This window comes from Methylonatrum kenyense, assembly GCF_023195885.1.
Classification (GTDB): Bacteria; Pseudomonadota; Gammaproteobacteria; order Nitrococcales; family Aquisalimonadaceae; genus Methylonatrum; species Methylonatrum kenyense.
This window is the reverse complement of record NZ_JALPKO010000001.1, coordinates 224,875-282,545: the sequence shown is the minus strand read 5'-3', so window position 1 is coordinate 282,545 and position 57,671 is coordinate 224,875. Positions and strand designations below refer to the sequence as shown.

The window sequence follows — 57,671 nt, the reverse complement described above, 5'->3', positions numbered from 1 at the left end:
GCCCGCCCTTGTCCATATCGGTGAAGTATTACTTCACGCACCTCAAGATGAGGATGGATTGTGGATTCATCGTGCTGCTGCCGATGTCCTAAATAGCCGGGACTCTGAAAAAATGCGAAGAGGTTTTCATTCAGCGGCGTTCAGTTCCCGTGGAGTCCATTGGGTTGATCCAACCGCCAAGCCAGAAAAAGAGCTTGCAGAGCGGTACCGCCAGAAGGCAGAGGATGTCGAGAATGCTAATTTTCACAGGTTAGCTCGCACTCTACGGGATTTGTCTGAAATTTATGATAGGGAAGCCGAACGCATCATATCTGAACATCATAAGGGTGACGAACAATGAACCCAAATCAACTATCTCGCATCGTGTTGCGCGGGTTCAAATCCATCCGCGAGTGCGATCTGGAGCTGAGAGAACTTAATGTGCTTATCGGCCCCAACGGCGCTGGCAAGTCAAACTTTATCGGCTTCTTCCGGCTGATTCAGCAGATGCTTGAAGGCAACCTACAGCGCTATGTCAGCAAACAGGGTGGTCCTGATGCTTTGCTGCACTTTGGGCGCAAAAATACAGAGCAGATCCACGCCGAACTTTATTTCGGCAACAATGGCTACAAGTTTACCCTGGAGCCAACCCAGGATAACCGCATGATGTTTGCGGAAGAGAACTTTTGGTGGAACATGAAAGGCGACTGGACGATTAGTTCTGGTCACTTCGAAACGGAAGTGGAATCGCAGAAACGTTTTACACGGATTTACGATTACACGGTTCCGCCCATGAAGAGCTGGCGTCTTTATCATTTCCATGACACCAGTGACAGTGCTCTAGTCAAACAACGCCATGGTATCAACGACAACCTCTACTTGCGTCCGGATGCCCGAAATTTGGCCGCATTCCTTTACCTCCTAAAAGACCAGCACCCATCCCATTACAAACGTATTGTTAAGACAGTCCGCTTGGTCGCACCCTTCTTCGGGGATTTTCTGCTGCGCCCACAGCCAGACAGCAAGGATCAGATAGAGCTTGAGTGGACAGAGAAGGGGGAAGATGTGCCTTTTAAGGCCCACCTGCTGTCTGATGGAACCCTGCGGTTTATTTGCCTGACGACAGTTCTTATGCAGCCCGAGGAACTGCAGCCTGAGACAATTTTGATTGATGAACCGGAACTGGGGCTCCATCCATTCGCGATCAATTTGCTTGCGTCTTTATTGCGGTCAACGTCCAAGAATAAGCAAGTCATCGTTTCCACCCAATCTACTGACCTTCTGAATGAATTTTCCTCAGAGGATGTTGTGGTTGCGGATCGAACAGAGGGTTATACCCATCTACACCGTCTCGACACCAAGGCGCTGGACGCTTGGCTCAATGAATACTCTCTCGGGGAGCTATGGCAGAAAAATGTTCTGGGTGGGAGGCCAACACGATGACCCGGGTACATATTTTCTGTGAAGGCCAAACGGAAGATGTGTTTGTGCGCGAGGTGCTCGGTCCGCACTTTCAACGCCTTAACATCTGGCTGAACCCCATCATTATTCGCACCGGCCCGCAAGGAAAGGGCGGTGTGTCGTCTTATGGGAAGATAAAATGGCAGGTGGAGAATAAATGCAAGGAGGATGCCTCCGCCTGGGTTACCACATTGCTGGACTTCTATGGGTTACCCACTGAATTTCCGGCCATGGAAGCGCCAGGAGATTCCATCACTCGGGCTAAAGCAGTAGAAGAGGCCTTTCAGAACGATATTGCCCAACCTAATTTCTTGGCCAATGTGGTTGTGCATGAATTTGAAGGTCTCTTGTTTAGTGCCCCGTATGCCTTCTCAGACTGGTTTGATGAGCCAGGTGTGGTCGCTGAACTAACGGAGATTCGCCGTGGTTTCGACAGCCCCGAGCACATCAACGAAGGTCTAGAGACAGCACCTTCAAAACGCATTCTGGCAGTATGCGATACCTATGACAAAGTTACTCATGGCTCATTAATAGCTTTGGATATCGGCCTGGATGCTATCCGTCAGGAGTGCCCTCTATTTGATGCATGGGTAGGACGGATAGAGGCATTGGGTGCCAGAGGTGGTGCATGAGGGTTATTGATAATCTCCTGAAGTCTGTTCGAGACGCGGCTACCTTTAACCCAGACATTCAGGTCGCCCCTGCCGGCATCCTCTGGCCAGACCGTGACCGGCAATGGGAAGCGGTTATTCCGGTCCTTCAGGCGGAACTGCCGGAGCTTCTGGTGCTAGGTGACTATGCCCCAGAAAAACGCACCGGCCCAGCGATTTGGCTACGCTGCGTGATTGCCGGCTTGGCGGATGAAGTATCCCTGGACGATGGCAGGATACCCATTCTCTACCTGCCCGGCGTCAGCCGTCAGGATCTGCGGGCGGTGGAAGGTTGCCCGGACTTGCTCAAGCCGCTGGCTGAGTTGCAATACCGTGGCGTGATCTGGTCCCAGGTGAATGCCAAGGACTGGACCATCCTTGCCTACCTGAAGTCGGATCAGGGTGGTCTTGGCCTCGATGTGGCACAGGACAGCGAAACCCGGCACGCCATGCAACTGGCGCTGTACCGACTGCTCGACGAAGACGTCGACTTGCTCAAGGGCAAACGCCTGGATAAGGATTACTTCAATACCCTGTTAACCGGCGGCGACCCCACCCGGGATCTGCTGCTGTGGCTGGACCAGGGCGATGCATTCCAGGCTGCGAGGGGTGAGAACGAATGGCAGGCTTTTGTGGCGGTATGCACCTCCCAGTTGGCTTTCAACCCACAGCATGAGGGTGTGCTGGCAGGGTGTGCGAAGCTTGCGGCCCACGAGGGGCCTTGGCAGGCGGTTTGGCAACGTTTCTGCGAGGCGCCCCACCGCTACCCCCATATCCCGGCCCAAATTCGCAAATGCCAACCGCCGGCCTTTGATCTGTTTGCCGATGAAACCGTGGCCGGTGGCTGGCCTCAGTGGAACCAGGGCCAGGAAGACCACCTGCGCCGTGACTTGCTGGCTCTGGCCCAGGCGCCGGCGCACCAGGCACGGGCCAGAATACTGGAGCTCGAACAGATACACGGCGGCAGGCGATCACTCGTTTGGGCGGAGCTAGAAGAAGCTCCGCTGGCGTGTGCACTGGAACACTTGGCCGCCATGGCCAACTATGCGAAATCGTCTCTGGCGGCGGGCTCTGTGGATGATCTGATGGACGGCTATGCCAACGCTGGCTGGAAAGCGGATGACGGCGTAATGCGCGCCTTGGCCCAAGTGGAGAGTACGTCTGACTTTGAGGCTGTCACAGCGGCAGTTCGGGCGGTTTACCTGCCGTGGCTCGAAGAGTCCGCCCGCTACCTGCAGAAGATCGTTGATGGTGCCTCCTATCCGGGTGGCTCCTGCACAACAGTGGCCCCCTTTCCGGCCAGTCCCGCCGATTGTGTGCTCTTTGTCGATGGGCTGCGCTTTGATACGGGCAAGCGGCTGGCAGAGATGCTCGAAGCTTCAGGGCTGTATGTGGACGAGGCGCCCACCTGGGCCGCTTTGCCCAGCGTGACCGCCACAGGCAAGGCGGCGGTGACACCGGTCCGGGAAAAAATTCGGGGGGAAGATGGCAGCGGGGATTTCGAGCCCGCCGTGGCGGCGACCGGTCAGTCCCTCAAAGGTGGCTATCACCTCAAGAAACTGCTGAAGGACAACGGCTGGACGCTGCTGGATCGAACAGAGAATGGCCAGGGGGAAGGTTTCGCCTGGTGTGAGTTTGGTGACATCGACCATGAAGGTCACGACCGTGGCTGGAAGCTGGCCAAACATCTGGAAAGCCTTTTGACGGAAGTGCGGAACCGCATTACCGAGCTGTTGGCGGCGGGCTGGAAGCGAGTGCGCGTCGTCACCGATCATGGCTGGCTGCTTCTGCCCGGGGGACTCCCCAAAATTGATCTGCCCAGCGTACTGGCTGAGAGCAAATGGGGTCGCTGTGCCGCACTGAAGGCCGGTGCGGAAACTCAGGAGCGACTCTTCCCCTGGTACTGGAACCCCAGTCACTACTTTGCGCTGGCCGATGGCATCAGTTGTTTCAAGAAGGGTGAGGATTACGCTCACGGTGGCCTGAGCCTACAGGAATGCCTGACACTCCAATTGGTGGTGACGGGCGGGGCCTCCGCACAAGGGGCCATCGAGTTTACTGACCTGGTGTGGAAAGGGTTGCGCTGCACGGCGGCGGTGACGGGCGACTATTCAGGGCTCACATTGGATATCCGTACCCACCCGGGTGAAGCGGCCAGCAGTGTGGTGGTCGGCTCGAAGCCGTTCAAGTCAAATGGCACCGCCTCCGTGGTTGTCGAAGATGAAGACCTGGAAGGGCAGAAAGCGGTGGTTGTTCTGCTCGACGAAAATGGTTCTCTGGTTGCCCAGACGGACACTGTTATCGGTGGGGAACAGATTTGATGGAATTGGACGATATCGACAGAAAGGCGGCGACCGCCCTGGATGGGTACCTGGTGCGAAAGGACCTGGTACGAACCTTCAGCCGCCAATTCCCGGTCCCCACCTATGTGGTCGAGTTCCTGTTGGGAAGATACTGCGCAAGCACCGATCAGGAAGAGATCAACGAAGGCTTGGAGATCGTGCAGCGGCAGCTCAAGTCTCGCACCGTTAAGGCCGGTGAGGAGGAGCTTTTCAAGGCTCGAGCCAGGGAAAACGGCGAAGTTAAAATCATCGACCTGATTACAGCCCGCCTGGACGCGAAAACGGACTCCTATATTGCGTCTCTTCCCAGCCTTCGTCTGAACGACGTACGGATTACGCCGTCTTTGGTGAACGAGCACGAGCGGATGCTGACCGGCGGTTTCTACGCCGAGGTGACGCTCAACTACGATGCTGCCATTGCCCAGGAAAGTAATGGTCGCCCTTTCGGTGTTGAAGGGCTGCGGGAGATCCAGCTTTCCAAGCGAGACGTTCTGAATATCTTGGCGGCCGCCCGGAAAGAGTTTACGACGCAGGAATGGAAGGAGCTGCTACTGAGGTCCACCGGGATTGAGGCCAGCGGCCTGTCGGAGCGGCAACAGGGCGCGCTTCTGCTGCGTATGGTGCCCTTCGTTGAGCGCAACTATAACCTGGTAGAGCTTGGCCCCAGGGGGACCGGTAAGAGCCATTTATTCCAGCAAGTGTCACCCTACGCGCATCTTATATCCGGTGGTAAGGCCACGGTGGCCAAGATGTTTGTGAACAACGCCAGCGGCCAACGGGGCTTGGTCTGTCAGTACGACGTGGTCTGCTTCGACGAGGTCTCCGGCATTTCCTTCGACCAGAAGGACGGCGTGAACATCATGAAGGGCTACATGGAATCCGGTGAGTTTAGCCGTGGTAAGGAAAACATTCGCGCCGACGGCAGCATCGTGCTGGTAGGCAACTTTGACGTGGATGTGGAACACCAGCAGCGGATCGGGCACCTCTTCGGTCCCATGCCTCCGGAGATGAAAGACGATACGGCCTTCATGGACCGTATCCACGCCTTCTTGCCAGGCTGGGACGTGCCGAAAATCAGCAAGGAGCTGCTAACCGACCATTTCGGCCTGGTCAGCGACTTCCTGTCGGAGTGCTGGAGCCAGCTGCGCAATCAGAGTCGGATTAGCCTGATTCAGAACAGGGTGTTCTTTGGTGGCGCGCTGTCCGGGCGGGATACCAATTCGGTGAACAAAACGGTCAGCGGCCTGCTCAAGCTGCTTTATCCTGGTGATGATGGGGTCTCGGACGAAGATATCGAATGGGCCGTTCGCATTGCCATGGAAGCCCGGCGCCGGGTGAAGGAACAGCAGAAGCGGATTGGTGCGGCAGAATTCAGGAATACCCATTTCAGCTATGTCATGGGCGCCGACGGTGTCGAGAAGTTTGTTTCCACTCCGGAACTCCAGAGCGATAACAGTATTGGTGACGATCCCCTGGAACCTGGCCAAGTATGGACTATCTCTCCAGGTGGCGGTGAGGAACATCCCGGCCTGTACCGGATCGAGGTGAACGAAGGGCCAGGGTCCGGCGTCAAGGTCCTCAACAAGCCGGTACCGCCCGCGTTCAAGGAAAGCATCGGTTATGCAGAGCAGAATCTTTACGCCCGGTCGGCGCAGCTGGTGGGCGACAAGGATCCACGTCAACACGAGTTTACGGTTCAGTTGCGCGCTTTCGACGCTTCCAAGTCAGGGACAAAGCTGGGAATGGCGTCAGTAATTGCGCTGGGCACTGCGCTTCTTAAGAGGAGCGTGCGCGGCGGTTTGATCATTGTTGGCGAGATAAACTTGGGCGGCTCCGTTGAGTCTATTCACAATCCGGTCACGATCGCGGAAATCGCTGTAGAGAAGGGCGCCACTGTATTGCTGATGCCAGTCGCCTGCCGTCGACAGTTGTTTGACCTCTCGGATGATATGGCGACCAAGATCGATATTCAGTTCTATTCTGACGTGCGAGATGCGCTGCTTAAAGCTATTACAGAATAGGCCTCAAGCCGATGGCGCAGTACACCTCAACTTAAGTCGCTGTTTTAGAAAACTTTGTTAGTTTGACTCCCTCCCGCGCCCGCGTCACCGCCGTATACACCAGCTCCCGGCTTACCAGCGGTGTGTCGGTTTCCGGCAGCACCAGCAGCACTTCGCCGAACTCCGAGCCCTGGGATTTGTGCACGGTCATGGCGAAGACGCTGTCCACGGCCTCCAGGCGGCTGGGCAGGACCAGGCGGATGCTGCGGTCCGGCAATTCGAAGGCGACGCGCAGTCGTGGGGCTTCGTCGGCGGTTAGCCGCGTGTTGAGGCAGAGGCCGATGTCGCCGTTCATCAGGCCCAGTTCGTAGTCGTTGCGGGTGACCATGACCGGGCGGCCTTCGAACCAGCCGTGGTCCTTTTCGGTCAGGCCTTCGGCTTTCAGCCGCCGGGCGATGCGCTGGTTGAGGCCGGAGACGCCCAGTGGACCGTCGCGGACCACGGCCAGCACCTGGTAGTCGGCGAAGCGCTTCAGTGCGGCCCTGGCCCAGGCGTCGATGGCGGTGCGGTCGGTGGTGTCAGGCCGTTCCTTCCGGATTTGTTCCAGATAGGGTCGGTGGCCCTGAAGTGCAGCGGTCTCGATCTTGGGATCCAGCGCCTGGCTGATGGTGATGCGGCCGATGCTTGGGTCATCGCTGTCCAGCAGGGCGTTGGCGCGTTCCTGGTCGCCCAGGCGCACCGCTTCGGCCAGGGCGCCGATGCCGCTGTCGGCGCTGAACCGGTGACTCTTGCGCAGCATGACGATGTGTTGCTGCAGGGCGGTGCCGTCGGCCTGCCAGGGGCTGATATCGTCGCCGGCGGCCCCGCGGACCCAGTCCACGGTGTCCCGGGTGTAGTTGCCCTGGTCGGCGCCCTGGCAGAGGTCGCCGAGCACGGCGCCGGCCTCGACCGAGGCGAGCTGGTCCTTGTCGCCGAGCAGGATCAGGGTGGTTTCCGGGCGCAGGGCGTCGAGCAGCCGGGCGGTGAGTTCCTGGTCGATCATTGAGGCCTCGTCGACCACCACCAGGTCGGCGTGCAGCGGGTTATGCCGATCATGCCGGAACAGGCGGCTCTGGGGTTTCGGGCCCAGCAGCCGGTGCAGGGTGCTGACCTCACGCGGGATGGCGTTGCGCACGGTTTCCGGCAGGGGCAGGGCGTCGACCGCGCCGCCAATGGACTCGCCCAGGCGGGCGGCGGCCTTGCCGGTGGGGGCGGCCAGGCGGATGCGCAGGGGGTGGTCCGGATGGCTGTCCAGTTGCCAGGACTGCAGCAGGCCCAGCAGCCGCACCACGGTGGTGGTCTTGCCGGTGCCGGGGCCGCCGGTGATCAGCGTGAAGCGGGAGCGGCTGGCGAGGGCGCAGGCGATGCGCTGCCAGTCCGGGCCGTTGTCGTCGGGCGGGAACAGGGCGTCCAGGCTGTCGCGCAGGCCGGGCAGGTCGCGTTTCGGGGCCTGCAGGCGGGCGTCCAGGGCCTCGTCGATCAACCGTTCATTGGCCCAATAGCGGCGCAGGTAGAGCTGGCTGCCGGCCAGCACCAGCGGTGCGGTGCCGTCGGTCTCCGCCTCGTCGACGACAGCGGATTGCTGCAGGCGGGAGCAGACCTCGTCGAGATCCAGGCTCGCCAGCCAGTCCAGCGGTGTCTCGGTATCGCTGGTGCGGTTGCGCAGGTCGGGCCAGAGGCTCGCTGGGTTGTCGATGGCGGCGCGCAGGTCCAGCCGCACATGGCCGCCGCCCACCTGGTGGCTGACCAGAGCTGCCAGCAGTAGCACGGTCTCGTCCTGTTCGCCGCCGTCCTCGGCCAGCAGCGCGGCCAGCGCCAGGTCGGTGGCACGCAGCCAGCCGTCGGTGAGCCAGGTCTGCAGGCGTTGCGGCAGGGCCGGGGCGCGGGGCAGGGCTTCAGGCTGCATCGGTTACCTCCCCGCTGAACAGCGCATCCAGTTCTTCGACCAGGGCGCGGTCCGGGCGCTCGGCGTGCACGCCACGGCCCGTGTGGCCGATACCGCGCAGGAACAGGCAGGCGGCACCGCCCACGTGGCGGTCGTAGTCGTAGGCCGCGCCCAGCCGCGCCCGCAGCAGGCGGTGCAGGGCCAGCAGGTACAGGCTGTACTGGGCGTCGTAGCGCTTGTCCATCACCGCCTCGCGCAGCGCGCCGGGGTGGTAGTGGGCATCCGTGGGGCCCAGGTCGTTGGACTTGTAGTCGATAACGAAATAGCGGCCTTCGTGTTCCAGCACCAGGTCGATGAAGCCCTTCAGCATGCCGTGCAGTTCGTTCTCGCCCAGGCTGGGGCGGCCGGCGCCGTCCAGGGTGTGGCGGCGGATGACGGCATCGATCTGGCTGGCGCGGACTTCGGCTACCGAGAGCAGGAACTCCAGTTCGGCGATGAAGGCGCCGCGGGGTAGCGCGCTGAGCCGGGGTGCGGCATCAGCGGCCAGCGGCAGCGGCGTGTCGATGATCCTGCCCAGCCAGTCGCCGGCCTGGGGCAGCCAGTCCTGCCAGCGGCGGCCGCGCAGGCCGCGCTGCAGGATGCGGCGGAAGGCCGGCTCGTCGGCCTTTGGGAACTGCTGGACGGCCAGGGCCTCCAGCAGGTTGTGCAGCAGCGTGCCGGCGGCCGGGCCGCGGGGGAAGGCGTGCAGACTGTCCGGGTCGGGTTCGCCGCGACTTGGCGCCGGCTCCAGGCTTTCCTCGACCAGCACGTCCTCGTCGGCACTGCCCGGCGCCCAGGCCTTGGGACCATCCTCCAGCAGGGCGCTGTAGCTGGCGATCCACCAGCGTTCCCGGTTCGGCGGCGTGGCGGTGTAGCGCCGGGCCCGGGCCAGTTCGATGCCGCTGTCCGGCAGTGCTGTCGGGGCGGCCGGTGCCGGCGGCGGCGAGACCGGTTCGACGGTGATGGCCGAGTGTTGTCCGGCCACGGTTTTCAGCAACGGGCCCAGCGCGTCCGGGACCATCTTCTCCTCGCAACCGATCAGGCGGCCGATGGCGGTCAGGTTCAGATGGCTCTTGTCAGTCATGACCTTGGTGCGTTGCTGCAGCACCGACGCCATGCCCAGCCAGCAGGCATGGATGGCGCGGGTGACGGCGACGTACAACAGGCGCATGTCCTCGGCCTGGCGGGCGTCCTCGGCCAGCTCCTTGTCGGCGTCCACGACCTCGAAGCTCACGCTCAGGCCATCGCCGTCGGGTCGGGTCAGAGGCGTCTCAGCCTTGGCCGGGCGGAAGCTGCAGATGAAGGGCAGGAACACCAGCGGGTACTCCAGGCCCTTGGCCTTGTGGATCGTGACCACCTTGATCAGTGCGGCATCGCTTTCCAGGCGCAGGATGCGCTCGTCCGCCGGGCTGCCGCCGTCCTCGCGATGCAGTTCCTCATCCAGCCAGCGGATCAGTGCCGCCGGGCCGTCCAGCGCGGCGGCTGCGTCCTGCAACAGTTCGGCAAGTTGCAGGATGTTGCTGAGCCGGCGTTCACCGCCGGCCTGGCGCAACAGCCTGGGCGCCAGCTGGTGGTCGCGGATCAACTGGCGCAGGGCCGGCAGGATGCCGCGTTGCTGCCACAGCTCGGCATAGCGCTGGAACTGCTCCAGTGCCGACTCCCAGCGGGCATCGTTGCCGAACAGGGCGTCCAGCGTGGCCCAGTCGTAGCCCAGCGCCGCGGTGCCCAGCGCGGTGCGCACCCGGCGCTCGGATTCCGGCTCGGCGATGGCCTGCAGCCAGCGCAGCAGGTCCCGGGCCTCCGGGGTCTGCAGCACATTGTCGCGGTCCGACAGGTAGACCGAACGCAGGCCGCGGGCGCGCAGCGCGTCGCGGATCAGGCCGGCCTCCTGGCCGGTGCGGACCAGGATTGCGATATCCGCCGGCCGCAGCGGCTGCCAGCCGTCCGGTCTGCGGAAGCCGGCCTTGTCGTTGTGCAACAGGCGCGCGATGTGCTCGGCGCCGATCTCGGCCATATGCCGCCGGTAGTCCTTGAGCGGCAGGCTCTCGACGCTTTCGTCCAGGGTCTGCTGTTCCCGGTGCCAGAGGGTCATTGCCGGCGGCGCGGCACCGTCGATTTCCAGCTGCTCACGGCGGCCCTTGTGGGCCACCGGGTGGAAGCGGATGTCGGGCTGCAGGAACTGGTCCGGCGCGGTCGGTGAGTTGCCGAACAGGCTGTTGACCGCCTCCACCATGGTCTGGCTGGAGCGGAAGTTGCGGCCCAGGGTGTGGCGCTGCTCCGCCGGCACCTTCTCGGCGGCGCCGAGATAGGTGTCCAGGTCGGCACCGCGAAAGCCGTAGATGGCCTGCTTGGGATCGCCGATCAGGAACAGGCTGTTTTTCGTGTTTTCGGGTTCGACGTAGACGGCGCGGAAGATGCCGTACTGCACCGGGTCGGTGTCCTGGAACTCGTCGATCAGCGCCACCGGGAACTGCTCGCCGATGACCCGGGCCAGGCGCGGCCCGCCGCCGGGCTGGCGCAGCGCGTCGTGCAGCCGGGTCAGCATGTCCTGGAAACCGATCAGGCCGCGTTGCTGTTTGCTGCGCTCGATGCGCTGGTCGATCCAGCGGGCGGCATGGGCATAAAGCGGTGCCGAGGCAGCGCTCAAGTGCTGGGCGCTGTCGAGCAGGCGGTCGACGGCGGCCGGCAATGGGTGGTTGGCCAGGGTGTCGGGCAGCACCTGGTTCTTGCGCACGGCCTTTTCCAGGCAGGCGCTGCCGAGATCGGCGAGGGCGGCACCGTTGGTGTCGGGCAGCAGGCTCGCGCCGCGCTTTCGCCAGTCCTGCAGGCCGGGCAGGAGCTTGCCGCGCCAGGTGCCGGCGGTGGGCTTGCTGCCCTTGCCGAGCACCTCGTTCTTCCAGCCGGCCTCCAGCGCATCGTTGAAGCTGTCGAGCCCGGTCTCGACGGCCTGGCGCAGGTCGCGGATCGCGTCGTGCCATGGCTGCGCCGCCCGGCGCAGGGCCTCAGTGGGTGGCTCGTCCGGGATTGCCCGGAAGCGCTCGCTTTTACCCAGCAGGCCGCCGACGGTCTTTGCGAACTGGTCCAGCGACAGCTTCGGCTTGTCCTCGCTGGCGGCGATGGTAATGCCCAGCGCCGCGAGTTCGGGCGGGCCCAGCGGATAGAGGTGCTGGCGCCAGTAGTCCTCGATGGCCTGGCGCTGGATCAGCGCCTCCTCGTCGCTCAGTTCCAGCTCGAAGGCGTTGCCGGAATCGAAGGCGTGCTGGCGCAGCATGCGGTGGCAGAAGCCGTGGATGGTGTAGATCGCGGCCTCGTCCATCCAGTCGGCGGCGGCCCGCAGGTGGTCGGCATGGCGCTGGCGGGCCTCGCCTTCGGGGTAGGCCGCCAGCAGGCCGGGCAGGATGGCGTCGTTGGGGTCGGGTTCGGCGTGACCGGCGAAGCAGCGCGCGGCCTCGGCCAGGCGGCCACGGATGCGATCGCGCAGTTCCTTGGTGGCAGCCTCGGTGAAGGTCACGACCAGGATGTCCGGCGGCAGCATCGGCGCGCGCTCCGGGTCGGCCGGGTCATGGCCCAGTACCAGCCGCAGGTAGAGGGCGGCCAGGGTGTAGGTCTTGCCGGTGCCGGCGCTGGCCTCGATCAGGTGGCGGTCGGCCAGCGGGACGGCGAGCGGGTCAAGCGTGCGCGGTGAGCTCATTCCGCGTCCTCCGGCGTCAGATGCTCGACCAGCGGGCGGTGCAGGCGCCCGGCCCAGTAATCGAACAGGCTCTGGTCCTGATGCCGGGGCTCCAGCAGCGAGGCGGTGGTGGGGAAGCAGCGCTGCAGCGCGCCGCTGCTGTCGTAGTCCACCTCGCCGGTCTGTTGGCTGTTGCCCTCGTAGTGGTTTTCCAGTGCCTCCACCGTGGCGGGCTCCTCCGCCTTGCCGGTGAGATAGGCAAATACGGTGCGCAGGGGCAGTGGCAGTGGCTGTTGCAGGCCGGTGAGCCAGCCGTCCAGGACCGCGTCCAGTCGTTCCCGGGCATCATTGACATCGAGGGGTCGCAGCGTGTGGACGTCGTCATGGCCGACGATGCAGGTTGTGGCCCGGATGCCGGCGGCGTTCAGCACCAGATGCTGCACCCAGTCACGCAGCAGGCGCGGATAGTGAGGCTTTTTCTGCTTCACCGTGTCGCCGGCCTTCAGCACCAGCCGGGCAATACGGCCATCGGCCGCTTGGAACAGGTCGGTGCTCCAGTCCTCAATGGTCAGCGTCCGGCCCTGGATGTTGCGCTGGAGGCGCAGCTCACGGGGTGGTTCCGCGGTCGGGTAGTCGGCGCGCAGGGCCTGCCAGCGTTCGGCAGCACTGACGGCCTGGGCGGTGGCATTGTCGAGCTGCAACTGGCCGAGGCCGGCCACCGGCAACTGGCCGCTGCGCATCAGGCGCTGCCCGGCGGCGCGGATCGCGGTTTCCGGATCGGTCCGCAGCGCGTCCTCGCGCAGCGGTTGCAGCAGGGCCTCGTGAATGCCGTAGGCGTCCAGCCCGCTCACCTCGAAGGGCTCATTTTCCGGTGGCGCCTCGTTGTCGCTGTCGAAGCGCAGCTTCAGCCGTTCGCTCAGGAAGTGCCGGGCGGGGTCGGCCAGGAAGCGGTTCAGGTCGTTGATCGTGAGCACCAGATCTTCGGGCAGCTCCGGGGTATCCAGTGCGGCCGCGGCCGTTGCCGGGACATCGCCGGCCTCCCACTCCCGGGCATAGGTGAACAGTTCGCCGTCGTCGGCGTAGCGGGGGCTGAATGGCGGCAGCGGGTGATCGACGGTCAGGGCCTCGCTGGTGGCGACCGGCCTGCCGTCGCGGTCCGGCACGCGCCAGCCCCGGTCCAGGTGATCGCGCAACTGGTTGACCAGCACCGAGGGCGGCAGCGGTTCGTTGTCCCGCGGGTTGCGGCCGATCCAGCTGATGTGCAGCTGCTCGCGGGCGGCCAGCAGGGCCTCCAGGAACAGGTAGCGGTCGTCGTCGCGGCGGGAGCGGTCGCCGGGCCGGTACTGGCCCTTCAGCGCCATCAGGTCGAAGTCCAGCGGTGGCCGGGTGCGCGGGTAGTCGCCATCGTTCATGCCCAGCAGGCAGACCAGGCGGAACGGGATGCTGCGCATCGGCATCATCGTGCAGATGTTGACGCGGCCGGCCAGGAAGCGCTGGGCCGGGCCCTCGTCCTCCAGCGCCGAGAGCCAGGCATCGCGGGCCACCGACAGCGGGATCGGCTCGTCGAAACCGGCCTCCTCGCAGGCGAGTGTCCAGCCCTGCATGGCCCCAACAACCCGCGACTCCAGCGCCAGTTCGTCGGCACCGTGCAGCGCAAAGCAGTCAGTCAGCAGCGCCTCGATGCGCTGCGCCCAGTCGGCGGGTCGGCCCGGTTCGCGGAAGGCCTTGAGCTGTTGCTCCAGCGTATCCAGCAGGGCCCGCAACGGGCCGAGCAGGGCGGCATCCAGGCTGCCGATCTCCGGGTAGGGCTCGATCGCCTGCCAGGCCTCGCCGGTGCCCACCGCATAGCCCAGCAGCATGCGGCGCAGGCCGAAGCGCCAGCTGTTCTGTTCGAAGTCGCTGTCCAGTTCCAGTTGCCGGCGCTGCGCGCCGTCCAGCCCCCAGCGGATGCCGGCATCACGGCACCAGCGGCGCAGCAGCGGCAGGTCCTCCTCGGTCAGGCCGAAGCGGCGGCGGAAGGCGGCCACCTCCAGCAGGTCAAGTACATCGCCCAGGGTCAGGCGGGCGTTGGGCAGGTCGGCGAGTTTCTCCAGCGCCACCGCCAGCGGCGCCTCGCTGCGGGCGCGGCGGTCGCCGATGGTGTAGGGGATGTAGCGCGGATCGGTGGTGTTGACGGTGCCGAACACCGCTTCGACCGCCGGCGCATAGGCATCGATGTCCGGCACCATGACGATGATGTCCCGCGGCCGCAGCGGCTGGCCGGCGGCGTCGGCCCGGGCGAAGGCGTCGAGCAGCCGGTCGTGCAGGATCTCCACCTCGCGCTGGCGGCTGTGGGCGCGGTGGAAACGGATCGAGCGGTCCCCGACCAGTGCGCGTTCGGCGCCGGGTTCCGGCAGCGGCGTCAGGTCGAAGATATCCTGCTGGATCTGCTGCAGCAGCGGCGCGTCTTCGAGTGGCTGGTCCTCCGGCACAGGCGGCTCGAACACGTCGATGGACTGGAACCAGTCACGGTAGCGCTCGGGCTCGTCGATCTGGTCCAGCAGCGCGATGAAGTCCCGGCCCTGCTTGCCCCAGGCGGCCAGCAGCGGATGCCCCGGCGTGCCGAAGTTGCGCTGGTGGCGATGCCGGTCCAGTTGCAGCAGCTCGCGGTCCTCGACCAGGTCCGCCCAGAAGTGCCCGGACGGGTTCTGCACCAGTTGCAGGATCTGGCAGTGGCGGGACAGGGCATGCAGGGCATCCAGCACCGGCCGCGGTAGCGAGGTGATGCCGAACACCAGAACCCGACGGGGCAACTCCGGCAGGCTGCCGGGCGCGGCCCGGTCCAGGGCCTGGATGAAGCGCTGCTGGATGCCGGGGCGCGACAGCAGTCGCGCCGCTTCGCCGGCGTCGGCATGCAGTGCCCGCCACAGCACCGCCTGCCAGCGCAGGTCCTCGGCCAGCGGCCGGGTCTTGCCGCGGGCGTCGGTTAGCTGGTCCCGTCCCTCCAGCCAGTCCGCCAGCCAGTCGGCGCGGTAGACCTGGTACTGGTCGAACAGGTCTGCCAGCCGGCGGGCGAGCTGATGCCGCTTGCGGCTGTCCTGGTCGGTGTCGAGGAAGCGCACCAGCGGCGCGAAGGTGTCCGGGTCACCGGCCAGCAGGCCGGGCAGCAGGCGGTAGATGCGCCACTGCAGGCGCTGCTTCTCGAACGGCGAGGTCTCCGGCACGGCCTCGGCGCCCAGCACCGCGCGGTAGGCTTGCCAGAGGAAGGACTGCGGCAGCAGGAAATGCTGCGCGGCGGCGATACCGCAACCGGGCTCGGCCCCGCCCTCCGGCGCGGCCAGCGCAAGCTTCAACCACTGCGCCATGCCATTGGACTGCACCAGCACGGTCTCGGATTCCAGCGGCGCCAGCGGATGCGCACGCAGCCAGTCCACGACCAGCGTGCGCAGCGACTCCAGGCGGTTGCCGTGCAGCACGGCGAGTCCGGGCTGGAGGTCATGATGGCTGTGGCCGGTGTCGGGCATGGGGCTCCGGGCGTGTTGTTATTCGGAGTGATCAGTAGAACGGCCCTGCGCGACAGCACCTGTCGGAGGCGATTCACCGGATCTCCGGTCATCCTACGGAAACCGCCCGATCCAGGCGACGTGCGCTTGACCGTGAGCCGAATCGCGGCTTTAATCGGCTCATTAATTGAGCCGAATAGAGTGGGTAATCGGCGCATGTACATCTGGCAGCAAAGCGAATGGCCGCACTTCCACTGGGACACCAAGGCGCTGCAGCCCAATCTGGACACCGTTCGGTCAAGGCAGGCTAGGCTGCTGGGGCGTCGTGACGCCGTGGATTCCGGTGCGATCCAGTCGCTACGAATGGAGAGTCTGACCGAGGACGCGCTGCGCACCAGCGAGATTGAGGGCGAGTTGCTCGATCGCCATTCGGTGCGCTCCTCGGTGGCCCGACAACTCGGGGTTGCCCATGCCGGTGTGGCCGGTCGCGACGCGCATCGGGCGGAGGCTTTGGTTAGCTTGCTGGTGCGGGCGACCGGCCGGCTCGATGATGCGCTGACTCTGGAAGAGCTTTGCAAATGGCAGGCTCTGTTGTTCCCGCCAGCGGACACCGGATTCCAGCAGGCGGCCGTCGGCCGCTTGCGTGGCGATACGCCGATGCAGGTGGTCTCCGGGAGAATGGATCGCCCCCGAGTTCATTTCGAGGCACCGCCGAGGTCCGGACTGGAAGCCGAGGTGCAGCGGTTTCTCGACTGGTTCAATGATCCCGGCAACGAGCTTGACCCCATTCTCCGCGCCGGCGTCGCCCATCTCTGGTTCGTGACCCTGCATCCCTTCGAGGACGGCAACGGTCGGATTGCCCGTGCCATTACAGATCGGGCCCTGGCCCAGGCGGAGCAGGAGACGATCCGCCTGTACTCGCTGAGCGAGGTGATCATGGCCCGGCGGCAGGCTTACTACGAGATCCTGGAATCCAGCCAGAAGGGGAGCCTGGACATTACCCGCTGGTTGCGCTGGTTTCTGGCCTGTTTGCAGGAAGCACTGGATGGGGCCCTGGCTCGTATCCAGCGGGTGCTGGAGAAGGCCCGTTTCTGGCAGATGCATGCGGAAACCGTTCTCAACCCGCGTCAGGTCAAGGTGTTGAACCGGCTGCTGGACGATGGTGAGGAAGAGTTTCCCCACGGCATCAATGCGAGCAAGTACCGGGGCATGGCAAAGGTCAGCAAGGCCACCGCGACCCGGGATCTCACCGATCTGCTGGACAAGGGGTGCCTGGAGCGTCTACCCGGCGGCGGGCGCAGCGTGCGCTATCGACTGCCGGGTAGGAATTAAGCCGACGACCCGTGGAAGGAGAGAAGAACTCGATCAAGAGACCGTCCTGCTGCTCGGCCAATTGCTCCGGGAAGGGTTTCTGGGCTTCGCAATGCGGGCGGTTCTCGTTTCGGTGCCGCCGGACGGCGGTTCAATCGGGAACGTCGGGGGGCGGTCCCTTCTGCAACAGGAGCATACCGGCGCCGCCCAGCGCCATCCACAGCACCATGGTCCAGCCGCCGAGGCGCTCCCACAGCGGGCCGATCATGATCAGCACGAGGACTGACAAAGCCAGGCAGGCGAGGCCGATCCAGTGCAGCAGCCGTTCCTTTCCGATGTGTTCCATGGGTTCCTCGTATTGATCGGCCATCGGCAAGCCGGGCGATCCTGTGGCCCGTATGGTTGTACGACTCCAGCATGCAGAACGGCGCACCGCAACTGAGCATTGTGCAGGCGGTTCGCTGCCAGGCGATGCCAGGGAAGAGTGTACGATTCCCGGTGAAGGGCTGACCGGGGGCAGGGAATGATCGAGCGCTCACAATTGGAGCAGGCCATTGCGCTGGGGCGCGCGCAGCCGCTTCGTTATGAGGGTTTCTCCTACGTCCGGCTGCTGGAGCCGGTCCGCGGCTACCCGCGGGGCAGCGCTGTTCTGCCGGACAAGTCGGTGGTGCCGGGGTACCCCTCCATCGGCCGGATCCAGTCACTGGAAGCGGGATTGCCGCGTCAGTTCCGCGAGCGTTTCTGGGCCGAGGAGAAAATCGACGGCTTCAATGTTCGCATTTTGCGGTATGAGGACACGCTGTACGCCTTCAGCCGTGGCGGCTTTGTCTGCCCGTTCAGTGTCGATCGGGTGCCCGAGTTCCTCGACCCGGCGGTGTTCGATGCCGAACCCGGGCTGATTCTCTGCGCCGAGATTGCCGGACCGGATACGCCCTATCTGGAGGGATCCACGCCACGGGTGGCGCAGGACGTGAGTCTGTTCGTGTTCGACATGATGCGACTGGGCCTGCCCGGTTTTCTGGCCCAGGCCGACAAGTTCACGCTTCTGGAGAAGTACGCACTGCCTGCCGCACCGGTTCACGGGCAGTTCGGGGCCGACGATACCGAGGCATTGGGCCGCTTGATTCTGCGTCTCGATGCGGAGGGCGCCGAGGGCCTGGTGCTGAAAACCGATGACGGCCGCGAACGGGCCAAGTATGTCACTGGCGGTTCCTGCGTCGGCGATATCGGGGTTTGTGCCGAGCAGCTGCTGGACCTGCCGCCGCAGTATTTCACCAATCGCCTGACCCGGCTTGCCATTTTTCTGGCGGAGCACCCCCAGTCCGACAGCGATGCCGCTGCGCGAGCCCTGGGGCGCGCATTCCTCGAGGGTCTGGGCGATGCGGTGGCACAGAGCCGCGGTCAAGGACGCGTCAGTCACCGATACCGGTGCCGGTTTCGCAGCGAACACAATGCACGGCGCTTCATCCAGCATCTGGAGGCCACCGGTGGGCGCCATGTGCGTATTGGGGCGGCAATGCCGCGTGTCGAGGGTGACTTCTGGGTGCTTGAGTTCGAGCGGCTTTTCGACCACATGACCGGCACCCTGTCCTCGGCCCTGGCCGGTGACAGGCAGTATGATTGAGTGCCAGGTCCCCTGGGCGGGCGCCTCAGGGGTTGCCGGGAACGGAAGCCGCGTCGGTCAGGTTTTCCATCACCTTGCGTAAATGGGCGGCAGTAACCAGCTTAATGCCCATGCGGTTGCCCATCTTGCGCATGCCCTCGTCGGCGCTGGCCAGTTCGGCATCCAGTTCCATGGCCAGCAACACGGCATCGACGTCTTCCCGGGAGTCCACCAGCCCCTTGCGCATGGCTTCGCGGAAGCGCTCGCGAAGTTGCGTGATCAGTTCCGGTTTGAGGGTTTCGGCAGCCCCGGCCTGGCGGGTGTGTTCCTCGGCAATGCGCAGTCCGCGGTCAATCCGGGTGCGTACCTCGTCAATGAACTCGTACAGGATGTCGCTGGGGATGGTGAGGGCAAAGCGCCGCGGAGAGCGGACCCAGACCACGGTCTCGAAATCCGCGGCCAGGCTTTGCAGGTCCCGCATGCCGCGGAATTCCTCGTAGACCGACAAGGGCATGTAGAACTCGGCGCCGCAGTGGCGGGCCAGGCCGAGGAAGGTTCGCAGAATGTCCTCGGGATCCTCGCCGAACTGACTGGCGACATGTGGGTTGGTGAAGACGCTGGTATCCAGCACGAAACGGCGCATGCGGTCTTCCCCGAGTTGAATCCTCGAGCCCCATCATCTGCAGCCGCCGGAGGGCCGTCAACTGGCGAGCCAGGAGCGGTCCCGGGGAGTCGCAAGCGCCTTGCCGCGGGGGAGGCTGCCCGGCTTTACGCCGCCAGGCGTCATCAGCGTATCGACAAGCGCGTGTCGCCGACCTGTCCCATCGGATTTTCTTATTCGCGACCTGTGTTTACTGCGCTGCGATTGATGCAGGTCAATGCCGACAGACGGCAATCATGATCAAGTCGGTAGTTCTCATCCATGGCGAGACCGTGGGTAATTCGACTGGCGAAGGCGCGGGAATAAATCAGTGTTTCCCGAGCAGGAGTGGAGAGATGACTAAGGCGCGAACGCAAACCGCGATCACCGATCTGGTGAACCAGACCCAGGAACTCTTCAAGCTGAACGGCGCGTCAACAACGCAGGTCGAGCAGTTCCGGCAGATGCAGCATGCCATGCTGCAGGAAACCGAGACCTTCCTGCGGCATTGGTTCGAACGCCGACAGGAAGCCACCGAGACGGCCATCAAAGGCTTGCGCGAGTTGGGTTCAAAAGAGGAATTCGATCCGACGGCAATCACGCAGGCGATTTCCGATTGGCAGGGCAAGTCGTTGCAACGCATGAGTGCGGATCTGCAGGACTGGACGACGCTCTGCACGCATTGCGCGCAACTGGTTGCGGCAGAGGAGCAACCGGTGGCAGCAGAGGAAGGCGAGGCCGAGCCGCCCAGCGCCCGACAGGCCGGGCGGGCCTGATACAAAGACCTGGCCGCCCCGGGAATTTGGAAAGCCGGCGCCCTCGAAAACGGCGCTGACGCATTGCAATCCGTTGCACCCGATGACGCGTACCCGTTCACGCTCATCGGGTGCAACGGATTTTCGCCAGTCGCGGTAACGGTGAAGGCGTTTACGGATATGAGGCCGGTTTCGGAGCCTCGCAGCGTTGCGTTACTAGCCCGCCGGGCCGTCCCGAGTCGGTCTGTGTGGTGATCAGTCCGTCGAACGCCGAAACACCAGGATCCGGTTGTTGGCCGGCAGGGGCAGGTCCTCGGCCAGCCGCAGGTCAACCTTTCCCGCCAGGCGTCGCAGATCGCTGGTGTCGCGAACGCCCATGCCCGGATCCCGTCGCCGCAGGGCGGCGTCGAACTGGCGGTTGCTGTCACTTGTGTGCCTGCCATTGTCGGCGAAGGGACCGTAGAGCAGGAACACGCCTTCGGGCGGAAGGCTGGCAGCCACGCCGCGGAACATGGCCTCCACCACCGGCCAGTGCATGATGTGGGCGGTGTTGGCCGAGTACACATTGTCGTGGCCGGCAACTGGCCAGGGCCACTGCGTGACATCCAGCGCGAGCGGGCTGTCCAGGTTCGGCAGTGCAGCATCTTCGATTCGCAGGCGGCAATGCGGGATATTCCGTGCCATGTCCGTCGGTACCCAGTGCAGATGAGGCAGGGCCGCGGCGAAATGCTCCGCGTGCTGGCCGGTGCCGGCTCCGATCTCCAGAACACGCGCCGGTTTCGTGAGCCGGTCCCTCAACACGGACAGGATCGGGTCCTTGTTGTTTTCGCAGGCCTGGGAGAACGGTTTCTGCATCGGGATCTCGTGTGGCTGGTCGCCGCAGGCGGTGGTCAGGCGCTCGATCCCGTAGCGATCGGCGTTTTTTCCGGCGGTGGCTCGCCGTCTTCACAGCGTTTACACCACAATGTCGTGCCCAGCATGTCGCGGCGGCCCTGCTCGGTTTCCACCCAGGGTCGGTTGAACCATGGCGGACGGTGGCGGACGTGCTGGCCGTGACCGCAGGCCAGGTCTGCCACCCAGTCGCCATGCTCGTCCCGATGAAAGCCGACAATGGGCTGCCACATTGTGACTCCGTTCAGGCCGTCCCGCCTTCAACCCAAGGGTGATGCTCGATCACCTGACGGTCAGTAACAGAGCATGCACTGTGAAAGACGTCAACGCGATGCTTGTACCAGAGTCGTGGACGACAGCGCAGGCGTGGAGGCGGCAGGATGGTTGCATGCTGCGGATCTGGCGTTGCCGCGTTGGTTCGCCACGATCTGCTGGCTGGTAGCGATGACGAGTCCTAGGCTAGTCGGTAAACGGTAAACCAACGCAGTGACCCGGACCTTATGATCGGCGTAATGCATAGCCTGCTGGAGAGAGGATGTCTATAAATGAAATGCGGGTTCTGCCGGGAAACTGTGGCCCGATGGCAACACGTGGCAGTGCGGCGGCAGCACGCTGCGGAGACGGACCGCGGGCGGGAGGGTCAGAGGAATGAGCGAGACCCGTTTCACGAAGAAGGGTTACGGAGTTAGCAGGCGTGTTGATCGCGGGATTGGCAAGCTGATGCTATACGGTGACTTATCCGATACACCGCGCCCGCATGTTGTTCTTCACTACGCGGCTGGTCAGGGCAATGGTTGAGCCGCGTTGGAAGTTGCTGCGAGGGCTTGGCAGAAAAGGCGCCGGCCCATGAATTCCACAGACGATATCCTCACCTACCATATCGCCAACTCGCCACTGGCGGTGGTCGAGTGGGATCACGCATTCCGTGTCTGCCGCTGGTCCGGCAGCGCAAAAGCATTGTTCGGCTGGACCGAGGCGGAGGTGCTGGGCCTGCATCCGGACGACTGGCCGTTCGTCCACGCCGAGGATCGTGGTTCAGTGGCCCGGATCATGGACGAGCTGCTGTCCGGGGAAGCCCCGCGCAATGTCAGCGCCAACCGCAATATGACACGCAGTGGCGATGTCGTTCACTGCGAGTGGTACAACTCGGTGCGATTCGACGCCGCTGGCCAGCTTGTCTCGATTCTTTCCCTCGTCCACGACGTCACGGATCGGGTTCGCCAGGAGCAGCAATTGCGCGAACAGCGCCGGGTGCTGGACCTCGCCGGACAGATCGCCCGTTTCGGTGGCTGGTCGGTGGACCTGGAGGCGCAGCGATGTGACTGGTCGGACATGGTGGCCGAGATCCACGGCATGCCACGGGGGTACGCGCCGACCGTGGATCAGGGCATCGCCTTTTATGCACCGGAGTACCGGGAGCGGATTCGCGAGAAATTCAGCGCTTGTGCCGCGACAGGAGCCCCTTACGACGAGGAAATGCAGATCATAACTGCGCAAGGCGAGAGGCGTTGGATACACACCGCCGGCATGGCGGTCCGCGACGAACAGGGAAGCATTGTTCGGGTGGAAGGCAGCTTCCAGGACATCACCGCGCTGCTGGAGACTCGCGACGAACTGCATGAAGCGAATCGCCAACTCGCTGCCGCCGTGGATACGAACCGGGCCCTGATCGACGCCCTGCCAGCGCATGTTGCGCTGCTCGACTGCAATGGGCGGATCATCGACGTCAACGAGCAGTGGCGTGAGTTTGGGCGGCGCAATGGTCTTGCCGACCAGGCCGCGGGTGCCGGCGCAGATTATTTCGCAAGCTGTGACGTTTCCGAGGGCCGGGACGCAGCCGACGCGCGGGCCACTGTCGCAGGGCTTCGAGCTGTCCTTGCCCGAGAGCGGGACAGCTTTACCTACGAATACCCCTGCCATGGCCCCTCAGAGCAGCGCTGGTTCCGCATGATGGCCAACACCACGGGAATCCGGGAAAGTGTCGATGGTGAGCCTGGGGTGGTTGTCATGCATGTGGATATCACCGAGCGGAAGCTTGCCGAGCAGCAACTGGAGCGCCTGGTGAACGAGGACCCGGCGACGGGCGTGCTCAACCGTAACGGCTTTGTCAAAGCGTTAACGGAGCGGTATCGGAAGGTTGGCTGGCAGCCAGCGGACACGGTGGTCCACATCGACCTGGATGGGTTTCGCGATATCAACGATGCACACGGTTACGAGACAGGTGATCGTGTGCTGAAGATGGTCGGGCAGCGCCTGGGTGATTTCGCTGGACCTGATGCTCTGGTCGGCCGCATGGCCGGCGACAAGTTCGTGTTGTTGCTACCCGGCACGGCCCTCGGCCTGATTGAAAGCCGCCTTCGCAAGTTACACCGTCACCTGCGTGACCCAATGGGACTTGATAGCGGAGATGTCCAGGTCGAGGCGAATTTCGGTTATGCCCTGCTTGGACACACCGAGCGCCCGGTATTGACACTATTGCGGGAGAGTGAGGTTGCGCTGTACGAGGGCCGGGCAGATACCGATACCTTTCTCTGCGGTTATACCGAAGACCTTGAACAGCGCGCGCAACAGCGCATGATCCTCACGAAGGAGCTGCGCCGCGCCCTCGACGAACAGCAGTTCGAGCTTCACTACCAGCCCAAGGTGCTCCTGGCCACGGGCAAGCTCATCGGCTGCGAGGCCCTGTTGCGATGGAATCATCCGGATCGCGGGCTGCAATCGCCCGAGGTGTTCGTCCCGATTGCCGAGCAAAGCCGGCTGATCGGACCGATTGGGGACTGGGTTCTGTTCGAAGCGTGTCGTCAGTTGCGGGAATGGCAGGATGCCGGTCTCGATATCGTGCGGGTCTCGGTCAATGCCTCAGTCGTGCAATTCCGCCTGGGCCACTTTACCGCGCAGCTCAAAGCGGCGCTGGATCATTTCGATGTCGAACCCGCAAGCCTGACCGTCGAGATTACCGAAAGCGTATTCGAGGGCGAATCATCGATGCTGCAGCGCCAGATTCAGGAGCTTCACGAACTCGGTGTACGTATCGCCCTGGATGATTTCGGTACGGGCTATTCGTCTCTGCTTTACCTTCAGCGTTACCCGTTCGACGAGATCAAGATTGATCAGGCCTTCGTTAGAAGTGTTGGCGAGGACGCCTACAGCGATCGAATCGTGCGCACGGTATTCGGTCTGGCCGAGAGCCTTGGCGCCGAAGCTATTGCCGAGGGGATCGAGACCGGCGACGTGCGTGACGCACTTGTCGCTTTGGGGTGCACCATCGGGCAGGGCTACTTTTTCAGCCGGCCGCTCAGTGCCGAGGACTTCCGCTGGTTGCTGGAGCGTCGCAGTGTGCTGCCGTTGACGCAAGGCTCAGCGTCATCCGGGTCCGGCGTTATCTGAGGGTTTTCCGGCAGGCCGGACGATTGCCGTCACGCCTTCGATCCGCAGCACCCGGACCTTGTCGCCGTCTTGCAGGGCCACGCCATCGTCCCGGTGCGCGGGCAGGAAGTCGGCCCGGTGGCGTATGCCGGCCTGGGAGCCGCGAAACTGGACAGCGAATATGTCGTCCAGCAGCCTTTGGTCATCGCTGGCGGCCTTCCGCGACTGGCGTAGCCAGCGCGAGAGGAACACGACCAGCGGCACCGAGAGCAGGCTGGCGACGGCGCCAACGCTGAGTTGGATGATCGGCTCCAGACCCATTGCGCCGGCGCCGGCCGCCGCCAGTATGCCCACCGCGATGATCGGAAGAATCACGCTTGCGCCACCGAAGGCCAGTACGTCCAGCACGAGCAGGCCGAGGGCGGCGGTTACGAGCAGGGCAGGTGAGAACGTTTCGGGCATGGGCAGCCGGATCCTTGCGGTGGTCCCGGGAGTCCAACATGTTCCTCCTCGGCGGACAATAGCGGTTGGGATGAGCGCTTTTGGCGTGCTTGCAACGGGGAAAAGCCCGCGCTCGTATTGACCGTGCCGGCGATCGATGTAAACTACCGCGCTCACGAACGACAGGCGCGTAGCTCAGCTGGTTAGAGCACCACCTTGACATGGTGGGGGTCGTTGGTTCGAGTCCAATCGCGCCTACCAGATTGCAAAAAGCCGCCGGACGGGAGTCCGGCGGCTTTTTTGTGCCGCAATTCGGTACGGTTCTGCCACTCAGGCTGCAAGCACGTCCGAACCGAACACCTCGTAATGGATGTTTGCCGGGTCAACGCCGCGGTCAAGCAGCAGGTCCCGGTGCAGGCGGATGAAGGGCAGCGGGCCACAAAGGTAATAGTCCGCACCACTGTCAATGGCCGGAAGGTCGATACGGTTCAGGTCGACCTGACCGTGGTGTTCGTCCGGTTCCAGGCCGCCGTCCGGGGTTTCCAGGAAGAATGCCGTTCGGATCCGATTCGGACCCTGGCGGCGCGCCGCCTCGACCTCGTCGCGAAATGCCTGCACCTCCCGGTTTCGGGCGCCATGCACGAACAGCACCTGGCGTTCGGTCCGCGCGAGTGCCTTCAGCATGCACAGCAGGGGCGTGATACCGACCCCACCGCAAATCAGAACCACCGGTGTGCTGCGTTCCTGGTGCAGGCGGAAGTCGCCAAACGGGGCGCTCAGTTCGATTGCCGTACCTTCCTTGAATTTTTCATGGAGCAGGCTGGAGATGACCCCGTCGGGCCGATCCTCACGGCCGGCCTCCCTCTTTACCGAAATCCGCAGATAACGGCCGTTCGGTTCATCGGACAGGCTGTACTGCCGCGGTTGCTTCAGCCCCCAGTCCGGCACCTCGGTTCGCACCGAGATGTACTGACCGGGCCGATGCGGAGGCACCGGGGCATCATCCTGCGGATGCAGATAGAAGGAGACGATCTCGGCACTTTCGCGGACGCGGTCGGCAACCACGAAAGGACGCCAGTCGGACCAGCCGCCCGGCTGCTGTTCGGAATCGCGGTAAAGCGCCGCCTCCTTTTCGATCAGGATGTCGGCGAGTTGCTGGTAGGCCGCGGCCCAGGCGTCGATGATCTGGTCGGTGGCGGCGTCACCGAGGATGTCCTTGATCGCGCCCAGGAGGTGTTCGCCGACAATGGCGTACTGCTCCGGCTGGACACGCAGGCTGACGTGCTTGTGAGCGATGCGCTCGATCGCGCTGGCCAGCACTTGGGGGTTGTCGATGTGCATGGCATAGGCATGGACCGCATTGGCCAGCGCCTTCGGCTGATCGCCGGCGGCCTGGTGCGATTGATTGAAAAGATTCTTCAGCTCCGGGTGCTGTTCGAACATGCGCTGGTAAAAGCGGCGCGTGATGGTCAGACCGTGTTCGGCAAGGACGGGGGCGGTTGCCTTGATGACTTCGCGGGTTTCTGTGTTGAGCATGTTGGCCTCAGTAAGCGGTAAAAAAAATACATGTTAAAGGCTAATGTTCATGTCAGGCAAAGGCAAGTGTCCGGCCGGATTGGTCTGCAGCAGGCAGCGACGGGCTTCGGCGTGGCGGTTCAGCAGCGTTCCGCAGTTTCAGGGCCTGGGTAGCTGCGGTGGCCGGAGCAAAACCTTCGGTGTACTCCCCTTCGCTTCTGGCGGCGATGCTTCTACACTGAAATTTCAGTGTCGTCGTTTGACGGCAGTTGTGGGGAAGGCGGGGGTCTCCAGGGGCAGGGATACCCGACAAGAACCGTGTGCCGGGGAGGCCGATCGGGCCGATATGCGGGCGTTGTGGATTCGAATCGTCGTGGCGTGGTGCCTGGCGCTTGTTGTCATCGGCAGCGCCGTCTGGTTCCTGTATGACCGGGAAACCCGCGCGTTCCAGGAAAAGGAGCTCGTGCGCCTTGAATCGACGATTCGTGGCGCGGAAACGATGTTCCGCACGCAGACCAACCAGGCTTTCAGCGAACTGCTGCGCATGCCGGAGCTTCAGATCCTGTTGCGCAGACTCGGCGCGGGTCCGGCCGACAGCGATATCGCAGATGTTCGCGCCGCGGTCGAGGATTCCGGCATCCGGGTCTCGCACTCGCTTCGTGCCTGCTGCGGGGCCAGCCTCCATCTGCTGGACCGCCACGGGCGCTCACTGATTCATCAGCCGGCGCCGGGAGCCGGTATCGGCGCCGGGGTGCCGGCATCGCCGCATAACGGTGGTGTCTATGCGTCGATGAACCGCTTCGGCGTCGAAGGGTTGAATCTGGACCTGATCGGCACCGCCTACCGACGCTTGCTCCCCGTCTGGCACGAGGGAGAGCAGATGGGCCTGATCGAGGCTTCGCTGAGTCCCGGGCAGTACCTCACCATCCTGCAGCGGAGCAGCGGCAATGCCTGGAAGCACCATCTGTTGATCGACCGGAATGCGCTGCCGGACGGCGTCTCCGGGACAGTCCATAACCCGACCGGACTGCATGCCGATCTGGTGGAGCCGGTTAGCGCCGGCACGCCGCCTGCAGCGCTGCCGAACTGGATTTCGAGTTCACGCAACCTGCGCCAGGCCCTGGGCGACGCGATGCGGACGCGTGATTCGGTCACCGCCCTGGTGCGCGATAATCGCAATCGGCCGGTCGCGCTGAGTATGGCACCGGTGCGGGATTTCCAGGGCATGACCATCGGCTATGTCATGGCTGAAAGCCCCGCCGATGCGATGGACGCACTGGCCGCGCGGATGGCGGGGGTCGGTGGCGTGATCGTGATCCTGCTGGGCTTTCTGCTGACGGTGGGGATTCTGCTGCAACACCAGCGGGCTCGGTCACTGCTGCTCCGGGAAAAGCTCGCCGCGGTGACAGAAAGCGTTGGCGAGGGCGTTTGCCTGGTCGATGAGAAACACCGGATTGATTACGTGAACGAGGCCGGCCGGGAGTTGCTTGGCTGGGGTGATCGGGAACTGGTCGGCCTGGATGCCAACTGGGTGCTGCAGTCCGGTTCGCAGGATGCGGTTCGTGGCAGCATGGAATCCCGGATGCGGCGGGTAACTTCTGCTGGCGAGACCTACCGCAGCGATCTCGAGGGGTTCCGCCGGGGCGATGGCGAGATGCTCTCGGTCTCGGTGACTGCGACGCCGCTGCGGCAGACCCCCCACGGTAACGAGATGGTTATCGTGTTCCGGGACGTCTCGGAGCGGGCCCGGGAACTGCGCCTGATTCGTTCACAGGCCATGCGTGATCCCTTGACCCGCTTGCCGAACCGGCGGGTTTTCGATGAGCGCCTGATGCAGGAAGTCAGGCGTTCGCGGCGTGATGGCGGCGCGCTGACGCTGCTGATGATCGACGTCGACAGTTTCAAGCCGTTCAATGATTACTACGGTCATCCGACCGGTGATCAGGCCCTGCGACAACTGGCGGATGCGATGCAGTCCTGCATGCTGCGCCCGCTTGACGTGGTCTGCCGTTACGGCGGTGAGGAGTTCGCTGTGCTGCTGCCTGACACCGGCTCCCGGGCGGGACAGCGGGTTGCAGAACGTCTGCGCAGCACTGTCGAGTCACTCGGCGTTTCCCAGGCCCCCGATGTCGGTTTCGGCACGCTGACCATCAGCATCGGTCAGGCAACCATTCTTGCCGGGCATCCCGATGCGGTGGCGCTGCTGGCTGATGCGGATGCCGCCTTGTATCAGGCCAAGTCGGCCGGCGGTAACCGTGTCGTGGCGACGGAGTTGCGGGAGAAGCCCAGACAGCAGACGCAGGACTAGGGAAACGCTGATTTCATCCCGCATTTTTCCCGACTGCTGTGTTGCGCTGCTTGGCCGGAGAACGACTGCGGCGCTGCGCAACGCGCCTTGCCTCGGGACAACCGGAATGCCTGCGCGGCGGGCGGCTGGCCCGCATCCGTGACGCCAACATGGTGCGTCTGGACAGTGGTGCCGAGAGCGGCGCGATCCAGCCCGTGACGCGCCCGCGATAACTGTTCCCGCTTGCTGTACACTCCCCGGCGGCCGAGTTGCCGCACATTCATGCATGTGGCCTTTCGTATGGGTCACCACTGTCGGGGATCAACATGCCTGTCATTACCCTGCCTGACGGCAGTCAACGCCAGTACGAGCACGCCGTTTCCATTCTTGACGTCGCCAGCGATATCGGCCCGGGCCTGGCCAAGGCCACGGTGGCCGGCCGGGTCAACGGCGAGTTGCACGATGCCTGCGATCTGATCAACGAGGACGCGGAACTGCAGATCATCACACCCCGGGACGAGGAAGGTGTGGAGATCATCCGCCATTCCTGCGCCCACCTGGTCGGTCATGCGGTCAAGCAGCTCTATCCCGAGGCGCAGATGGCGATCGGGCCGGTGATCGAGGACGGCTTCTACTACGACATCCGCTACGACAAGGGCTTCACTCCCGAGGACATGGAGCGGATCGAGCAGCGGATGAAGGAGCTGATCGAGCAGGACTACGACGTGGTGAAGAAGATGACGCCGCGTGACGAGGTGCTGGCGACCTTCCGTGAGCGGGGTGAGGATTACAAGGTGACCCTGGTGGAGGAGATGCCCGAGGTCTCCGAGATGGGGCTCTACCATCACCAGGAATACGTCGACATGTGCCGCGGGCCGCATGTGCCGAATACACGGTTCCTCAAGGCCTTCAAGCTGACCAAGCTTGCAGGTGCCTACTGGCGCGGCGATGCCAGCAACGAGATGCTGCAGCGGATCTACGGCACTGCCTGGGCGGACAGGAAGGACCTGAAGGCCTACATGAAGCGGCTGGAGGAGGCGCAGAAGCGCGACCACCGCCGCATCGCCCGGGCGCAGGACCTGTTCCACGTCCAGGATGAGGCGCCGGGGATGGTGTTCTGGCACGACCGCGGCTGGCGCATCTACCTGGCGCTGCAGGACTACATCCGCGAACTGCTGCGCCAGCACGGCTACCAGGAAGTGCATACGCCGCAGCTGGTGGACCGGACACTGTGGGAGAAGTCCGGTCACTGGGAGAAGTTCGGTGACGACATGTTCTACACCGAATCCGAGGCCCGGACCTATGCGGTGAAGCCGATGAACTGCCCCTGCCATGTGCAGATCTTCAACCAGGGGCTGCGCAGTTACCGAGACCTGCCGCTGCGCATGGCGGAGTTCGGTTCCTGCCACCGCAATGAGCCCTCGGGCACGTTGCACGGCCTGATGCGTGTGCGGCACTTCATCCAGGACGATGCCCACATCTTCTGTACCGAGGACCAGATCCAGCAGGAGGTGTCCGCTTTCATCGACCTGCTGTTCCGTGCCTACCGGGATCTGGGCTTCGAGGAGATCACCGTGGCCCTGTCGACCCGCCCGGAGAAGCGGGTCGGTTCGGACGAGGTCTGGGACAAGGCGGAGGCGGCGCTGGACACGGCGTTGCAGACCCGTGGCCTGGATTTCCGCCTGCAGCCGGGCGAGGGTGCGTTCTACGGGCCGAAGATCGAGTTCTCGCTGAAGGACTGCCTCGGGCGGGTCTGGCAATGCGGCACGATACAGGTGGATTTCGCGTTGCCGGGGCGGCTGGATGCCAGTTACGTGGCCGAGGACGGCAGTCGCAAGGTGCCGGTCATGCTGCATCGCGCGATCCTCGGATCGTTCGAGCGTTTCATCGGTATCCTGATCGAGGAACACGCCGGTGCGCTGCCGCTGTGGCTGGCGCCGGACCAGGCAGTGGTGCTGACGATTACCGATCGTCACGCGCCGTTTGCACGGGACGTCGAAAAAACCCTGAGGAATCGCGGTTTTCGCGTCGAAGCCGACTTGAGAAATGAAAAGATCGGCTATAAAATCCGCGAGCACACGATTCGCAAGATCCCCTACATGCTGGTGATCGGGGATCGTGAAATGGAATCCCGCACCATCGCCGTACGGACCCGATCCGGTGAAGATCTGGGTTCAATGGATATTGAAACGCTGATCGAGCGTTTTGATTCCGAAGTGGCGCAACGCGGCTCAAGCAGCTAGGAGGACGAAAGCATCGCCCTGAAAAGCAGAAAGAAGGCTGGTCCCGGCGACAAGCGGATCAACGAGCGGATCGAGGCACCTCAGGTCCGGTTGATTGCGGAAGACGGTGAACAGCTTGGGGTCGTTTCCCTGCAGGACGCTTTGCAACGAGCCGAGGAAGCTGGGCTCGACCTTGTTGAAATGGTGCCGCACCCGGAGCTGGCCGTTTGCCGGATCATGGACTACGGCAAACACAAGTTCGAGCTGAACAAGAAGCAGCAGGCGGCGAAGAAAAAGCAGAAGCAGGTCCAGGTCAAGGAAATCAAGTTCCGGCCCGGGACCGACCAGGGGGATTACGAGGTCAAGCTTCGTAACCTCAAGCGCTTTCTGGAAGACGGCGATCGCTGTAAGGTGACGCTCCGCTTTCGCGGGCGGGAAATGGCGCACCAGGAGCTTGGCCTGCAGTTGCTGCAGCGGGTGGAAGCGGATCTGGAAGACATGGCGACCGTGGAACAGCGACCGAAGATGGAAGGTCGCACGATGGTGATGATGCTGGCGCCTCGCAAGAAGAAGTAGGCGACGGACAATTCAATGTTTCGGACGGCCAGCCCATGGGCTGGCCGGCTGTTTTTGTGACGGGAGATCGGCAATGCCGAAAATCAAGACCAACCGGGGCGCGGCCAAGCGCTTCTCGAAGACCGGCTCGGGCCGATTCAAGCGGAGCAAGGCCTTCGCTAACCACATCCTGACCAAGAAGGCGCAGAAGCGTAAGCGCAACCTTCGCGGATCCACGCTCGTGCATGAGCGGGATACTGCGAGCGTGCGCCAGATGCTTCCGTACGCCTGATCGACTGGAGATAGCAAGACATGCCACGAGTTAAGCGAGGTGTCACGGCGCGCGCCCGGCACAAGAAAGTGATGGCGAAAGCCAAGGGCTACTACGGTGCCCGCAGCCGCAGCTTCCGCGTTGCCAACCAGGCGGTGACCAAGGCGGGCCAGTATGCCTATCGCGACCGGCGTCAGCGCAAACGGGTTTTCCGCGCCCTGTGGATTGCCCGGATCAACGCCGGCGCGCGGGTCAATGGCCTGTCCTACAGCCGCATGATGGACGGTCTGCGCAAGGCCGATATCGCGCTGGACCGCAAGGTGCTGGCCGATATCGCCGTGTTCGACAAGGCGGCATTTTCCGCCCTGGCCGAGAAAGCCAAGGCACAGCTGGCTGCCTGACAGCGTTCGCGTTCCGCGCGCCCGATCGCCATTGTGCGGGGCGTTTAGAGGGAACTGGCGAGAGAGGGAAAGGGCGGCGCTCTTTCCCTTTTTTTGTCCCCGGTACTGGATCGTGCCACCGACGACGGGATCAACGGAGTGTCATGAGTAGCGAGCACGCCGAAAAACTGGAGGCGCTGTCCGCCGAGGCGGCCCAGCGGGTCGCCGCGGCGGACAGCGTGACGGCCCTGGACGAGGTGCGGGTCGCCTATCTGGGGAAGAAGGGCCGCCTGACCGAGTTGCTGAAGGGGCTGGGCAGGCTGAGCGCCGAGCAGCGGCCGGCCGCCGGCCAGGCGATCAATGCCGCCAAGCAGGGCCTGCAGCAGCAGATTGATAGCCGCCGCACGGAGCTGGAGCGCGTAGCGCTGGACCGGCAACTGGCGAGCGAGAGCCTGGATGTCACGCTGCCCGGACGCGGCCAGGCCGTCGGTGGCCTGCATCCGGTCACGCGCACGCTGGAACGGGTCGAGGCACTGTTCGCGAGCATGGGCTTTGCGGTGGCCGAAGGGCCCGAGGTCGAGGACGACTACCATAACTTCGAGGCCCTCAATATCCCGGCGCATCATCCGGCGCGGGCCATGCACGACACGTTCTATTTCGATGCCAGCCATCTGCTGCGCACGCATACCTCGCCGGTGCAGATCCGGGTCATGGAAGAGCAGGGCGCGCCGGTGCGGGTCATCGCCCCCGGCCGGACCTACCGCTGCGATTCCGATCTGACCCACACGCCGATGTTTCACCAGGTCGAGGGCCTGCTGGTGGACGAAGGCATCGGCTTCGCCGACCTCAAGGGTCTGCTGCACGACTTTGTCGAGGCGTTCTTCGAGCGTTCGCTGGATGTACGCTTCCGGCCCTCGTATTTCCCGTTTACCGAGCCGTCGGCGGAAGTCGATGTGCAATGCGTGTCCTGCGGCGGCAAGGGCTGTCGTGTCTGTGGCGGCACCGGCTGGCTGGAAATCCTGGGTTCCGGGGTGGTGCATCCGAAGGTCTTCGAGTCCGTCGGCATCGATGCGGAGCGTTACACCGGCTACGCCTTTGGCGTGGGTGTCGAGCGGCTGGCCATGTTGCGTTACGGGGTCGATGACCTGCGGCTGTTCTTCGACAACGATCTGCAGTTTTTGCAGCAGTTCCGCTAATCGAGGCTCTCGCCACTCAGACGAGGTTTTTCAATGCGAATCAGTGCGCTGTGGCTGCGCGAACTGCTTTCCCTGGAGCAGCCGGTGGAGGACATCGCCCATCGGTTGACCATGGCCGGCCTGGAAGTCGATGCCATCGAGCCGGCGGCGCCGGTGTTTTCGGGCGTCCGTGTCGCCGAGATCCTGCGCTGCGCGCCGCATCCGGATGCGGACCGCCTGCAGGTCTGCGAGGTGGCGGCCGGCGAGGCCGAGCCGGTGCAGATCGTCTGCGGCGCGCCCAATGCCCGTCCCGGGCTGAAGGCGCCACTGGCCACCGTTGGTGGCTTACTGCCAGGGGATTTCAGGATCAAGAAGGCCAAGCTGCGTGGCGTGGCCTCGTTCGGCATGCTGTCGTCGGCGCGTGAACTGGGGCTATCGGAGGATGCCGCCGGGCTGCTGGAGTTGCCGGCGAATGCGCCGGTCGGCACCGACCTGCGTGAGTACCTCGGCCTGGACGATTCGGTCATTGATGTCGATCTGACACCGAACCGCGGTGACTGCCTGAGCATGCACGGCGTCACCCGGGAGCTGGCGGCCCTGCTTGGGCAGGGGCTGAAATTGCCGAGCCCGACGCCGGTGGAGCCGCAGCACGATGCGACGCATGGCGTTGGCCTGCAGGCGGCGGAGGCCTGCCCGCGCTACGTCGGTCGGGTGATACGCGGGGTCAATCCACGGGCCGAGACGCCGATCTGGCTGCAGGAGCGCCTGCGGCGTGCGGGCCTGCGCAGTCTCGGACCGGTGGTCGACGTCACCAACTACGTCATGCTGGAACTCGGCCAGCCGATGCATGCCTTTGACCTGGCCCGTCTGCAGGGTGACATCCAGGTGCGCTGGGCGCGTGGTGGCGAGACACTGGAACTGCTCAACGGCGAGACAGCCGAGCTCGACGACGACAGCCTGGTCATCGCCGATGACAGGGGTCCGCTGGCACTGGCCGGCGTGATGGGCGGCGCGGCCTCCGCGGTGGCCGACAACACCGATGACATCTTCCTGGAAAGCGCGTTCTTCGCACCCACGGCAATCGCCGGCCGGGCGCGCCGCTACGGCTTGCATACCGATTCCTCGCATCGCTTCGAGCGGGGCGTCGATCCGGCGCTGCCGGTGCAGGCGATGGAGCGGGCCACGGAGTTGCTGCTTGCCATTGCCGGTGGCGAGCCGGGCCCGGTTTGCGGTGCCGAGCAGGCGGATGCGTTGCCACAGCCGGTGTCCCTGACACTGCGCGCGGAGCGGGTGCATCAGCTGCTCGGTGTCGAGGTGCCGCTAGCGGTCATGACGGCGATCCTACGGGGGCTGGGGATGCGGCTGGACGGGCCCGAAGCCGGACCGTGGCAGGTGGATGTGCCGAGCCATCGTTTTGACATCGCGCTGGAAGTGGACCTGGTGGAGGAGATCGCCCGGGTCTGGGGTTATGACCGCATCCCGTCACGGCGCCCCGCGCTGCCGTTGCAGATGCTGCCGCAGCCGGAGACGCGCCTGTCCCGCCGGACCATCCGTCGTCTGCTGGTGGACCGTGGTTATCAGGAGGCGGTGACCTACAGCTTCGTGGAGCCGGAATTGCAGCAACGCCTGGATCCCGGCCAAACTGCCCTGCCGCTCGCCAACCCGCTGTCGGCCGACCTGTCGGTCATGCGGACCTCGCTGTGGCCGGGCCTGGTGGCAGCGCTGCGGCGGAACCGCAACCGGCAGCATAACCGGGTGCGCCTGTTCGAGATGGGCCTGCGCTTCCGTGGACGACTGGAAGAGCTGGAGCAGACGCCCATGCTGGCTGCCGTGATGACCGGCAGCGCCTTGCCCGAGCAGTGGGGCGAGAAACCGCGCGAGGCGGATTTTTATGACCTGAAGGGTGATCTGGAGGCGGTGCTCGACCTCGGCGGCAATGGCGCGGCATTCTCCCTGCGCGCCGCGGCACACCCGGCCTTGCACCCCGGCCAGAGTGCCGAGGTGCTGTATCAGGGGCGCGCAGTCGGCTGGATCGGTGCCCTGCATCCGGGCACCGCTGCCGAGCTGGACCTGGACGGTCGCGTGCTGCTGTTCGAGCTGGAGCTGGCGGCGGTGCAGCAGGCGGCATTGCCTGCCTTCCAGCCGTTGTCGCGGTTTCCATCCATCCGCCGTGACCTGGCCCTGACTGTGCCTGATGCCGTGCCGTTCGCGGCGGTGCTGGCTTGCGTGCGCGCCGCCGGCGGGGAACTGCTGCGGGATCTCACGCTGTTCGACGTCTACCAGGGCCCGGGTCTGGCGGCCGGTCGAAGGAGTGTCGGTATAGGCTTGATTATGCAGGACTTATCGCGCACTCTTCAGGATGCCGATGTGGAAGCGGTCGTTGCGGCGGTGACCGACGCGCTGCAACGTGAACTCGACGTACACTTGAGAGGGTAATTCGCGTGGCGTTAACCAAGGCGGACATGGCCGAACGGCTGTTCGAGGAAGTGGGTTTGAACAAGCGGGAAGCGAAGGAGCTGGTCGAGTGCTTCTTCGAGGAAATACGGGCCTCTCTGGAGGAGGGAACCCCGGTGAAGTTGTCCGGATTCGGCAATTTTGACCTGCGCGACAAGAGTGAGCGCCCGGGTCGGAACCCGAAGACCGGCGAGGAAATTCCGATCTCGGCGCGTCGGGTGGTGACCTTCCGCCCGGGGCAGAAACTCAAGTCACGGGTCGAAGCCTATGCTGGAAGCAGCGAACAATAACGAACTGCCACCGATCCCTGCGAAACGCTACTTCACGATTGGCGAAGTCAGCGAATTGTGCGGTGTGAAGCCGCACGTCCTGCGTTACTGGGAGCAGGAATTTCCGCAGGTCAAACCGGTCAAGCGGCGTGGCAACCGACGCTATTACCAGCGCCAGGACGTCATCGTCATCCGCCAGATCCGCTCGCTGCTCTACGAGCAGGGCTTCACCATCGGCGGCGCGCGTCAGCGCCTGTCCGGCGAGGGTGCGCGTGAGGATCTGAACCAGAGCCAGCAGGTGATTCACCAGATCCGGCTGGAACTGGAAGAGGTGATGCAGGCGCTGCGCCGTTAGGTTCCGGTTGACTCCGGCAGGGCATGTGAAAGCGTTTGCCGATGCACTTGCGGCCGGCTTTCGGCGTGGCCGGGCTTGATGGACCATAAGCGGCCTTTTATATTGGCCGCCTTTTCGATAAGAACGAATGGGCACTGAGCACCCATCCGGGCGACCGCACGCGCAGAAGAGTGGCGCCCGGTGGCATGTACGATTGCTTACCATGCGTCAGCGGTGACGGGCTGGCAGAGCCAGGCCGCCGAGTTGCCCGGCCACAGGGCGTGGTCACGGTACCGGCGTCGCGCTGGCCACGCATCAAACCAAATTCAGAAACCAGGAGGATCTCTCCCATGACCTACCGTGTCGCTATCAACGGTTACGGCCGAATTGGTCGCAATGTGCTGCGCGCCCTGTTCGAATCCGGTCGCACCGACGAGCTGGAAATCGTCGCCATCAATGACCTTGGTGATGCCAACACCAACGCACACCTGACCAAGTACGACACGGTGCATGGCCGGTTCAATGCCGACGTTTCGGTGGACGGCGATCACATGGTGGTCAACGGCAAGCGCATCCGCGTGCTCGCCGAACGCGATCCGTCCAAGCTGCCCTGGTCGGAGCTGAAAGTGGACGCCGTGATGGAGTGCACCGGCCTGTTCAACTCCAAGGAAAAGGCCTCCGCGCACCTCAAGGCCGGTGCCCGCAAGGTGGTGATTTCCGCCCCGGGCGGCAAGGATGTGGATGCCACCGTGGTCTACGGCGTCAACCATGACGTGCTCAAGGCCGACGATACCGTGATCTCCAATGCCTCCTGCACGACCAACTGCCTGGCGCCGCTGGTCAAGCCGCTGCATGACGCGATCGGCGTGGTAGAAGGCGCGATGACCACCATCCATTCCTACACCAACGACCAGGTCCTTACCGACGTCTATCATTCCGACCTGAAGCGCGCCCGCTCCGCGACCCAGTCGATGATCCCGACCAAGACGGGCGCCGCCGCCGCGGTCGGCCTGGTGCTGCCGGATCTGGCCGGCAAGCTGGACGGCTTCGCGGTGCGTGTGCCGACCATCAACGTTTCGCTGGTGGACCTGAGCTTCGTGCCGGCCCGCGATACCTCGGTGGACGAGGTCAACCAGATCCTGCGCAAGGCCGCCGAGGGTGAACTGAAAGGGATTCTGGCCTACTGCGACGAGCCGCTGGTCTCCATGGATTTCAACCATGATCCGGCGTCGTCCACCTACGATCCGTCCATGACCCGCGTGATGCCGGGTCGTCTGGTCAAGGTCTGCTCCTGGTACGACAACGAATGGGGCTTCTCCAACCGGATGCTGGATACCACCGTAACCCTACTGAAGGCGGCCGAGTGAGCGACTCCACCATCGAACGCGCCACACGACGCCGGACCAAGATCGTCGCCACCCTGGGGCCGGCCACCGACCGGTCCGGCGTGCTGGAGGGTCTGTTACGCGCCGGCGTCGATGTGGTGCGACTCAATTTTTCGCATGGCGAAGCAGCGGACCATGTCCGCCGCGCCACCGAGGTTCGCGCCAAGGCTGAGGCCATCGGTCGCGATGTCGGTGTTCTGGCCGACCTGCAGGGGCCGAAGATCCGCACCGAGCGCTTCCGCGACGGCCCGGTTACGCTGGAAGAAGGCGCCGATTTCTTCCTCGATCCGGACCTGGCCGCGGATGCGGGCAATGTCGAGGGCGTGGGCATCACCTACAAGGACCTGCCGAACGACGTCAGTGCCGGCGACGTGTTGCTGCTGGCGGACGGGCAGCTGGTGCTGTCGGTGGATCGGGTCAAGGGCAAGCGCATTCACTGCAAGGTGGTGCTGGGCGGCGAACTGTCCAACAACAAGGGCATCAACCGCCAGGGCGGCGGGCTTTCTGCTGGTGCGTTGACCGAGAAGGATCGGGCCGACCTCAAGGTCGCTGCCGAGATGGACGCCGATTACGTGGCCGTGTCGTTCCCGCGCTCGGCGGATGATATCCATGAGGCGCGGCAATTGCTGCAGGCCGAGGGCTGCAAGGCCGGAATCGTGGCCAAGATCGAGCGCGCCGAGGCACTGGATTGCATCGACGAGATCATCCTGGCCACCGATGTGGTGATGGTTGCGCGTGGCGACCTGGGTGTGGAGATCGGTGATGCGGAGCTGCCGGGCGTGCAGAAGCGCATCATTTCCCGTTCCAGGGAGCTGGACCGTGTGGTGATCACTGCAACGCAGATGATGGAATCGATGATCACCAACGCGATGCCGACACGGGCCGAGGTGCTGGACGTGGCCAATGCGGTCATGGACGGTACCGATGCGGTCATGCTGTCGGCGGAAACCGCGGCCGGCCGTTACCCGGTGCGCACCGTCGAGGCCATGGACCGTGTCTGCCTGGGCGCCGAGCGCCAGCGGTCCACGCAGCGTTCGACCCACCGCATGGACTGCACCTTCCAGCGCATCGACGAAGCCATCGCGATGGCCTCCATGTACACCGCCAACCACCTGTCGGTGAAAGCTATTGTTTCCCTGACCGAGTCCGGTTCGACGGCCCGCTGGATGTCACGCATCAGTTCGGGAATCCCGATCTTCGCCTGTACCCAGCATCAGTCGACCCGGCGCCGGGTCACCCTGTACCGCGGCGTCTATCCGATGGCCTTTGATATCGTACATGCCGAACCCAGGCATGTGGTGCATGATGCGATCGAGCTTCTGAAGCCGGATCATACGGTGCACGATGGTGACCTTGTCGTGGTCACCAAGGGTGATTTCTCCGGCGTTGCCGGTGGCACCAACACGATGAAAATCGTTCGCGTCGGCGAAGACAACGAATAGTGCCGGTGCCGTGGCCGGCGTGGCAGGGGCGGGTCGGATACAGGGGAATGTGGTGACTGCCGATGTACTCTGGCGACTCAGTCGTCCGACCGTGGGCCTGGCGGCGTTTGCCGCCGGGGCCGTATTCCTTGCCCTGTTCGTTGTGCGCCTGATCGAACCCGGAACGCAGTCGGCGGGGCTGCTCAACGGTATCGCCTCGATCCTCGCCGGCGGTGCGCTGATTGCCGGCCTCATTGCCTTGCTGGAATTCTTCCTTGCGGCCCGCGCCTTCGTGCAGTGGACGGCCGGGGGCGGGGATCGCTGCCCGGACTGTGACTGGCCGATGTCGCCTTCCATGGTCCTGCCAGATCGCTGCACCAACCCCGTCAAACATAAATAACGGACACGCCACCGGTTTTAGCGGGCTTTCGCCGTTTCTCGGGTTCCGTCGGCCGGTGCCCCAGCTGGCGGCCGGAATTGAGCGTTCATTGTTTGAATTGGAATAGTTAGCCTCCCTCCCCAGCTTCGTTACAAAACTGAATTTGTGTTTCATTTGGTTGAAACAAGCCTTGTTGGTGCCCCGCCGTTATTGCGTTGCAGCAATCTTTCCCACGCTGCAAAAAAACCAATCTTGAAACAAGCACATGCGGCCGGTCCGCCTTTTCCCGTTCGCGGTTGGCATCGGTCTTGCGTTGCGGAAAGATAAAGTGGCGTTAACGGGCTTCCGCATGGACCGCTGGCGCCCGTCTGAAAGCCGAACGTCGTCAAAACATCGGGACTCCCAATAAGGATTTTTGATACATGAAAGCGCTGCACGGAATTCGCGTACTTGATCTGACGCATATGCTGTCCGGCCCTTACGGGGCGATGCTCTTGGCCGACATGGGCGCGGACACGATCAAGGTCGAGCCGCCGGCTGCGGGTGAGGGAACCCGCAAGCTGCTTGCGAAAAACGAAAGGTTTTCCCTGAAAGGAATGGGTGCCTATTTCCTGACCCTCAACCGCAACAAGCGCAGCGTCTGTCTTGATCTCAAGTCCGAGCGCGGACTGGAGCTTTTTTATGGTCTGGTCGAGGAAGCCGATGTCGTCATCGACAACTTCAGTGCCGGCGTCACCAGTCGTCTGAAGATAGACCATGAGCACCTCAGCAAGATCAATCCGCGAATCGTTACCTGCTCGGTTACCGGCTTCGGTTCCGCCGGACCGGATCCGATGCGTCCGGCCTTCGACCAGGTCATCCAGGGAATGGGTGGCGGCATGTCCATTACCGGGGAGCCGGGTGGCCGGCCGCTGCGGGCGGGGATTCCGATCGGCGATCTGAGTGGCGGCATGTTCGCCGCGATGGGCATTCTTTCCGCGCTGGTCGCGCGCCAGTCCACCGGGCGCGGACAGCACGTGGATATCTCGATGCTGGACTGCCAGATTTCCATGCTGAATTACATGGCCACGATGTACTCCCTGTCCGGCGAGAACCCGGAACCGCTGGGTAACGGCCATTTTGTTCATGTTCCGTACAACACCTTCGACACCGCCACCCAACCGATCATCATCGCGGTAATCTTCGACACCTTCTGGGAGAACCTGGCGGAGATCGTGGATGTGCCTGAATTCAAGGACGAGAAATACCTCACCCAGCCGGGCCGCTTCGAGGACCGCGAATTCATAAATTCACGCCTCCAGGAGGTGTTGCTGACCCGGCCCGCGGACGAGTGGATCGCGCTGCTTCGGGAGAAGCGCATTCCCGTTGCACCGGTGAACAACTTCGAGCAGGCATTGAACGATCCCCAGGTTCGTTTCCGCAACATGGTGGTCGAGGTGGAGCATCCGGACGGTGGTTCGACGGAGATGCCCGGCAACCCGGTCAAGCTGTCCGAGACCTACGAGGACAGCTTTTCCTCGCCGCCGTTGCTCGGGCAACACACCAGCCAGGTCCTGCAGGATCTTCTCGGGCTCGACGAAGCGCAGCTCGATGAGTTGCGCACCCACGCCATCATTCGCTGAGGTTGATATGGAAAACGTCGTCATCAACGAGGTGTCGCTGCGCGACGGGCTGCAACTGCACCGGGAATTTGTTCCCACCGCAGAAAAACTTCGCCTCCTGAAGCGCCTGGTCGATGCCGGAATTCGGGATTTCGAGGTAACCAGCTTCGTCTCGCCGAAGGCGGTGCCGCAAATGGCCGACGCCAGTGATGTCTTCGCCGGGCTGCCTGTCCTGGATGGCGTGTCGTACTCCGCGCTCGTGCCGAATCGGAAGGGTCTGGAGCGAGCGGCAGATGTGGGCTGCAAGACAGTGAATCTGGTGCTTTCGGCCACCGACACGATGAATGAAAAGAACATCCGAATGAGCCTGGATGAGGCAAAGGCAACGTGTGTCGACACCATCGAGCATGCGGCGACGCTGGGGGTGAATGCGGACGCCTATATCGCAGTGGCCTTCGAATGTCCCTTTGAGCGGCGCGTGGACCCCCGGCGGATCGTCGATCTGACACGTGAAATGTTCGAGGCGGGTGCCGGCCGTGTGATCATCGCCGACACCATCGGTGCAGCCGCGCCTGCGCAGGTATCCGACCTGTTCTCGATGCTGGTCCCGGAGTTCGGCGCCGAGAGGTTCGCCTGCCATTTCCACGACACGCGTGCGATGGCGCTGGCCAACGTCTGGGAAGCGCTGCAGCAGGGAATCCGCCGTTTCGATAGCGCAGTTGGCGGTTTGGGTGGCTGCCCCTTCGCCCCCGGAGCCTCGGGAAACCTGGCCACCGAGGATCTGCTCCTGTTCCTTCGCCAGTGCGGATTCGAGACCGGAGTTTCGTTGGGTGGTGTCGTCTCGGCCATCGATGTGGCCGCCGAGATAACCGGGCGGGCCCTTGGCGGGCGCGTCATGCCATGGGTGCGCACACAGCTCGACCAGGCGAACACCGAGGAGGTTCCTGCATGACTGCTGTCGAGTGCTTCAGACTGAATCGAGAGGGGCGGTGGTGATGCTTCGACTGATCAAGGGTATCGGAGCCGTCATGCCATGGGCGGTGATTGCCGGCCTTCTTTTTGCGGCAGTTTTCATTCAGCCCCAGCCGGCTGGCGAGTCGGTTCAGCCGCCACCCATTGAGCGCCGCGATCGGTTCTACGGCCTGGAGGTCCTTGAGCAGGGCAGCATCCTCTGGGCCGTCGGGAGCGACGGAAAGATCGTGCGCAGCGATGATGCCGGTGAGAACTGGCAAGTACAGCAAAGCGGTACCCGACTCAACCTGCAGTCCATTGCCGCCTGGGATACCGAGCGGGCGGTTGCCGTCGGCAACGAAGGTGTTGTGTTGGTTACCGAGGATGGCGGCGAGACCTGGGAACAGGTGGAGGCGCCACGTTCCGAGATTTTCAACAAGCTGGTACGCGTGATAGCCCGCGCCGACGGCGAGGCCTGGGCCGTCGGCGGTATGAGTGCCGTGTTCCGCAGTCGCGACTACGGCCGAACCTGGGAGCGAACCGTTGACGAGGAGGACATTTCCTGGAACGGGATCGCCTTTGTCGACGATGACCGCGCCTGGGCCGTTGGCGAATTCGGCATGCTGCTGCACAGCACCGATGGTGGGAATTCGTGGACGGAGGAAATGCTGGACCTGGAAAGCAGCCTGATGGCGGTGCGGTTCCGGGACAACGGTCATGGCGTAGCCGTTGGGCTCGAGGGCATTGTGCTTTACACCAGCAATGGCGGGGAGGACTGGGCCCGGCTGGAGACCGATTTCGAAGAGCATCTGTTCGATGTCACCTGGAATGGAAGCAAGTGGCTGGCCGTCGGTGAAGACGGTGTCGTGGTGCGGGGTGAGGATGATGGCAACAGCACATGGGTTGCTGATCGCCTGGATCCGGACCTGCGCGAGTGGCATACCACGATAGCTGTTAACGGGGACGCCATTTACATCTCCGGTGCCACTTTCGGTCGTCTGCTGGGGACCGAATGGCAAAGCTTTACCGACCAGGCAGGAGAGCGCCAGTGATTGACCGTTTCATTGATTTCCTGATGGCGCGGCGCACCTGGGTGGTGCTGATCATCGCGGTTCTCACCGTGCTGATGGCGTGGTCCGCCTCCCGCATTGAAGTGCGTACCGTGTTCGAGGACCTGCTGCCGCAGGATCACCCCTATGTGGAAGTGCACGAAGAGTTCAAGGAAACCTTCGGCAGTTCCAACATGGTGAGCATCATGCTCACCGTGGACGAGGGTGAGATCTTCGAGCGTCCGGTGCTGGAGCAGATCCGCGGCATCACCCGGGACCTTCGGGCAGTGACTGGCGTCAACAGCTTCCAGATCATTTCCCTTGCCTCGAACCACATGAAGGAAGTGCGGGCCACCACCGCGGGTATTGATACCAGCCCGATGATGTGGCCGGACCTGCCGGAAACCGATGAGGGCATCAGGGAGTTGCGGGACAAGGTGCTGGGCAACAGTCTGGTCTATGGTCCCTACGTGTCCATGGATCTGAAATCCGCGCTGATTACCGTGGATTTTTATGATCACCTGGTGGACTACAAAAAGATCTTCAACGAAATCCACGAGATTACCGACCAGGCCCGCGACGCGGGACTGGAAGTTTCCATCGTCGGTGATCCGATTCTGTACGGCTGGGTGGACTATTACCTGGACGAGACCTACCTGCTTGCCGGCGTCGTGATCCTTGTACTGTTCGCCCTGCTGCTGCTGATTACCCGCACCTGGCGGGGTACCTTCCTGCCGATGCTGTCCGGTGGCATAAGTGCCTTGTGGGCACTTGGCGTGGCGGCACAGATCGGCCTGCATTTCGAGCCTCTGGTTGTGGTGGTGGCGTTGTTGCTGTTCGCCCGCGCCATTTCCCATTCGGTGCAGTTGATCACCCGGTTCGAGGATGAGAATGCCAGCGGCGCGAAGGACTCCGCGGATGCCTCCCACCGAACGCTGAAGGGCTTGTTCCGCCCTGGGATGCTGGGCCTGGCGACTGACATTGGCTGTGTCTCGGTGGTGGCGCTGACGCCGATCCCCCTGCTGGAGAAGCTTGTCATCATCGGTGTGGTGTGGCTTTCCACCATCATCGTCAGTGCCCTGATCGTGACCCCGGTATTGCTGTCCTGGTGCCGCGATCCGCACGCACGGGTCCACGGGATCGACCTGGATCGGCCGGCCCATCGGGTTCTGGATGGTGCCTACCATGTGGTGACCACCCGCGGCCGCTACTGGCTGGTGGGGTCCGTTACGGTAATTTTCCTGGCCTCTGGGTTGTACGCCACCAATCTGCAGATTGGTGACGCCAATCCCGGTTCGCCGATCCTCTGGCCTGAGTCGGAGTACAACGTCAACGCGGCCCGCATCAACGAGACGTTCCCGGGGTCGGACCGCATGTTCGTTGTTGTCTCCGGCGAGGAAGATGCCCTGAAGCAGCCGGAAGTTCTGGAACACATGCAGGACTTCCAGCGCTTCATGGAGGTGCAACCCCAGGTCGGCGCCACCATGGCGATCACCGATCTGGTGCCGATCGTCAAGCAAAGCCTGTTCGAGGGCAATCCGCGATTCTTCGAGCTAGGGGAATCGGCCGAGATGAACGGCGAGTTGATGTACCTGTACCAGGCCGATGCGGCTCCGGGGGACATGGAGCGATTCGTCGATGGCGACTACAAGGATGGCGCCATCACGCTGTTTTTCCGTGATCGCCAGGGCGACACCATTCGCACGGCCGTGTCCCGCATCAACGAATTCCTGGACGCCAATGCCGTCGAGGCCGTCGAGTACCGCCTGGCCGGGGGTGTCGTGGGCGTCCTGGCGGCGGTCAACGAGGTCATCCTGGCCGGCCAGATCCAGTCCATTGCCCTGGCCCTGCTGGTGCTGGTGATCCTCTGCACCGTCGTCTACCGCTCCACCATGGCCGGGCTGTTCTTCATGGTTCCGGTGGTGCTCGCCAACACGCTGACCTTCAGCTTCATGGCCTGGCGGGATATCGGCATGAACATCAACACCGTACCGGTGGCCGCGCTGGGCATCGGTCTGGGGGTGGATTACGCCCTCTACGTGGTGGACAGAATCAAGGAGGAGTTGGCGGGGGGCAATGATCTGCTGGATGCGATCAAGCGCTCCGTGCATACGGCCGGCAAGGGGGTAATGATTACCGCTACGACCCTGATCGTCGCAGTGCTTCTGTGGTCCTTCTCGTCCCTGAAATTCCAGGCCGAGATGGGGATGCTGCTGGCCCTGTGGCTGTTCGTGTCGGCAGTGACGGCGATCTACGTGATGCCGTCCCTGGTGTATATCTTCCGGCCATCGTTCGTCCTGCAGAGTCTCTCTGCGGAAAAGAGGAAAGAGTCCGGGGAGCCGGCCGCCGCGACGGCTTGATGACTCGGCTCAATTGGGCACATAAAAAATCGTTCCACAAACCTTGCGCGAGGTAGAAGATCATGCGACGGAACACAACATCACCGCTGGCTCTCATGTTGGCAGCACCCATGGCAGCCGCCATCGGTGCTCTGCCGGCCACCGCCGCCGCCTTTGAGGTGGAAATGGAAGGCTATGTTCGGCAGGGCCTTTCCATGAACCTGCAGAACCCCCGTGAAACCGACACGAACGACGCCTATCGGCTGTCCATGTCCCGCAGCACCATGCGGCTGGATACGCGTATCAACTTTGATGACGTCAGCTTCACGATCATTGCCCGGGGCGACCGGGAATACCGGACGCCCTATCTGCGTCGTCTCGAGCGAGCTGGGGCATTCGACAGCAGCAACGACAGGATCGAGGATTACTACAATAACGCCGAGATTCGCGAAGCCTACATGGATCTTCCGCTGACTCGCCGCATTTCGACCCGGATCGGCAAGCAGCAGTTGGCCTGGGGCGAGACCGATTTCTTCCAGGCCAATGACCTGATCCACGGTTTTGATTTCTCCTGGCGTTCGTTCCTGGAAGGAGAGAACGAGGAACTACGCAAGCCGCTGATCATGGCCACCTTCGACATCGACGTGCCCGAGGTGGACGGCAATCTGCAACTGTTCTTCCGCCCCGGATTCGACCGCAAGCAGGACATCGGCAATACCTTCGACATCGAAGGCGGTCGCTGGGCCCTCCAGCCGAACAAGGGTGTCGATTTTCAGGGCTCTGGTGGATCCAGGGACTTCATTCCCTACGATTACGAGCATCCGGAAGGCCGCTTTGACGAGCAGACGTTCGGCGTCCGCTGGTCGGCGCTGACGCCGGGCGGTATCGACTACTCGTTGATGTATCTGCGGCACCACAATCCGGACCCGGTGCATAACGCAGCCGGGGTGGTTGGAGAATTCAATCCGTATAAAGGACGGGTTGGCAATGTCGGTGCTGCGGGTTCATTCATTTTCCCGATTGTTGACACCATCGGTGCAACGGCATCGGGTTATGCGGCCTGGGCGGATGCGGTGTTCTCGACCGAAATCGCCTATACCTTTGACAAGCCGTACAATTTCAGTTCCGACCGGGGGCAGCCGATCTTCGCCGGCGGGGAAGGCTCCAGCGGCATCAAAGAGAAAGACACCGTATCCATTATGTTCCGCATGGACAAAATCGTGGATCTGACCAACACCTTCCTGCGCACCAGCCGGCCCTCGTTTGCGTCCATCCAGCTGTTCAACACCTGGATTCCCAGCTACAGCCGGTCGGACAATCTGGTGAGCCTGGTCGGGTACGAAGCCCGGCAGGAGCGGTTTGAGACCTTCGTCACCGGTATCCTCGGGCTGAACTACAACAATGACCGGATCAACCCGCAGCTGGCCGTGGGTTCGGACCTGAACAACGGCGGCGCTTTCTTTGTTATTCCCAGCGTCGAGTTCGCCTACGGCGATAATTGGCGCGTTTTGGTTGAAGCCGACTTGTTCTTCCCACTCGGTAATCGCAAAAAGTCGTCGGATGATCTTGATGGCTCCCGCGATACCCGCACCATCGGCTATTTCGATCGTAACAATCAGCTGTACGCGCGCTTCACCTACAACTTCTGAGCCGGAGGACGTAACAGATGTTGAATCTACACAAGACGGCAATGGGCGGCCTGCTCGCCCTGGCCCTCGGCACGGCCTCATCGATGGTCCTGGCCGAGGAACTGACTGAAGGCACGATGATTCATGCGGGCAACATCGACGAGATGCTGGACCGCAAATTTGAGGGAAAAACTATCCAGAGCATGCTTCCTGAGCGTCTGGAATGGCAGATTCGTGAATACGGTCTGCGCATTGAGCTCAAGCACTCCGAGGAGCTGCCGCGCGATCCGAACTACGATCGTCTGACCGAGGAGCATGCCGGCACCGTCACGTTCAACCGGGACACCGGCATGATCGAGAACTACTGCACCGGTCTGCCGTTCCCGGATGTCAGTAAGGACGATCCGGATGCCGCCTGGAAGCTGATCTGGAACCATCACTTCGGCCAGCCCACCGGTGGTGCCCAGGACTATCGGCGATTCGCCTTCCTGCTGATTGACGAGGATGGCGGCCTTGAGCGCAGGCAGCACTGGCGCTACCAGCGGTTTTTCGAAACCGGCCGGGTCGATCCGCCGGAGTCATGCGGCATGGATGCGCCGCATCACCGGACCCTGCTGTTCGCGACCTATCCGCGCGACATCTCCGGTCTCGGCACGCTGACGATCCGCCACAATGACGGCCGTCTGGATGACACCTGGGCTTATGTGCCGGCAGTGCGCCGGGTGCGGACCCTGTCCGGTGGGGCCTGGATGGATCCGATCGGTGGCACCGACCAGCTGCAGTCGGACATCGAGATCTTCAATGCCCATCCGACCTGGTTCGAGGATTTCAAGGTGGTGGATAAGCGTTGGGTGCTTGCTGTCGCGCACAGTGAGGAGCCGACCTGGGATGAGGATGCCTCCAGCACGAATTCCCAGCATCCACGGGTCGACCTTGCCAATGCACCGCACTGGAATCCCGTCGATCGCTGGGAGCCGCGCAAGGTCTGGGTGATCGAGGCCACACCGCCGTCCGAGCATCCGTACAGCCGCAAGGTCATGTACATGGAAACCGAATACCCGCGTTTCTACTTCTCGGAGACCTATGACCAGGGTGGTGACTTCTGGAAGTGGCTGAACTTCGCATTGCGTCCCTATCAGACGGAAGACGGTGGCTGGGGCCTGATTTCCGCCTGGGGTCAGACCGTGGACTTCAAGGCGCGTCACGCCACCATCTTCCAGTCGCATCCGGACTGGGTCCTCGGTGGCGATCTGTCGGCCGATGATGTGAGCCGTGGTGCACTGCAGCGTGCGGGTCGTCGTTAAGACCCGGCTGGACCGGTCGGACGAGTCGTCCGACTGAGCATGGAAACCGGGGCGCCCCAGGCGCCCCGGTCTTTCCGAGGATTGCCGACCATTGACCGATTCGCATGTTCGCGTGTGCATCGGTCAGTGGTTCACGGGGGGCTGGCCACGTCCCCGCGTGACCCTGAACTCGAACGGTCCCGGCAGCAGGCCGGGATCGCGGCACGTCGGCGGGCCCTGGGCGCCCGCAACCAACGAAAAACGGCCGTACTGGAGACGCGCTATGACTTTCCGACTGGGAGTTGACGTCGGTGGAACATTCACCGACCTGCTGCTCATCAATGACGACACTGGGGAAACGTTTACCGCCAAGGTGCCGTCGACGCCCCATGACTCTTCCAAAGGTGTGCTGAACGGCATCGAGAAAATCTGCCGGACCTCGGGTGTCGATCCGAAGCAGATCCGCTACGTGATGCACGGCACCACGGTGGCGACCAACACCATCCTGACCCGCACCGGGGCAAAGGTCGGGCTGGTCACGACGAAGGGATACCGGCAGGTGCTGCATATCGCCCGCTCCTATGTGCCCGGCGGCATCGGTGGCTGGATCATTTTCAACAAGCGGGAGCTGCTGGCACCGCTGGAACTGACCGTCGAGGCCGACGAGCGCATGAGCGCGTCCGGGGAGGTGGTCAAGCCCCTGGACGAGGCCGCGCTGCGCAAGAATCTGGAAAAGCTCCGCGATGCAGATATCGAGGCGCTGACCGTGTGCCTGATAAACGCCTACAGCAATGGCAAGACCGAGCAGCAGGTGGCCAGGATTGCCGCCGATGTCCTGCCCGGTATTCCGGTCTCCCTGTCCTCGGACGTGGTACCCGAGATGCAGGAATACGAACGGACCGAGACGACCGTCGTGAACAGCTACGTGCGTCCGCGGGTCTCCAGCTACCTGCACCACCTCGAGCGGGAGTTGAAGGCGCGCCTGGCCGATGATGTGCAGTTGGCCATCCTGCGGTCCGATGGTGGTCTTGCGACCAGTGATTCCGCTGCCGACGCGCCGGTCAACCTGCTGCTGTCCGGTCCGGCCGGTGGTGTCGCCGGGGCGATCTGGTTCTGCAGCCGGGGCGGGTTCGACAATGTGCTGACGTTTGACGTCGGCGGGACCTCGACCGACGTGGCGCTGATCGAGAACAGTACCGCGCGGCTGCGGCGCGAGACTCGCGTTGGCGATGTCGCCGTCCGCGCACCTTCAGTGGACGTGCGTACGGTCGGTGCAGGCGGCGGTTCCATTGCCTTTTCGCCCGAGTTGACCAAGGCGCTGCGGGTCGGACCTGCAAGTGCCGGGGCCGATCCGGGCCCGGCGGCCTACAACATGGGGGGCGAGGAACCGACCGTCACCGACGCCAACGTCGTGCTCGGTTATCTGCCGGCCGGCCAGAAACTCGGTGGCGACATGGAAATCCGCAAGGATCTCGCGGAGCAGGCGGTGCAGAAGGTGGCCGATGCGATGGGCATTTCCATCTACGAGGCGGCCGAGGGCATCACTCGCATCGCCAACGAGCACATGTTCGGTGCCTTGCGCCTGATCTCCGTGGAACAGGGCTACGATCCACGCGATTTTGCCCTCTGCGGCTTTGGCGGCGCAGGTCCGCTGCATGCCAATGCGTTGGGGATCCTGATGAATGCCTGGCCGGTCATCGTGCCGCCCGGACCCGGTGTGCTCTGCGCCTACGGAGACGCGACGACCCGGGTCAAGGACGAGGCGGCGCGGTCCCTGGTCAAAGGCTTTAATTCGCTGGACAACGCCGGCGTCACCCGCATTCTTGAGGACCTCACCGGAACCGTGCAGGCCTCCCTGGCCCGGCAGTACATCAAGGAGGACCAGCAGACCATTACCTGGCAGGCCGATGTCCGCTATCAGGGCCAGGCCCTGCTGCTGACGCTGGATGTGACGCCGGAGGAGTTGAAGCAACGCGGTCTCGACGTGCTCAAGGAGGCCTTCGATGCCGAGCACGAGAAACTGTTCAGCTTCAATCTCAACGAGGAGCATGAGCTCGTCAACCTGCGCGCCGTTGCACGCGCGCCGCGACCAAATATTGCCGAGCGCGATTATGCCAGTGCCAAGGGCGGTGTCGAGCAGGCGGCCGTGGGCACCAGCCCGATCTACTACGAGGGCGAGATGCACGACGCCACGTTGTACCAGCGGGACCAGTTGTATCCGGGACACCGGGTCGACGGTCCGGCCATTGTCATGGAGATGGATTCCACGACCGTGGTCTTCCCCGGTTACCGGGCCACCGTGGACAAGGTCGGCAACCTGTTGATTGAACCCCGCAAGGGTCAGGGTGAGGAGTAAGCGTCATGCCTGCGAGTCTGATTCAGCCGAATAACCAGCCGTTCAAGAAGGTCGCGGTGGATACGGTGACCCTCGACATCATCGAGAACGCCATGTCCAACGCCCGCAACGAAATGGACGCCGTGCTGATGCGCACGGCCATGTCGCCGGGTATCCGCGAGCAGGGCGATGCCTTCCCGATGATCGCGAACCACGAGGGCAAGATGGTGGTGGGCCAGTTCGGCTCCTTCATCTATGGCTTCCTCGAGGCCTATGACGGGACCGTGGAGGAAGGCGACATCTTCCTGACCAACGATCCGTACATGTGTGCCGGGGCCGTCAGCCACCTTCCCGACTGGCTGATCCTGATGCCGATCTTCAAGGACGGCCGGATCATCAACTGGTCGGCCATGTTTGGTCACATGTCGGATGTCGGCGGCAAGGTGCCGGGCAGTCTGCCCACCGACGCGCGCACGATTTTCGAGGAAGGTATCCGGATTCCGCCGACCAAGATCTACAAGAACGGGGTCATGAACCAGGATCTGCTGGAACTGATCCTGCACAACGTGCGCATGCCGCACTGGAACCGGTCGGATTTCAACGCCATTGTCGCGGCATGCAAGACCGCCGGTCGGCGCTGCCAGGAACTGGCCGAACGTTTCGGCGACGATGTCTATACCAGTTCGCTGGGCGAGATGCTGGACCGGAACTACATCGCGATGCGCGAGATCATTCGCAAGGTGGTGCCGGAGACAAAGCAGTCCTTCGAGGACTACATCTGCGACGACGGCGCCGGACTCGGCCCCTACACCATTCGCTGCACGCTGTGGCGCGAGGGTGACAAGGCTATTTTCGATTTCACCGGCACCGACCCGCAGGCACCGTCATCAGTGAACTTCTACCTCAACGAGGAGATGTTCAAGATGTTCTTCGGCGCCTTCACCATCAACCTGTTCGATCCGTCGATCCTGTTCAATGACGGGTTCTACGACCTGGTGGATGTGCGCATCCCCGAGGGATCGATCCTGAAGCCGAAGTTCCCGGCGCCGCTGTCCTGCCGGACGCACCTGCTCGGCCGGATATTTGACGTCATGAGCGGGCTGCTTGGACAGGGATCGCCGGATGCCATGAGTGGCGCCGGATTCTCCGATTCGCCGCACCTGATGTACTCTGGCTACGACGACAACGGCGAGTGGTTCCAGCTGTTCCAGATCGGATTCGGTGGCGTACCGGGCCGGCCACTCGGCGACGGTATGGACGGTCATTCGCTGTGGCCGGGTTTCACCAACGTGCCGAACGAATTCGTCGAGGCCTATTTCCCGCTGCGCATCGAGACCTACGAGACCATTATCGACTCCGGTGGCGCAGGCAAGCATCGTGGCGGCAACGGGCTGCGCGTCGGTTATCGGCTGTTGGCCAACGGCCAGATCTCGATCCATGACGACCGCTGGCTGACCTATCCCTGGGGCGTTAATGGTGGCGAACCGGGCCAGCGAGGTCACAAGGAACTGATCAAGGCAAGTGGCGAGCGCCAGGTGCTGCCGTCCAAGTGTGACCGCGTGCAGGTGGAGAAGGGCGACCTGCTGCTGTTCGACACTTGGGGGGGCGGCGGTTGTGGCGATCCGCTTGAGCGCGATATCGAGGCCGTGGTCCGGGATGTGGAGCGTGAGCTGGTGTCGCCGGGGGGCGCCCGCCGGTTCGGCGTGGTCATTTCGGCGGCCGGTGTGGTCGATCAGCAGGCGACCGACTCGCTGCGCAAGGAGATGCGCCAGGCCCGCGGCGAAATCGGCATCTTCAATCGAGGCGGCACCCTGGAGGAACTGAAGGCCCGCTGTCTGGAAGACACTGGCCTGGAGGCGCCGACCACTCCCGAGTGGGAACATTAGGGGGTCGCCATGGTGCTCGACAGCAAGCGCCTGACACGGGCGAAGCGCTATGCGCTGGTGCTGGTGGACCTGAGTATCGGTTTTACCGATCCGGCGCGCAGTCCGCTGGCCGCCGAGTGCGATGACGTGGTCGCCGCAAACCGGGAATTGCTCGATTTGTTCCGCGAGCGAGGCTGGCCGGTGGTCTACACCACGGTGGCCTATAACGCGCCGGAGCAGTCATCGGTGTTCCGGGAAAAACTGCCCGTGCTGAACGAGCTGGCGGCCGGGTCCGGCCTGGAGGACATCGATCCGCGTCTCCTGCCTCGGGATGGCGAACCCGTGATCGTCAAGCACGCCGCCAGCGGTTTTTTCGGTACCGATCTGCATGAACGGCTGCAGGCCCTGGATGTCGATGGCGTCATCGTCACCGGCCTCACGACCAGCGGTTGCGTGCGCGCCACGGCGGTGGACGCCCTGCAGTACAACTACCGTGTGGTGGTGCCGCGCGAGGCCGTCGGTGACCGGGACTTGCGGGCGCATTACGCGAATCTGCGGGATCTCGGGGTCAAGTACACGGATGTGCTCAGCCTGGCCGAAACCAGGGAGTTGCTCGCGTCATGAGCGAGGCGGTATTCGTCTCGCCAGCGGCAAGGCTTCGCCAGCGGCTTTCGGAGCGGGAGATACTGGTCGCCCCGGGCGTATTCGATGCCTGGAGCGCCCGGCTGACCGAGCGTGGCGGCTTCGAATCGGTCTATATGACGGGCTTCGGCACCGCCGCCAGCCTGCTCGGCGTGCCGGACCTCGGGCTGGTCACCGCAACGGAGATGGCGGATCACGCCTCGCGCCTGTCACAGGCTGTCTCCGTGCCGGTGATTGCCGATGCCGACACCGGCTTCGGGGATCTGCTCAACGTGCAACGGACCATGCGCCTGTATGAACGGGCCGGGGTCGGCGCGATCCAGCTTGAGGACCAGGTCTCTCCCAAGCGCTGCGGCCACATGGAGGACAAGCAGGTTGTGCCCGCGCCGGAAATGGTCAAGCGGATTCGTGCCGCCCGCGAGGCCTGCTCGGATCCGGACATGGTAATCATCGCGCGCACCGACGCCCGCGCCACCGACGGTCTTGACGAAGCGCTGCGTCGGGGCGAGCAGTATCTGGCAGCCGGCGCCGACGTGCTTTTTGTCGAGGCACCGCAGAGTGATGCCGAGCTGCAGGCGGTCTGCGACGCCTTTCGCGGAGAATGGCTGCTCGCGAATGTGGTGGAGGCCGGCAAGACGCCCTACCACGCGGCCGGCGAACTGCAGGCCATGGGATTCCGGCTGGCGATCTTCCCGATCAGCAGCCTGCTGGCGGCGACCCGAGCGATGGCCGCGGGGCTGCGCGAGATTCGCGACCAGGGCCGACTGACGGGCGAGACGGCCTATGTGGATTTCGGCACCTTCAATCAGCTGATGGGACTGGAGGATTACATCCGGGCGGCACGGGATCTGGCCGGCCCGGAGCGGTGAACGCCCTGCCGGCCGGTAACGGGGCGGACGCGGCACGGTGGCGCTCCGGCGTCGTTCTGACCCTGCTCGGCGTGATCGCCTTCTCCAGCAAGGGTGTGTTCGCCAAGCTGGCCTATCCGCACGGCGTCGAGCCGGCCGCGTTCATGCTGATGCGCATGAGCCTGGCGATCCCGCTGTTCTGGTTGTTGTTGCTGTGGCGCGGTGAACCGGTCACCGAGGACTGGCGTCCGCGCGTCGATGGCTGGCGGCTGCTGTGGGCCGGGCTGGTGGGCTATTATGTGGCGCAGTTGCTCGACCTGATTGCGTTGCAGACGGTGTCGGCGACACTGGGTCGGCTGATCGTCTTCACCTACCCGTGCTTCATCGTCATCCTGCTGGCGCTGCTTGGTCGACGCTGGCTGGAGGGACGGGTCGTCGTGTTGTTGGCATTCAGCTACGGCGGTCTGGCGCTGGCACTGGTCGGTGGCGGCATGGAGGAATTGCGCGCTACCTGGAGCGGCGTGTTGATGATGCTGGCGAGCGCAGCGCTTTTCGCCACCTATTACGTGATCGCCGGTGATCTGGGCCGCAAACTCGGCACCAGGCGCTTTTCCGCGCGGGTCATGACCATCGCGACGATCGGAATCGCTGCACATTACGTTCTGCTGCATCCGCTGGACGCTCTCTGGGGGCAGCCCTGGATCGTCTACGGGTTGGCACTCGCAATGGCCGTGGTCGCAACGGTGCTGCCGCTCATCCTCATCGTCGAGGGAATGCGGCGGGTCGGCACCGAGACGTCGGCGGTCTTGAATCTGGCCGGTCCCGGCTTCACCTTTATTTTGGCCTGGGTATTGCTAGGAGAACAGTTGCGACCGCTGCAATGGCTGGGTTTTGCCATTGTGCTGCTGGGCGCCTGGCAGCTGAGTGGGCGTCGCGTGGCGCGACAGGATAATTGACGTTGGAACCGCCTGGGTCCACTGGACCGGTGCGTGATGAGGGGTAACAAGGCAATGGGCAAGACGCTTTACGACAAGCTCTGGGATGACCATACGGTGCAGCGGAACGAGGACGGCACCGTTCTTCTCTATATCGACAGGCACCTGGTCCACGAGGTGACCTCGCCGCAGGCCTTCGAGGGCCTGCGCCTGGCCGATCGGGAGCCCTGGCGCAAGGATAGTATCCTGGCGGTGCCGGACCACAATGTTCCCACGTTCATGCGTCATACCATCGAGGATCCGGTCTCGCGCATGCAGTTGGAGACGCTGGACAAGAATGTGGCCCACTTTGGTTTGCGGGAGTTTCCGCTGAACGATTCCCGCCAGGGTATCGTGCACGTGATTGGCCCGGAACAGGGCTTCACCCAGCCCGGTGTGACCATCGTCTGCGGTGATTCGCACACGGCCACTCATGGAGCGCTCGCGGCGCTCGGCTTCGGCATCGGCACGTCGGATGTGGAGCATGTGCTGGCGACCCAGACCCTGCTCATGAAAAAGTCGAAGAACATGCGGGTCACGGTCGACGGCAAGCTTGGCAAGGGAGTAACGGCCAAGGACATTATCCTCGCGGTAATCGGCAGGATCGGCACGGCCGGCGCGACCGGCTACACCATCGAGTACGCTGGCGAGGCAATCCGCGACCTGTCGATCGAGGGTCGGATGACCATCTGCAACATGAGCATCGAGGCCGGCGCCAGGGCGGGACTGGTCGCGGTGGATGACAAGACCATCGACTATCTGCGTGACAAGCCGATGGCGCCCAGGGACGACCTGTGGGATCAGGCGGTCGCCTATTGGAGGACCCTGGTCAGTGACCCGGACGCCGTGTTCGACAAGGAAATCACGCTGCGTGCCGAAGACATCCAGCCGCAGGTCAGCTGGGGCACCTCGCCGGAAATGGTCGTGCCGGTCAGCACCTCGGTACCGGATCCGGCTGAGGAAGCCGATCCGGTCAAGCGGCAGGCCATGGAGCAGGCATTGCGTTACATGGACCTGAAGCCGGGGACGCCGATGGCGGAAATTCCGCTGGACAAGATCTTCATCGGTTCCTGCACCAATTCGCGGATCGAGGATCTGCGCGCGGTGGCCGAGATCGTCAAGGGCCACAAGGTGGCGGCGACGATCAAGGAGGCCATCGTGGTGCCGGGTTCCGGTCTGGTTCGGCTGCAGGCGGAGAAGGAGGGGCTGGACCGGATTTTCACCGAGGCCGGTTTCGAATGGCGCGAGCCCGGTTGCTCCATGTGCCTGGGCATGAATCCGGACAAGCTTGGCGCCGGCGAACGCTGCGCCTCGACCTCCAACCGCAATTTCGAGGGACGCCAGGGTGCTGGCGGCCGGACCCACCTGGCCAGTCCGGCGATGGCGGCTGCCGCCGCCATTCACGGACATTTCGTCGACGTCTCGCAGTTGCAGTAAGTCCGGTTCGCAAGTTTGCGGATCGAGGGAGCGAAATCATGAAAGCGTTTACCCAGCATCAGGGGCTGGTGGCACCACTGGATCGGCCCAATGTGGATACCGACGCCATCATCCCGAAGCAGTTTTTGAAGGCCATCAGCAAGACCGGTTATGGACCGTTCCTGTTCGATGACTGGCGTTACACTGATGGCGGCGGCATGCCGGGGCAGGACTGCTCGCAGCGGCCGCTGAACCCGGATTTCGTGCTCAACCAGACGCGCTATCAGGGCGCCAGCATCCTGCTGACCCGCGACAATTTCGGTTGTGGTTCGTCACGGGAGCATGCGGCCTGGGCACTGGCCGACTACGGCTTTCGCTGTGTCATCGCGCCGAGCTTTGCCGACATCTTTCACGGCAATGCGGTCAGCAACGGCATCCTGCCGGTTCGGCTTGACGCCGAGACCGTGGAGCGGCTGTTCCAGGAGTGTTTCTCGGCCGAGGGCTACCGGCTGACCGTCGATCTTGAGGCGCGGACGATCGAGACGCCAGGTGGCGAAGCCATCGCCTTCGAGGTCGAGGACGGCATCCGTCATCGTCTGCTCAACGGGCTGGACGATATCGGGATCACGCTGCAGTCCGCCGATGCCATCCGCGATTATGAGCAACGCCGGAAGCAGGAGAAGCCGTGGCTCTACACCGAGCCAGCCTGAGGCCGGGGAGCGGTTTGTGCTGACCTCGGTACACCACCTCGCCTTCGCCGTGCGCGAGCTGGAACGGGGTATCGCGCTGTTCCAGCGCCTTACCGGGCGTGAGCCGGCCCATCGCGGGCCGGTTTCCACCCGGGGCGCCGAAGTTGCGGTTTTCAAGCTGGACAACCTGAACATCGAGGTGGTGGCCCCCACCGACCCCGGGGGCTCGCTGGCGGCGCACCTGGACGCCCATGGCGAGGGCTTTTTCCATCTCGCGTTCGGTGTCGATGACGTGGCCGCTGCCGCCGCCCGACTTGAGGGTCAAGGCATCGGTATGCGTTCGCCGCCGTATGTGGCCTTCCGTGACTGGGAAATCGCCTATCTTCGCAGCGAGGATACCGGCGGCATTCCGATGCATCTCATCCAGCGCGACGCTGACTGATTCCCGTTGCAGTTCTGCACGCGGACGATTCGATTCCTCGACGCATTTTCTGATTGACATCTCCCGCACCGCGCCGCTGCTGCCGGCGTGCCGTCTGGCAGCGTTCTTGCTGCATGCCAAAGGACAGCAACCGGCAGTGGAGAAATTCATGGTGAGCAATTCGAATCAGGTCGTGGACGGGATCGAAAAGGGCTATGTGCGGACCGACGCCGGCCAGGTCCATTACCGGCACCTTCCGGCCCCGGGTAAACCGACCGTTGCCCTGTTCCACCAGACAGCAAGCTCGTCGGCCATGTTCGAGCAGGTCATGGCCCGGTTGGCCGGCGACTACGACCTGGTCGCGTTTGATACGCCGGGATTCGGCGGTTCCTTCGAGCCGACGACGATTCCGTCGGTGCGCTGGCTTGC

At 63.4% G+C, this 57,671-nt stretch carries 45 protein-coding genes and 1 tRNA gene (2 of these 46 only partly in view); 37 read left to right on the top strand and 9 right to left on the bottom strand.

Going from position 1 to position 57,671, the window contains the following annotated elements:
* The 5 genes in view from M0534_RS01335 to brxL are tightly spaced (each overlapping or abutting the next) and all read left to right on the top strand, a layout consistent with a single transcriptional unit that may run on beyond the window.
* Nucleotides 1-340, top strand: the end of a protein-coding gene (locus tag M0534_RS01335; RefSeq protein ID WP_248566603.1) for a hypothetical protein. It extends 2,906 nt beyond the left edge of the window; 340 of the gene's 3,246 nt are visible here — the last part of the coding sequence; its start codon lies off the left edge, out of view; the stop codon is at nucleotides 338-340.
* Nucleotides 337-1,422, top strand: a complete 1,086-nt coding sequence (locus M0534_RS01330) for an AAA family ATPase (RefSeq protein ID WP_248566602.1) — start codon at nucleotides 337-339, stop codon at nucleotides 1,420-1,422. The genes M0534_RS01335 and M0534_RS01330 overlap by 4 nt, the downstream gene beginning before the upstream one ends.
* Nucleotides 1,419-2,072, top strand: coding sequence for a DUF4276 family protein (locus M0534_RS01325; protein ID WP_248566601.1), 654 nt, complete (start codon nucleotides 1,419-1,421; stop codon nucleotides 2,070-2,072). The genes M0534_RS01330 and M0534_RS01325 overlap by 4 nt, the downstream gene beginning before the upstream one ends.
* Nucleotides 2,069-4,411, top strand: a complete 2,343-nt coding sequence (pglZ, locus tag M0534_RS01320; protein ID WP_248566600.1) for a BREX-1 system phosphatase PglZ type B — start codon at nucleotides 2,069-2,071, stop codon at nucleotides 4,409-4,411. The genes M0534_RS01325 and pglZ overlap by 4 nt, the downstream gene beginning before the upstream one ends.
* The gene (gene brxL, locus M0534_RS01315) at nucleotides 4,411-6,453 is read left to right on the top strand and encodes a BREX system Lon protease-like protein BrxL (protein ID WP_248566599.1); all 2,043 of its coding nucleotides are present in this window, start codon (nucleotides 4,411-4,413) and stop codon (nucleotides 6,451-6,453) included. Before pglZ ends, brxL begins: the two co-directional genes overlap by 1 nt.
* Nucleotides 6,454-6,484: 31 nt before the next feature.
* Here the strand turns inward: brxL and recD are convergent, their stop codons facing one another.
* Genes recD through recC form a run of 3 tightly spaced genes read right to left on the bottom strand, consistent with a single transcriptional unit; the run spans nucleotide 6,485 to nucleotide 15,568 of the window.
* A complete protein-coding gene (gene recD / locus M0534_RS01310) occupies nucleotides 6,485-8,377 on the bottom strand; it encodes an exodeoxyribonuclease V subunit alpha (protein WP_248566598.1) in 1,893 nt (630 codons plus the stop codon).
* Entirely contained in the window at nucleotides 8,367-12,086 is a 3,720-nt protein-coding gene (gene recB, locus M0534_RS01305) for an exodeoxyribonuclease V subunit beta (protein ID WP_248566597.1), read from the bottom strand. The genes recD and recB overlap by 11 nt, the downstream gene beginning before the upstream one ends.
* Nucleotides 12,083-15,568 (bottom strand): exodeoxyribonuclease V subunit gamma, encoded by a 3,486-nt coding sequence (gene recC, locus M0534_RS01300; protein WP_248566596.1) that lies wholly within the window; start codon nucleotides 15,566-15,568, stop codon nucleotides 12,083-12,085. Before recC ends, recB begins: the two co-directional genes overlap by 4 nt.
* 195 nt (nucleotides 15,569-15,763) lie before the next feature.
* Between recC and M0534_RS01295 the strand changes: the two genes are divergently transcribed.
* Complete coding sequence (locus tag M0534_RS01295; RefSeq protein ID WP_248566595.1) at nucleotides 15,764-16,879, top strand: Fic family protein; 1,116 nt, start codon at nucleotides 15,764-15,766, stop codon at nucleotides 16,877-16,879.
* 130 nt (nucleotides 16,880-17,009) lie between these two features.
* Here the strand turns inward: M0534_RS01295 and M0534_RS01290 are convergent, their stop codons facing one another.
* Complete coding sequence (locus tag M0534_RS01290) at nucleotides 17,010-17,204, bottom strand: hypothetical protein (protein WP_248566594.1); 195 nt, start codon at nucleotides 17,202-17,204, stop codon at nucleotides 17,010-17,012.
* A 177-nt stretch (nucleotides 17,205-17,381) separates the two neighbouring features.
* On the opposite strand from M0534_RS01290, the gene M0534_RS01285 reads away from it, so the two are divergent.
* On the top strand, nucleotides 17,382-18,482 hold the full coding sequence (locus M0534_RS01285) for an RNA ligase (RefSeq protein ID WP_248566593.1): 1,101 nt from the start codon (nucleotides 17,382-17,384) through the stop codon (nucleotides 18,480-18,482).
* 25 nt (nucleotides 18,483-18,507) lie between these two features.
* Here the strand turns inward: M0534_RS01285 and M0534_RS01280 are convergent, their stop codons facing one another.
* Nucleotides 18,508-19,104, bottom strand: coding sequence for an RNA ligase partner protein (locus M0534_RS01280; protein ID WP_248566592.1), 597 nt, complete (start codon nucleotides 19,102-19,104; stop codon nucleotides 18,508-18,510).
* A 353-nt stretch (nucleotides 19,105-19,457) separates the two neighbouring features.
* Between M0534_RS01280 and M0534_RS01275 the strand changes: the two genes are divergently transcribed.
* A complete protein-coding gene (locus tag M0534_RS01275; protein WP_248566591.1) occupies nucleotides 19,458-19,877 on the top strand; it encodes a hypothetical protein in 420 nt (139 codons plus the stop codon).
* A 234-nt stretch (nucleotides 19,878-20,111) separates the two neighbouring features.
* On the opposite strand, the gene M0534_RS01270 is transcribed toward M0534_RS01275, so the two are convergent.
* Nucleotides 20,112-20,717 (bottom strand): DUF938 domain-containing protein, encoded by a 606-nt coding sequence (locus M0534_RS01270; protein WP_248566772.1) that lies wholly within the window; start codon nucleotides 20,715-20,717, stop codon nucleotides 20,112-20,114.
* 29 nt (nucleotides 20,718-20,746) lie between these two features.
* Nucleotides 20,747-20,980, bottom strand: a complete 234-nt coding sequence (locus M0534_RS01265; RefSeq protein ID WP_248566590.1) for a DUF3565 domain-containing protein — start codon at nucleotides 20,978-20,980, stop codon at nucleotides 20,747-20,749.
* Between the two features lie 613 nt (nucleotides 20,981-21,593).
* Between M0534_RS01265 and M0534_RS01260 the strand changes: the two genes are divergently transcribed.
* Entirely contained in the window at nucleotides 21,594-24,134 is a 2,541-nt protein-coding gene (locus M0534_RS01260; protein WP_248566589.1) for a sensor domain-containing protein, read from the top strand.
* Here the strand turns inward: M0534_RS01260 and M0534_RS01255 are convergent.
* The gene (locus M0534_RS01255) at nucleotides 24,111-24,575 is read right to left on the bottom strand and encodes an NfeD family protein (RefSeq protein WP_248566588.1); all 465 of its coding nucleotides are present in this window, start codon (nucleotides 24,573-24,575) and stop codon (nucleotides 24,111-24,113) included. The genes M0534_RS01260 and M0534_RS01255 overlap by 24 nt on opposite strands.
* Before the next feature lie 163 nt (nucleotides 24,576-24,738).
* Between M0534_RS01255 and M0534_RS01250 the strand changes: the two genes are divergently transcribed.
* A tRNA-Val gene (locus M0534_RS01250) sits at nucleotides 24,739-24,815 on the top strand.
* Nucleotides 24,816-24,884: 69 nt separating this feature from the next.
* On the opposite strand, the gene hmpA is transcribed toward M0534_RS01250, so the two are convergent.
* Nucleotides 24,885-26,090: an NO-inducible flavohemoprotein gene (gene hmpA, locus M0534_RS01245; RefSeq protein WP_248566587.1), complete on the bottom strand. Its 1,206-nt coding sequence runs from the start codon at nucleotides 26,088-26,090 to the stop codon at nucleotides 24,885-24,887.
* A gap of 325 nt (nucleotides 26,091-26,415) precedes the next feature.
* Between hmpA and M0534_RS01240 the strand changes: the two genes are divergently transcribed.
* From M0534_RS01240 to M0534_RS01110, 27 genes are all read left to right on the top strand, one after another.
* Entirely contained in the window at nucleotides 26,416-28,377 is a 1,962-nt protein-coding gene (locus M0534_RS01240; protein ID WP_248566586.1) for a sensor domain-containing diguanylate cyclase, read from the top strand.
* A gap of 305 nt (nucleotides 28,378-28,682) precedes the next feature.
* Nucleotides 28,683-30,599, top strand: coding sequence for a threonine--tRNA ligase (gene thrS / locus M0534_RS01235; RefSeq protein WP_248566585.1), 1,917 nt, complete (start codon nucleotides 28,683-28,685; stop codon nucleotides 30,597-30,599).
* A gap of 12 nt (nucleotides 30,600-30,611) precedes the next feature.
* Nucleotides 30,612-31,154, top strand: a complete 543-nt coding sequence (gene infC, locus M0534_RS01230) for a translation initiation factor IF-3 (protein ID WP_248566771.1) — start codon at nucleotides 30,612-30,614, stop codon at nucleotides 31,152-31,154.
* A gap of 73 nt (nucleotides 31,155-31,227) precedes the next feature.
* Nucleotides 31,228-31,425 (top strand): 50S ribosomal protein L35, encoded by a 198-nt coding sequence (gene rpmI, locus M0534_RS01225; RefSeq protein ID WP_248566584.1) that lies wholly within the window; start codon nucleotides 31,228-31,230, stop codon nucleotides 31,423-31,425.
* A gap of 20 nt (nucleotides 31,426-31,445) precedes the next feature.
* Complete coding sequence (gene rplT, locus M0534_RS01220) at nucleotides 31,446-31,805, top strand: 50S ribosomal protein L20 (protein ID WP_248566583.1); 360 nt, start codon at nucleotides 31,446-31,448, stop codon at nucleotides 31,803-31,805.
* A gap of 143 nt (nucleotides 31,806-31,948) precedes the next feature.
* Nucleotides 31,949-32,980, top strand: a complete 1,032-nt coding sequence (gene pheS, locus M0534_RS01215) for a phenylalanine--tRNA ligase subunit alpha (protein WP_248566582.1) — start codon at nucleotides 31,949-31,951, stop codon at nucleotides 32,978-32,980.
* A gap of 33 nt (nucleotides 32,981-33,013) precedes the next feature.
* Complete coding sequence (gene pheT, locus M0534_RS01210) at nucleotides 33,014-35,395, top strand: phenylalanine--tRNA ligase subunit beta (protein ID WP_248566581.1); 2,382 nt, start codon at nucleotides 33,014-33,016, stop codon at nucleotides 35,393-35,395.
* A 5-nt stretch (nucleotides 35,396-35,400) separates the two neighbouring features.
* Complete coding sequence (ihfA, locus tag M0534_RS01205) at nucleotides 35,401-35,703, top strand: integration host factor subunit alpha (protein ID WP_248566580.1); 303 nt, start codon at nucleotides 35,401-35,403, stop codon at nucleotides 35,701-35,703.
* Nucleotides 35,681-36,037: a MerR family transcriptional regulator gene (locus M0534_RS01200; RefSeq protein WP_248566579.1), complete on the top strand. Its 357-nt coding sequence runs from the start codon at nucleotides 35,681-35,683 to the stop codon at nucleotides 36,035-36,037. Before ihfA ends, M0534_RS01200 begins: the two co-directional genes overlap by 23 nt.
* Nucleotides 36,038-36,366: 329 nt before the next feature.
* Nucleotides 36,367-37,383, top strand: a complete 1,017-nt coding sequence (gap, locus tag M0534_RS01195; RefSeq protein WP_248566578.1) for a type I glyceraldehyde-3-phosphate dehydrogenase — start codon at nucleotides 36,367-36,369, stop codon at nucleotides 37,381-37,383.
* Nucleotides 37,323-38,843, top strand: a complete 1,521-nt coding sequence (pyk, locus tag M0534_RS01190; RefSeq protein ID WP_248566577.1) for a pyruvate kinase — start codon at nucleotides 37,323-37,325, stop codon at nucleotides 38,841-38,843. Before gap ends, pyk begins: the two co-directional genes overlap by 61 nt.
* A 52-nt stretch (nucleotides 38,844-38,895) precedes the next feature.
* Entirely contained in the window at nucleotides 38,896-39,222 is a 327-nt protein-coding gene (locus M0534_RS01185) for a hypothetical protein (protein ID WP_248566576.1), read from the top strand.
* A gap of 401 nt (nucleotides 39,223-39,623) precedes the next feature.
* On the top strand, nucleotides 39,624-40,823 hold the full coding sequence (locus M0534_RS01180; protein WP_248566575.1) for a CaiB/BaiF CoA transferase family protein: 1,200 nt from the start codon (nucleotides 39,624-39,626) through the stop codon (nucleotides 40,821-40,823).
* Entirely contained in the window at nucleotides 40,792-41,754 is a 963-nt protein-coding gene (locus M0534_RS01175) for a hydroxymethylglutaryl-CoA lyase (protein WP_345894689.1), read from the top strand. The genes M0534_RS01180 and M0534_RS01175 overlap by 32 nt, the downstream gene beginning before the upstream one ends.
* 43 nt (nucleotides 41,755-41,797) lie before the next feature.
* Complete coding sequence (locus M0534_RS01170) at nucleotides 41,798-42,805, top strand: WD40/YVTN/BNR-like repeat-containing protein (protein ID WP_248566573.1); 1,008 nt, start codon at nucleotides 41,798-41,800, stop codon at nucleotides 42,803-42,805.
* Complete coding sequence (locus M0534_RS01165) at nucleotides 42,766-45,162, top strand: efflux RND transporter permease subunit (RefSeq protein ID WP_428348183.1); 2,397 nt, start codon at nucleotides 42,766-42,768, stop codon at nucleotides 45,160-45,162. Before M0534_RS01170 ends, M0534_RS01165 begins: the two co-directional genes overlap by 40 nt.
* A 62-nt stretch (nucleotides 45,163-45,224) precedes the next feature.
* The gene (locus M0534_RS01160; RefSeq protein WP_248566572.1) at nucleotides 45,225-46,790 is read left to right on the top strand and encodes a DUF1302 family protein; all 1,566 of its coding nucleotides are present in this window, start codon (nucleotides 45,225-45,227) and stop codon (nucleotides 46,788-46,790) included.
* A 17-nt stretch (nucleotides 46,791-46,807) separates the two neighbouring features.
* Entirely contained in the window at nucleotides 46,808-48,073 is a 1,266-nt protein-coding gene (locus tag M0534_RS01155) for a DUF1329 domain-containing protein (RefSeq protein WP_248566571.1), read from the top strand.
* Between the two features lie 262 nt (nucleotides 48,074-48,335).
* Nucleotides 48,336-50,408, top strand: a complete 2,073-nt coding sequence (locus M0534_RS01150; RefSeq protein WP_248566570.1) for a hydantoinase/oxoprolinase family protein — start codon at nucleotides 48,336-48,338, stop codon at nucleotides 50,406-50,408.
* Between the two features lie 5 nt (nucleotides 50,409-50,413).
* Nucleotides 50,414-52,273, top strand: a complete 1,860-nt coding sequence (locus M0534_RS01145) for a hydantoinase B/oxoprolinase family protein (protein ID WP_248566569.1) — start codon at nucleotides 50,414-50,416, stop codon at nucleotides 52,271-52,273.
* A gap of 9 nt (nucleotides 52,274-52,282) precedes the next feature.
* Entirely contained in the window at nucleotides 52,283-52,876 is a 594-nt protein-coding gene (locus M0534_RS01140) for an isochorismatase family protein (RefSeq protein ID WP_248566568.1), read from the top strand.
* Nucleotides 52,873-53,763 carry an isocitrate lyase/PEP mutase family protein gene (locus M0534_RS01135; protein ID WP_248566567.1) on the top strand — a complete coding sequence of 297 codons (891 nt, stop codon included), beginning with the start codon at nucleotides 52,873-52,875 and terminating at the stop codon, nucleotides 53,761-53,763. The genes M0534_RS01140 and M0534_RS01135 overlap by 4 nt, the downstream gene beginning before the upstream one ends.
* Nucleotides 53,760-54,698, top strand: coding sequence for a DMT family transporter (locus M0534_RS01130; RefSeq protein WP_248566566.1), 939 nt, complete (start codon nucleotides 53,760-53,762; stop codon nucleotides 54,696-54,698). The genes M0534_RS01135 and M0534_RS01130 overlap by 4 nt, the downstream gene beginning before the upstream one ends.
* A gap of 54 nt (nucleotides 54,699-54,752) precedes the next feature.
* Nucleotides 54,753-56,153 (top strand): 3-isopropylmalate dehydratase large subunit, encoded by a 1,401-nt coding sequence (leuC, locus tag M0534_RS01125; RefSeq protein ID WP_248566565.1) that lies wholly within the window; start codon nucleotides 54,753-54,755, stop codon nucleotides 56,151-56,153.
* A 38-nt stretch (nucleotides 56,154-56,191) separates the two neighbouring features.
* Entirely contained in the window at nucleotides 56,192-56,842 is a 651-nt protein-coding gene (gene leuD / locus M0534_RS01120) for a 3-isopropylmalate dehydratase small subunit (protein ID WP_248566564.1), read from the top strand.
* A 16-nt stretch (nucleotides 56,843-56,858) separates the two neighbouring features.
* Nucleotides 56,859-57,263, top strand: coding sequence for a VOC family protein (locus tag M0534_RS01115; protein ID WP_248566563.1), 405 nt, complete (start codon nucleotides 56,859-56,861; stop codon nucleotides 57,261-57,263).
* A gap of 148 nt (nucleotides 57,264-57,411) precedes the next feature.
* Nucleotides 57,412-57,671: the beginning of an alpha/beta fold hydrolase gene (locus M0534_RS01110; protein ID WP_248566562.1), read on the top strand. The gene runs 556 nt beyond the window's last position; only the first 260 of its 816 coding nucleotides appear in the window; it begins with the start codon at nucleotides 57,412-57,414; its stop codon lies beyond the right edge, outside the window.

Excerpts from the sequence above, each read along its gene's own strand:
- M0534_RS01165 (WP_428348183.1), top strand. The coding sequence starts at position 42,766 with ATGGCAAAGCTTTACCGACCAGGCAGGAGAGCGCCAGTGATTGACCGT.
- M0534_RS01265 (WP_248566590.1), bottom strand. The coding sequence starts at position 20,980 with ATGTGGCAGCCCATTGTCGGCTTTCATCGGGACGAGCATGGCGACTGG.
- M0534_RS01135 (WP_248566567.1), top strand. The coding sequence starts at position 52,873 with ATGAGCGAGGCGGTATTCGTCTCGCCAGCGGCAAGGCTTCGCCAGCGG.
- pheT (WP_248566581.1), top strand. The coding sequence starts at position 33,014 with ATGCGAATCAGTGCGCTGTGGCTGCGCGAACTGCTTTCCCTGGAGCAG.
- rpmI (WP_248566584.1), top strand. The coding sequence starts at position 31,228 with ATGCCGAAAATCAAGACCAACCGGGGCGCGGCCAAGCGCTTCTCGAAG.
- M0534_RS01170 (WP_248566573.1), top strand. The coding sequence starts at position 41,798 with ATGCTTCGACTGATCAAGGGTATCGGAGCCGTCATGCCATGGGCGGTG.
- pyk (WP_248566577.1), top strand. The coding sequence starts at position 37,323 with ATGGGGCTTCTCCAACCGGATGCTGGATACCACCGTAACCCTACTGAA.
- M0534_RS01240 (WP_248566586.1), top strand. The coding sequence starts at position 26,416 with ATGCGGGCGTTGTGGATTCGAATCGTCGTGGCGTGGTGCCTGGCGCTT.
- M0534_RS01160 (WP_248566572.1), top strand. The coding sequence starts at position 45,225 with ATGCGACGGAACACAACATCACCGCTGGCTCTCATGTTGGCAGCACCC.
- recC (WP_248566596.1), bottom strand. The coding sequence starts at position 15,568 with ATGCCCGACACCGGCCACAGCCATCATGACCTCCAGCCCGGACTCGCC.
- pheS (WP_248566582.1), top strand. The coding sequence starts at position 31,949 with ATGAGTAGCGAGCACGCCGAAAAACTGGAGGCGCTGTCCGCCGAGGCG.
- leuD (WP_248566564.1), top strand. The coding sequence starts at position 56,192 with ATGAAAGCGTTTACCCAGCATCAGGGGCTGGTGGCACCACTGGATCGG.
- M0534_RS01255 (WP_248566588.1), bottom strand. The coding sequence starts at position 24,575 with ATGCCCGAAACGTTCTCACCTGCCCTGCTCGTAACCGCCGCCCTCGGC.
- recD (WP_248566598.1), bottom strand. The coding sequence starts at position 8,377 with ATGCAGCCTGAAGCCCTGCCCCGCGCCCCGGCCCTGCCGCAACGCCTG.
- M0534_RS01150 (WP_248566570.1), top strand. The coding sequence starts at position 48,336 with ATGACTTTCCGACTGGGAGTTGACGTCGGTGGAACATTCACCGACCTG.
- hmpA (WP_248566587.1), bottom strand. The coding sequence starts at position 26,090 with ATGCTCAACACAGAAACCCGCGAAGTCATCAAGGCAACCGCCCCCGTC.
- M0534_RS01290 (WP_248566594.1), bottom strand. The coding sequence starts at position 17,204 with ATGGAACACATCGGAAAGGAACGGCTGCTGCACTGGATCGGCCTCGCC.
- M0534_RS01175 (WP_345894689.1), top strand. The coding sequence starts at position 40,792 with ATGAGTTGCGCACCCACGCCATCATTCGCTGAGGTTGATATGGAAAAC.
- M0534_RS01285 (WP_248566593.1), top strand. The coding sequence starts at position 17,382 with ATGATCGAGCGCTCACAATTGGAGCAGGCCATTGCGCTGGGGCGCGCG.
- leuC (WP_248566565.1), top strand. The coding sequence starts at position 54,753 with ATGGGCAAGACGCTTTACGACAAGCTCTGGGATGACCATACGGTGCAG.
- M0534_RS01295 (WP_248566595.1), top strand. The coding sequence starts at position 15,764 with ATGTACATCTGGCAGCAAAGCGAATGGCCGCACTTCCACTGGGACACC.
- M0534_RS01200 (WP_248566579.1), top strand. The coding sequence starts at position 35,681 with ATGCTGGAAGCAGCGAACAATAACGAACTGCCACCGATCCCTGCGAAA.
- recB (WP_248566597.1), bottom strand. The coding sequence starts at position 12,086 with ATGAGCTCACCGCGCACGCTTGACCCGCTCGCCGTCCCGCTGGCCGAC.
- rplT (WP_248566583.1), top strand. The coding sequence starts at position 31,446 with ATGCCACGAGTTAAGCGAGGTGTCACGGCGCGCGCCCGGCACAAGAAA.
- M0534_RS01325 (WP_248566601.1), top strand. The coding sequence starts at position 1,419 with ATGACCCGGGTACATATTTTCTGTGAAGGCCAAACGGAAGATGTGTTT.
- gap (WP_248566578.1), top strand. The coding sequence starts at position 36,367 with ATGACCTACCGTGTCGCTATCAACGGTTACGGCCGAATTGGTCGCAAT.
- thrS (WP_248566585.1), top strand. The coding sequence starts at position 28,683 with ATGCCTGTCATTACCCTGCCTGACGGCAGTCAACGCCAGTACGAGCAC.
- brxL (WP_248566599.1), top strand. The coding sequence starts at position 4,411 with ATGGAATTGGACGATATCGACAGAAAGGCGGCGACCGCCCTGGATGGG.
- M0534_RS01140 (WP_248566568.1), top strand. The coding sequence starts at position 52,283 with ATGGTGCTCGACAGCAAGCGCCTGACACGGGCGAAGCGCTATGCGCTG.
- M0534_RS01280 (WP_248566592.1), bottom strand. The coding sequence starts at position 19,104 with ATGCGCCGTTTCGTGCTGGATACCAGCGTCTTCACCAACCCACATGTC.
- pglZ (WP_248566600.1), top strand. The coding sequence starts at position 2,069 with ATGAGGGTTATTGATAATCTCCTGAAGTCTGTTCGAGACGCGGCTACC.
- M0534_RS01330 (WP_248566602.1), top strand. The coding sequence starts at position 337 with ATGAACCCAAATCAACTATCTCGCATCGTGTTGCGCGGGTTCAAATCC.
- M0534_RS01275 (WP_248566591.1), top strand. The coding sequence starts at position 19,458 with ATGACTAAGGCGCGAACGCAAACCGCGATCACCGATCTGGTGAACCAG.
- M0534_RS01180 (WP_248566575.1), top strand. The coding sequence starts at position 39,624 with ATGAAAGCGCTGCACGGAATTCGCGTACTTGATCTGACGCATATGCTG.
- M0534_RS01145 (WP_248566569.1), top strand. The coding sequence starts at position 50,414 with ATGCCTGCGAGTCTGATTCAGCCGAATAACCAGCCGTTCAAGAAGGTC.
- M0534_RS01155 (WP_248566571.1), top strand. The coding sequence starts at position 46,808 with ATGTTGAATCTACACAAGACGGCAATGGGCGGCCTGCTCGCCCTGGCC.
- M0534_RS01260 (WP_248566589.1), top strand. The coding sequence starts at position 21,594 with ATGAATTCCACAGACGATATCCTCACCTACCATATCGCCAACTCGCCA.